This window comes from Mobiluncus porci (genome assembly GCF_009695935.1).
In the GTDB taxonomy this organism is placed as follows: Bacteria; Actinomycetota; Actinomycetes; order Actinomycetales; family Actinomycetaceae; genus Mobiluncus; species Mobiluncus porci.
The window spans coordinates 1-57357 of record NZ_VUMY01000002.1; the positions used below are offsets into that span (position 1 = coordinate 1).

At 55.6% G+C, this 57357-nt stretch carries 58 protein-coding genes and 1 tRNA gene; 47 read left to right on the top strand and 12 right to left on the bottom strand.

Annotated features, from left to right (window positions below):
• Positions 1 to 225: 225 nt before the first annotated feature.
• Positions 226 to 298: transfer RNA gene (locus FYJ63_RS01105), tRNA-Leu, on the bottom strand.
• A 151-nt stretch (positions 299 to 449) separates the two neighbouring features.
• On the opposite strand from FYJ63_RS01105, the gene nhaA reads away from it, so the two are divergent.
• Entirely contained in the window at positions 450 to 1841 is a 1392-nt protein-coding gene (nhaA, locus tag FYJ63_RS01110) for a Na+/H+ antiporter NhaA (RefSeq protein WP_154542974.1), read from the top strand.
• Positions 1842 to 1852: 11 nt separating this feature from the next.
• Here nhaA and FYJ63_RS11070 read toward each other — a convergent pair whose 3' ends face one another.
• The 5 genes from FYJ63_RS11070 to FYJ63_RS01145 all read right to left on the bottom strand — a co-directional run bounded on the left by FYJ63_RS11070 (position 1853) and on the right by FYJ63_RS01145 (position 7229).
• On the bottom strand, positions 1853 to 3100 hold the full coding sequence (locus tag FYJ63_RS11070) for a Ppx/GppA phosphatase family protein (RefSeq protein WP_229769846.1): 1248 nt from the start codon (positions 3098 to 3100) through the stop codon (positions 1853 to 1855).
• A gap of 315 nt (positions 3101 to 3415) precedes the next feature.
• Entirely contained in the window at positions 3416 to 3934 is a 519-nt protein-coding gene (locus tag FYJ63_RS01125) for a DUF501 domain-containing protein (RefSeq protein ID WP_420846008.1), read from the bottom strand.
• Between the two features lie 475 nt (positions 3935 to 4409).
• Positions 4410 to 5102, bottom strand: a complete 693-nt coding sequence (locus FYJ63_RS01135) for an FtsB family cell division protein (protein ID WP_287848143.1) — start codon at positions 5100 to 5102, stop codon at positions 4410 to 4412.
• A gap of 206 nt (positions 5103 to 5308) precedes the next feature.
• Positions 5309 to 6109, bottom strand: a complete 801-nt coding sequence (locus FYJ63_RS01140; RefSeq protein WP_154542976.1) for a YggS family pyridoxal phosphate-dependent enzyme — start codon at positions 6107 to 6109, stop codon at positions 5309 to 5311.
• A gap of 199 nt (positions 6110 to 6308) precedes the next feature.
• Complete coding sequence (locus FYJ63_RS01145) at positions 6309 to 7229, bottom strand: EamA family transporter (protein WP_154542978.1); 921 nt, start codon at positions 7227 to 7229, stop codon at positions 6309 to 6311.
• A 941-nt stretch (positions 7230 to 8170) separates the two neighbouring features.
• Here FYJ63_RS01145 and FYJ63_RS11075 point away from each other — a divergent pair.
• From FYJ63_RS11075 to FYJ63_RS01210, 13 genes are all read left to right on the top strand, one after another.
• Entirely contained in the window at positions 8171 to 11275 is a 3105-nt protein-coding gene (locus tag FYJ63_RS11075; protein WP_229769847.1) for an ATP-binding cassette domain-containing protein, read from the top strand.
• 3 nt (positions 11276 to 11278) lie between these two features.
• A complete protein-coding gene (locus tag FYJ63_RS01155) occupies positions 11279 to 13852 on the top strand; it encodes an ABC transporter permease (protein ID WP_154542980.1) in 2574 nt (857 codons plus the stop codon).
• Positions 13853 to 14048: 196 nt separating this feature from the next.
• Positions 14049 to 14468 carry a phage holin family protein gene (locus FYJ63_RS01160; protein ID WP_154542982.1) on the top strand — a complete coding sequence of 140 codons (420 nt, stop codon included), beginning with the start codon at positions 14049 to 14051 and terminating at the stop codon, positions 14466 to 14468.
• Positions 14461 to 14772 carry a DUF3618 domain-containing protein gene (locus tag FYJ63_RS01165; RefSeq protein WP_154542985.1) on the top strand — a complete coding sequence of 104 codons (312 nt, stop codon included), beginning with the start codon at positions 14461 to 14463 and terminating at the stop codon, positions 14770 to 14772. The genes FYJ63_RS01160 and FYJ63_RS01165 overlap by 8 nt, the downstream gene beginning before the upstream one ends.
• Before the next feature lie 488 nt (positions 14773 to 15260).
• Complete coding sequence (locus FYJ63_RS01170) at positions 15261 to 15503, top strand: DUF3073 domain-containing protein (protein ID WP_154542987.1); 243 nt, start codon at positions 15261 to 15263, stop codon at positions 15501 to 15503.
• A complete protein-coding gene (locus tag FYJ63_RS01175) occupies positions 15481 to 15831 on the top strand; it encodes a hypothetical protein (protein WP_154542989.1) in 351 nt (116 codons plus the stop codon). The genes FYJ63_RS01170 and FYJ63_RS01175 overlap by 23 nt, the downstream gene beginning before the upstream one ends.
• On the top strand, positions 15828 to 17480 hold the full coding sequence (gene purF / locus FYJ63_RS01180) for an amidophosphoribosyltransferase (RefSeq protein WP_287848147.1): 1653 nt from the start codon (positions 15828 to 15830) through the stop codon (positions 17478 to 17480). Before FYJ63_RS01175 ends, purF begins: the two co-directional genes overlap by 4 nt.
• A gap of 12 nt (positions 17481 to 17492) precedes the next feature.
• On the top strand, positions 17493 to 18779 hold the full coding sequence (locus tag FYJ63_RS01185) for a phosphoribosylformylglycinamidine cyclo-ligase (protein ID WP_154542993.1): 1287 nt from the start codon (positions 17493 to 17495) through the stop codon (positions 18777 to 18779).
• An 11-nt stretch (positions 18780 to 18790) separates the two neighbouring features.
• Positions 18791 to 18970, top strand: a complete 180-nt coding sequence (locus FYJ63_RS01190; RefSeq protein WP_154542995.1) for a hypothetical protein — start codon at positions 18791 to 18793, stop codon at positions 18968 to 18970.
• 74 nt (positions 18971 to 19044) lie between these two features.
• Positions 19045 to 19278, top strand: a complete 234-nt coding sequence (locus tag FYJ63_RS01195; RefSeq protein WP_229769848.1) for a hypothetical protein — start codon at positions 19045 to 19047, stop codon at positions 19276 to 19278.
• 527 nt (positions 19279 to 19805) lie between these two features.
• A complete protein-coding gene (locus tag FYJ63_RS01200; protein WP_154542999.1) occupies positions 19806 to 21056 on the top strand; it encodes an ATP-binding protein in 1251 nt (416 codons plus the stop codon).
• 147 nt (positions 21057 to 21203) lie between these two features.
• Positions 21204 to 21455, top strand: a complete 252-nt coding sequence (locus FYJ63_RS01205; RefSeq protein WP_154543001.1) for a type II toxin-antitoxin system prevent-host-death family antitoxin — start codon at positions 21204 to 21206, stop codon at positions 21453 to 21455.
• On the top strand, positions 21452 to 21745 hold the full coding sequence (locus FYJ63_RS01210) for a PIN domain-containing protein (protein ID WP_154543003.1): 294 nt from the start codon (positions 21452 to 21454) through the stop codon (positions 21743 to 21745). Before FYJ63_RS01205 ends, FYJ63_RS01210 begins: the two co-directional genes overlap by 4 nt.
• Before the next feature lie 140 nt (positions 21746 to 21885).
• On the opposite strand, the gene FYJ63_RS01215 is transcribed toward FYJ63_RS01210, so the two are convergent.
• On the bottom strand, positions 21886 to 22155 hold the full coding sequence (locus tag FYJ63_RS01215) for a hypothetical protein (RefSeq protein ID WP_154543005.1): 270 nt from the start codon (positions 22153 to 22155) through the stop codon (positions 21886 to 21888).
• Here FYJ63_RS01215 and FYJ63_RS01220 point away from each other — a divergent pair.
• The 9 genes from FYJ63_RS01220 (at position 22154) to FYJ63_RS01260 (ending at position 37121) form a co-directional block, all read left to right on the top strand.
• A complete protein-coding gene (locus FYJ63_RS01220; protein ID WP_154543006.1) occupies positions 22154 to 22438 on the top strand; it encodes an addiction module antidote protein in 285 nt (94 codons plus the stop codon). The two genes, FYJ63_RS01215 and FYJ63_RS01220, sit on opposite strands and share 2 nt — an antisense overlap.
• Before the next feature lie 259 nt (positions 22439 to 22697).
• Positions 22698 to 23531 carry a flagellin N-terminal helical domain-containing protein gene (locus FYJ63_RS01225; protein ID WP_154543007.1) on the top strand — a complete coding sequence of 278 codons (834 nt, stop codon included), beginning with the start codon at positions 22698 to 22700 and terminating at the stop codon, positions 23529 to 23531.
• Positions 23532 to 23765: 234 nt separating this feature from the next.
• Positions 23766 to 26420 carry a YhgE/Pip family protein gene (locus tag FYJ63_RS11405; RefSeq protein ID WP_154543008.1) on the top strand — a complete coding sequence of 885 codons (2655 nt, stop codon included), beginning with the start codon at positions 23766 to 23768 and terminating at the stop codon, positions 26418 to 26420.
• A 3-nt stretch (positions 26421 to 26423) separates the two neighbouring features.
• Complete coding sequence (locus FYJ63_RS01235) at positions 26424 to 28850, top strand: YhgE/Pip domain-containing protein (protein ID WP_154543009.1); 2427 nt, start codon at positions 26424 to 26426, stop codon at positions 28848 to 28850.
• A 368-nt stretch (positions 28851 to 29218) separates the two neighbouring features.
• Positions 29219 to 30796 carry a peptide ABC transporter substrate-binding protein gene (locus FYJ63_RS01240; protein ID WP_229769849.1) on the top strand — a complete coding sequence of 526 codons (1578 nt, stop codon included), beginning with the start codon at positions 29219 to 29221 and terminating at the stop codon, positions 30794 to 30796.
• Between the two features lie 217 nt (positions 30797 to 31013).
• Positions 31014 to 32942 carry a translational GTPase TypA gene (gene typA, locus FYJ63_RS01245; protein WP_154543011.1) on the top strand — a complete coding sequence of 643 codons (1929 nt, stop codon included), beginning with the start codon at positions 31014 to 31016 and terminating at the stop codon, positions 32940 to 32942.
• Between the two features lie 266 nt (positions 32943 to 33208).
• A complete protein-coding gene (locus FYJ63_RS01250) occupies positions 33209 to 35020 on the top strand; it encodes a VanW family protein (RefSeq protein WP_154543013.1) in 1812 nt (603 codons plus the stop codon).
• A gap of 668 nt (positions 35021 to 35688) precedes the next feature.
• On the top strand, positions 35689 to 36828 hold the full coding sequence (locus FYJ63_RS01255; RefSeq protein WP_154543015.1) for a tyrosine-type recombinase/integrase: 1140 nt from the start codon (positions 35689 to 35691) through the stop codon (positions 36826 to 36828).
• Between the two features lie 59 nt (positions 36829 to 36887).
• A complete protein-coding gene (locus FYJ63_RS01260; protein WP_154543017.1) occupies positions 36888 to 37121 on the top strand; it encodes a hypothetical protein in 234 nt (77 codons plus the stop codon).
• Here the strand turns inward: FYJ63_RS01260 and FYJ63_RS01265 are convergent.
• Both FYJ63_RS01265 and FYJ63_RS01270 read right to left on the bottom strand, forming a co-directional pair.
• A complete protein-coding gene (locus FYJ63_RS01265) occupies positions 37118 to 38407 on the bottom strand; it encodes an SNIPE associated domain-containing protein (protein WP_338106777.1) in 1290 nt (429 codons plus the stop codon). The two genes, FYJ63_RS01260 and FYJ63_RS01265, sit on opposite strands and share 4 nt — an antisense overlap.
• Positions 38408 to 38454: 47 nt before the next feature.
• Positions 38455 to 38841, bottom strand: a complete 387-nt coding sequence (locus FYJ63_RS01270; RefSeq protein WP_154543021.1) for a hypothetical protein — start codon at positions 38839 to 38841, stop codon at positions 38455 to 38457.
• 463 nt (positions 38842 to 39304) lie between these two features.
• On the opposite strand from FYJ63_RS01270, the gene FYJ63_RS01280 reads away from it, so the two are divergent.
• Positions 39305 to 39640 carry a hypothetical protein gene (locus tag FYJ63_RS01280; protein ID WP_154543026.1) on the top strand — a complete coding sequence of 112 codons (336 nt, stop codon included), beginning with the start codon at positions 39305 to 39307 and terminating at the stop codon, positions 39638 to 39640.
• Positions 39641 to 39765: 125 nt separating this feature from the next.
• Here FYJ63_RS01280 and FYJ63_RS01285 read toward each other — a convergent pair whose 3' ends face one another.
• Complete coding sequence (locus FYJ63_RS01285; protein WP_154543028.1) at positions 39766 to 40113, bottom strand: helix-turn-helix domain-containing protein; 348 nt, start codon at positions 40111 to 40113, stop codon at positions 39766 to 39768.
• Between the two features lie 70 nt (positions 40114 to 40183).
• Here FYJ63_RS01285 and FYJ63_RS01290 point away from each other — a divergent pair, with 70 nt between their 5' ends.
• From FYJ63_RS01290 to FYJ63_RS01410, 23 genes are all read left to right on the top strand, one after another.
• Positions 40184 to 40450, top strand: a complete 267-nt coding sequence (locus FYJ63_RS01290) for a helix-turn-helix domain-containing protein (protein ID WP_154543030.1) — start codon at positions 40184 to 40186, stop codon at positions 40448 to 40450.
• Positions 40451 to 40466: 16 nt separating this feature from the next.
• Positions 40467 to 41237, top strand: coding sequence for a phage antirepressor (locus FYJ63_RS01295; RefSeq protein WP_154543032.1), 771 nt, complete (start codon positions 40467 to 40469; stop codon positions 41235 to 41237).
• A gap of 311 nt (positions 41238 to 41548) precedes the next feature.
• The gene (locus FYJ63_RS01300; protein WP_154543034.1) at positions 41549 to 41782 is read left to right on the top strand and encodes a hypothetical protein; all 234 of its coding nucleotides are present in this window, start codon (positions 41549 to 41551) and stop codon (positions 41780 to 41782) included.
• A 16-nt stretch (positions 41783 to 41798) separates the two neighbouring features.
• Positions 41799 to 41957, top strand: coding sequence for a hypothetical protein (locus tag FYJ63_RS01305; RefSeq protein WP_154543036.1), 159 nt, complete (start codon positions 41799 to 41801; stop codon positions 41955 to 41957).
• On the top strand, positions 41957 to 42142 hold the full coding sequence (locus tag FYJ63_RS01310) for a MerR family transcriptional regulator (protein ID WP_154543038.1): 186 nt from the start codon (positions 41957 to 41959) through the stop codon (positions 42140 to 42142). The genes FYJ63_RS01305 and FYJ63_RS01310 overlap by 1 nt, the downstream gene beginning before the upstream one ends.
• A gap of 391 nt (positions 42143 to 42533) precedes the next feature.
• Positions 42534 to 42872 (top strand): hypothetical protein, encoded by a 339-nt coding sequence (locus tag FYJ63_RS01320; protein WP_154543042.1) that lies wholly within the window; start codon positions 42534 to 42536, stop codon positions 42870 to 42872.
• Between the two features lie 171 nt (positions 42873 to 43043).
• Positions 43044 to 43913, top strand: a complete 870-nt coding sequence (locus tag FYJ63_RS01330; RefSeq protein ID WP_154543046.1) for a PD-(D/E)XK nuclease-like domain-containing protein — start codon at positions 43044 to 43046, stop codon at positions 43911 to 43913.
• Between the two features lie 103 nt (positions 43914 to 44016).
• Positions 44017 to 44586: a MerR family transcriptional regulator gene (locus FYJ63_RS01335; protein ID WP_154543048.1), complete on the top strand. Its 570-nt coding sequence runs from the start codon at positions 44017 to 44019 to the stop codon at positions 44584 to 44586.
• Complete coding sequence (locus FYJ63_RS01340) at positions 44586 to 45593, top strand: recombinase family protein (protein ID WP_154543050.1); 1008 nt, start codon at positions 44586 to 44588, stop codon at positions 45591 to 45593. Before FYJ63_RS01335 ends, FYJ63_RS01340 begins: the two co-directional genes overlap by 1 nt.
• A 12-nt stretch (positions 45594 to 45605) precedes the next feature.
• Entirely contained in the window at positions 45606 to 45887 is a 282-nt protein-coding gene (locus FYJ63_RS01345; RefSeq protein ID WP_154543052.1) for a dimerization/docking domain-containing protein, read from the top strand.
• Positions 45888 to 45909: 22 nt separating this feature from the next.
• Positions 45910 to 46140 carry a hypothetical protein gene (locus FYJ63_RS01350; RefSeq protein WP_154543054.1) on the top strand — a complete coding sequence of 77 codons (231 nt, stop codon included), beginning with the start codon at positions 45910 to 45912 and terminating at the stop codon, positions 46138 to 46140.
• A complete protein-coding gene (locus FYJ63_RS01355; protein ID WP_154543056.1) occupies positions 46137 to 47240 on the top strand; it encodes a DNA cytosine methyltransferase in 1104 nt (367 codons plus the stop codon). The genes FYJ63_RS01350 and FYJ63_RS01355 overlap by 4 nt, the downstream gene beginning before the upstream one ends.
• Positions 47241 to 47433: 193 nt before the next feature.
• On the top strand, positions 47434 to 48453 hold the full coding sequence (locus FYJ63_RS11080; RefSeq protein WP_229769850.1) for a hypothetical protein: 1020 nt from the start codon (positions 47434 to 47436) through the stop codon (positions 48451 to 48453).
• Between the two features lie 36 nt (positions 48454 to 48489).
• The gene (locus FYJ63_RS01365; protein ID WP_154543060.1) at positions 48490 to 48924 is read left to right on the top strand and encodes an HNH endonuclease; all 435 of its coding nucleotides are present in this window, start codon (positions 48490 to 48492) and stop codon (positions 48922 to 48924) included.
• Positions 48921 to 49313 carry a hypothetical protein gene (locus FYJ63_RS01370; RefSeq protein ID WP_154543062.1) on the top strand — a complete coding sequence of 131 codons (393 nt, stop codon included), beginning with the start codon at positions 48921 to 48923 and terminating at the stop codon, positions 49311 to 49313. The genes FYJ63_RS01365 and FYJ63_RS01370 overlap by 4 nt, the downstream gene beginning before the upstream one ends.
• A complete protein-coding gene (locus FYJ63_RS01375; RefSeq protein ID WP_154543064.1) occupies positions 49306 to 49722 on the top strand; it encodes a WhiB family transcriptional regulator in 417 nt (138 codons plus the stop codon). The genes FYJ63_RS01370 and FYJ63_RS01375 overlap by 8 nt, the downstream gene beginning before the upstream one ends.
• Before the next feature lie 604 nt (positions 49723 to 50326).
• The gene (locus FYJ63_RS01380) at positions 50327 to 50578 is read left to right on the top strand and encodes a hypothetical protein (RefSeq protein WP_154543066.1); all 252 of its coding nucleotides are present in this window, start codon (positions 50327 to 50329) and stop codon (positions 50576 to 50578) included.
• A 15-nt stretch (positions 50579 to 50593) separates the two neighbouring features.
• Positions 50594 to 50854, top strand: a complete 261-nt coding sequence (locus FYJ63_RS01385; RefSeq protein WP_154543074.1) for a hypothetical protein — start codon at positions 50594 to 50596, stop codon at positions 50852 to 50854.
• 40 nt (positions 50855 to 50894) lie between these two features.
• On the top strand, positions 50895 to 51380 hold the full coding sequence (locus tag FYJ63_RS01390; protein ID WP_154543076.1) for a single-stranded DNA-binding protein: 486 nt from the start codon (positions 50895 to 50897) through the stop codon (positions 51378 to 51380).
• 179 nt (positions 51381 to 51559) lie between these two features.
• Positions 51560 to 51793: a hypothetical protein gene (locus FYJ63_RS01395; protein ID WP_154543078.1), complete on the top strand. Its 234-nt coding sequence runs from the start codon at positions 51560 to 51562 to the stop codon at positions 51791 to 51793.
• Positions 51794 to 52003: 210 nt separating this feature from the next.
• Positions 52004 to 52438, top strand: coding sequence for a hypothetical protein (locus FYJ63_RS01400; protein ID WP_154543080.1), 435 nt, complete (start codon positions 52004 to 52006; stop codon positions 52436 to 52438).
• Positions 52431 to 53807, top strand: coding sequence for a terminase large subunit domain-containing protein (locus tag FYJ63_RS01405; protein ID WP_154543082.1), 1377 nt, complete (start codon positions 52431 to 52433; stop codon positions 53805 to 53807). The genes FYJ63_RS01400 and FYJ63_RS01405 overlap by 8 nt, the downstream gene beginning before the upstream one ends.
• A 308-nt stretch (positions 53808 to 54115) precedes the next feature.
• On the top strand, positions 54116 to 55630 hold the full coding sequence (locus tag FYJ63_RS01410) for a hypothetical protein (RefSeq protein ID WP_154543084.1): 1515 nt from the start codon (positions 54116 to 54118) through the stop codon (positions 55628 to 55630).
• A gap of 111 nt (positions 55631 to 55741) precedes the next feature.
• Here the strand turns inward: FYJ63_RS01410 and FYJ63_RS01415 are convergent, their stop codons facing one another.
• Together FYJ63_RS01415 and FYJ63_RS01420 are read right to left on the bottom strand one after the other, a co-directional pair.
• Positions 55742 to 56008, bottom strand: coding sequence for a holin (locus FYJ63_RS01415; protein WP_154543086.1), 267 nt, complete (start codon positions 56006 to 56008; stop codon positions 55742 to 55744).
• A 16-nt stretch (positions 56009 to 56024) separates the two neighbouring features.
• The gene (locus FYJ63_RS01420; protein WP_154543088.1) at positions 56025 to 56858 is read right to left on the bottom strand and encodes a CHAP domain-containing protein; all 834 of its coding nucleotides are present in this window, start codon (positions 56856 to 56858) and stop codon (positions 56025 to 56027) included.
• Between the last annotated feature and the right edge of the window lie 499 nt (positions 56859 to 57357).

Genomic DNA, 57357 nt, shown 5'->3' on the forward strand with positions numbered 1-57357 from the left:
CAGCACATCACCAGGCGAAGCCTCCCCGGATGGGGCGACGGAATCATCTGGAACGAACTCCACCACACCACCCCCTACAACAACACCTGGGACTAACCGGCCAGACACACAATTTGTCCTTTAACCCTGGAAATAATGGCAACGAAGTCCAAATTCCCTAGAGTTACAAAACCAGGGTAAAAACTAAAACATGAACGCTCATGGAGGACAGGGCCTTGTCGACGGTACCCCCGGTCGGATTCGAACCGACACTGAACTGATTTTAAGTCAGCTGCCTCTACCATTGGGCTACGGGGGCGACCTTCGCCAAGCGTCACAGCAACGCCTTAGCGAAGATTCGGGAGGGCCGCTTGCTGAACGCTGAATCTTCTCCGAGATTCGCTGGTCTTCCGCGAGCGGCAGAAACCCTGAAATTGAGGTTTCTTCCTTACCCACTTTAGACTCTCATTATGGACGATGAAGTACAAAATTCCCGAAATGAAACCGCACCGCCCGATAAAATCGCTGATAAAGGCATATTTGGAGAGGATGATATTGTTATCCCCTCGCCCACTGACTACGACGAGGAATCTCCCGTTGACGAAAGAGGTGTGAGGAAGCTCACAGCCTTCCAAAGGTTTTCCCGTTTCGTCTCCGACGACATCGTTGGCGGGTTCATCCTCATTATCGCCGCGGTCCTCGCCCTTTTCTTCGCGAACGGCCCTTTCCGCGAGGGCTACCACGCCCTGGCTACGACCGTTCTCGACCCCGGATTTCAGGAAGCCACCGCCCAAGGCGCCAAGAGTTTCCTCCAATCCATCCACCTCTCTCTTACCGTGGAGGAGTGGGCTCGCGACGGCATCCTCGCGATTTTCTTCTTCACGGTTGGCCTGGAGCTCAAAGAAGAATTCACCCACGGATCGCTGCGCGACCCGCGAACTGCCGGAATGCCGATTATCGCTGCGGTATTTGGAATGGCCGGCCCCGCAGCGGTTTATCTCGCAGTAACCGGCCTTGCCGGCGTCGAGGCTTGGCACGGCTGGGCGATTCCGACGGCCACGGATATTGCGTTCGCAGTGGCTATCCTCCAAATCTTCGGTCGCGGCTTGCCGAGCGGGGCGCGGACCTTCCTTCTTACCCTGGCAGTCGCTGATGACCTCGGCGGGATTATCGTCATCGCGCTGTTTTATGGATCCCAGCCGAATCTCCTGCTGCTGATTCCGGTGGCTCTCGGCGCAGCGTTGTTCAGCTTCCTCTGTCGCAAACGCTGGGTCAAATGGTGGCTCCTCATCCCCATCGGGGTCGTGGTCTGGTATTTCATGCATGCCTCAGGAATCCACGCCACTATCGCGGGGGTCGTCCTCGGGATGGTGGTTCCCTCCGATAAGCGTGAGGGCGAGGTCCACAACCTGGTCGAACATCTATCGATGAAGGTCAGCCCTATTTCCGCCGCTTTCGCAGTCCCGATCTTCGCCTTCTTCGCTGCGGGAGTGAATATCGTGGACACGCCCGGAGGGGTCATCAAGATGCTCACGAATCCGGTGGCTTTGGCAGTAATGCTGGCCTTGCCTTTGGGAAAGTTACTCGGCATTTCCGGAAGCGTCTTTGTGATGGAAAAGTTCACCCCGCTTCACCTGGAAAAGGGCGTGAAGCTGGGGGATGTGATCCCGATTTCCTTCGTTGCCGGTATCGGCTTCACCGTTGCCTTGCTTATTTCCCACCTGGCCTTCCAGGGCAACGACGTCTTGACTCAAGCCGGATCCATTGGCGTGGTCATGGGCACTTTGCTTTCGATTATTCTCGGCGCCCTCGCGTTGAAGGCTCGCACTTCCTACCGCAAATCCCACGATTCGATGCAGTAGCGAAGGGGTATCTAGTCAGCAAGCGCCAAAATAATCCCGTCGAGAATATCGTTTTCCGAGGTTCGCACCGGAAAATCCCCGCGAGCCTTGCCACTCGAGTCAGGCCCGGGATTCTCCTCCAGATAGGCCAAAATCCGCTCCCAAACCAGAACGCCTCCGGCAATTTGATCCACCCGTTTCGGATGCATCGGGCCGAGCGCCGCCTTTTCTTCGCGGGGCATCATGATGAGGTCGCGCGCCAGCTTGCGGAGCTTCGAACTCGAAAGCACCGCGCCATTGATGCGTGCCGGATCGTATTTATCCAGACCCAAACCCAGCGCGGTCAGGGTCGTTACGGATCCGGCCACGCCGACGAGCTCGCGAGCCTCGGCCAAGGGTACGGTTCGGGCAGCCTCGCTGATGAGCCCGTCAACGAAACTGCGAGCCTCGTGGAAAGCGTCACGGCTCGGCACTCCCGCCGCATTCTCCGAGGGGCGCAGGTACCGCTCGGTGACGCGGGTCGAACCCATATTCATCGAGATGGCAGCCTTGAGACGGGGCCGCTGGAGGTCGTGGGGATTCAACAAGGGAGTCCCCGAGATTTTCGCGGAGTCGGGCAGGTGGGCAGGATTGGTCTCGCGAGCACGCCGGGGCTGAATCGAGGTCGGAGAAGCGTTGGGCTCTGGCGCTGCTTCGTAAGGGTATTCCCCGCTTTCTTTGGATCCACGTTTATCCGCGGGCGGGGCAACTGTGCCGAATTCGCTATTGGCTCTTGCTGAATCCCCGGAACCGCACGGAAGATCCGACCCGCTCGCGCCGGCTACCCCTACAGTCCCGAAGGAAAATTCCGTCGAGCCCCCGCCGATGTCCACTACCAGAACGGGTGAGGCGAGGTTAGGGTGCGCCGAAAGCGTCCCGCGGAAACCGAGCGTCGCCTCCTCATGACCAGAAATAACCTCGGGGGTTATGCCGAGCCGAGCCTCAACGCCGGTCGAAAACTCGAAAAAATTCGTGGCATCGCGAGATGCGGAGGTTGCCACCATGCGGATGCGGTCGCAACCGGCCTCGCGAATGTAGGCGGCGTATTCCTCCAAGGCTGCGAAGGTCCGCGCCAAGGCGTCCGGCGCGAGCTCGCCGGTTTTATCGACCCCCTGGCCCAGCCCGACGATTTGGGTTAACCGCACGATATCTGTCGGCCTTGAGTCGGGGTTGGCGGGGTCGTAGTCGCTAATCAGGAGGCGAATCGAGTGGGTGCCGCAGTCAATAGCCGCTAGTCGCATGGGGGTCCTTTCTGGTGGGCTTCTCGCTGGGATTAATTATGGCCCTGTTGCCCACAAGGGTTGGCGGATTTCTGGATTGTGTACCTGGAGGTAGTTCTGTAACTCGTGGGATTTTGGCCCCTGCTGCCATATATGGCACTAATGCCCAAAATCGCCCGAGTTACAGAACCTCTTGCGGTATAACCCGGAGTTGGATGGTGGAATTCGGTCCAAATCAACGCCCAATCCCGAAGAGTCTGTACCGTGGGGGAGTTTTTCCAAGGCTTTCGGGTCGGCCGGGGAGGTGTCTGGTTCTGGAGTGGGCTGGTCGGGCCATCAATCACTTGGTGGATTCTCCGGTGGGGCTTCATCAGCGGTTTCGCCCATTTCCCAGGCGCAAGTTTCGGGAGACCACAGCCCTTCTCCGGCCAGCCGGTCAAGTAGCCAGTCCCCAATCGGGTTCACTCCGGGCCCAGCAGCGAGCCGGTGCCCGAGAATCGCGTGAAAACATTTCACGCGATTCGGCATTCCACCTGCGGAGATATTGGCAATTTCGGGGACTGCCTCACCGGTGGTAAGGCTCGCGTTGCGGTCTTGGAGATATGCTTCGTGGGCGCGCTGGTAACCAGCGGCAATTTCGGGATGATTCGGGTCATGGAGCAGGGCCTCGGCCTCGCGCATGACCCCTGCCGCCTCGAGACGGGAGCATGCCGCCACCGCTTCGGGGCAGGTCAGATAGTAGAAAGTCGGGAACGGCTCGCCGTTCGGAAGGCGCGGCGCCGTCGCGATAACTGCGGGATGAGAGTGCGGGGTAGCGCCGGTGTCGCGGGGTGATGTTCCAAAGTCAGCGTCCACAGGTCTCAGGGAACCGGCGTCTTCTGCTTGCGGGGTGGCGCCGGTGTCGCGGGGATGCGACTTGAAATCCGCGCCCGCGGTGCTGACGAGGTCCGCTTGTGGCGCTGTCCTAAAGTTGGCGTCTTGGTGCGAAGAACCGGCAACTACGCCCTGTCCTTCAGTGTCGGTGGCGTCCTGACCGTGAACAGGACTCCCGCAACGCGCTGCCACTCCTAGTAGCCCGCGGGGAACCCGCCCCAGTTGGATAGTAATCGCCGCCAGGTCGGCTTCGGTTGCTGGTTCAATATGTGCCACGGTTCTACCTTACCCGAGGCGCTTACCTTTGCCCGCAGGCCTGAACCTTTCACACCGGACACTAACCGTTTGGTAAATTTCCAAGTAGAGAAGCATCATCGCAGGTGGCGAAGATTTCCACATTCTGCACCGGCCTAAATGCGACCGAAACCAAGCGGTAAGTGTCCGAAATCGGGAGGGACTACTGAGAAGTCCCGCCGGCGACTTCAAGGCCCGCCACCAAGAGCCCGAACCAGGGAAGATCGTTGGTGTCCTTTTCAAGCCACCCGTTAGCAAGCTGCGGTTTTTCCTTGCCGGGAGGATCGATAACGACATAGGTGGTCTCTCCCGGTTTCACGTATCCCAGCCGCTCCCGAGCTTGGCGAGAGATATATTCCGGATCGTTATATCGCGCGATTTCGTCCTCAAGATCCTCGTTGTCGGCCTTCACTCTCTCGATTTCGGCAGCCAGCTCCCTGGCCTGCTGCTGCTGTTCCATCCAGGACTTGAGCGGGGAAAACACTACCAGGAACACGGCCAAAGCAACGACGCCAAGCGTCAAGAGGCGCGCTATGAAAGTGGAGTTGGATGCTTGGCGGGAGGTTGTACGCGAGCCGTGGGGATTGTCCTTGAAGTGCGGAGTTTGGCTAACGCGACCTAGGCGAGATTTGCCTAGAACACCGCCGGAGAGGCCGACGCGCGATTTGGGTGCGGGTGACTCGGCGCGCGAAGCGGCGGGGCGACCTGAAGTTAGTGAACGAGAGGCTGGGACTCCGTGTTTTTCGGGGTTTCCTGCTGAGGCGGGTTTTGAGCCCGATGAGTTGCCGGTTGTTTTGGAGGCGCGCTTAGCCGCGGAATCATCCGGTTTTTGGGGCTTCAAATTTGGGCGCTTCACCGTCTCATTATCTCAAAGTGAGCCAAAGCGAGAACTCAGTGACACTCGGTCTCCTTCTCAAAGCCCGTCCTGGGTGGCCGCTTTGAACCAGTTTAATCGGAGCGCAATTCACATAATTGCAGGTCAAGGCATTTGTGTCATTGGTTCGAGCCCGAAAAAGCTCTCCAAAGTGGCCGCCCAGGACGCGGTCGCAATCGCAACTAGGCTTAGGCGCGCGGGTCTCCCCCGTAGTCGCGGGCTCCGAACAGCGCCGAACCGACGCGAACGCAGGTGGATCCCTCCGCAATCGCAACCTTGAAATCTCCGCTCATCCCCATAGAAAGCTCGGTCGCTCCGGGAAAATCTCCCGACACCGCCGTGTCGCGAATTTCGCGGAGAAGCGCGAATTCCCGCCGCACTTCCGCTTCCCCAACCGTCGCTAAAGGCGCTGCCACGGTCATGAACCCGCGAAGCCTCAACCCGGGCAAACTCGCCACTTCCCCCGCAAAGTCCAGCGCCGCCTCAGGAGTGACCCCGTGCTTGGCTGCCTCTTGGGAAGTGTTTACCTGAACCATGACCTCGAGTTCTCGCCCGGCCTCGGTGAGCAGCCGCGATAGCGTCTGCGCCGCCGGAAGCGAGTCGAGAGACTGCAACTCTGCCGCGTGTGCGACAATGAGTTTCGCCTTGTTTCGCTGGAGATTCCCGATCATAATCCAGCGTGGGGAGATAGCGGAGGAAGGTGAGTTTCCGCCGATTTTGGAGGGGTCTTCAGCAAGGGATGCTGGTGCGCCTTCCTCTTCGAGACTGGCGAAGTTAGCCCCCAGAATCTCGGCTTTAGCGGCGATATCCTGGGGCCGATTCTCCCCGAATTCGCGGACGCCACAATCCAGAGCTTCTTGCAAAGCTGAAACCGGATGCATCTTGCTGACCGGCAAAAGCCGCACTTCAGAGAGATTTCTTCCCGTGGCTGCTGCCGCTCGCGAAATCTCTTCTTGTACCGCATCGAGGCTCGCCTTAAATCCAGTCATGCTTCCATCTTAAGCAACTTTGGACACTTACCAATCGGTAGGCTTTTGAGTTAAAGCGTAAAACACCTTGCAGACGGGTTTTCTTTTCTCTGGCGCGAGCCAAGAATGAGACGTTCTACTGTTGAAAATGTCCGAAGTTGCTTAAACCCTTCCGGAAAGGCTTGCGAAACCATTGGAATATCCTAAGCCGCTGAGAAACCTACGACCGGCGATAGGTCATCGCGACGGCAAGAGAGACGAGAACAAGCCCGCCAAGTTCGGCGGGAGTCGGGATCTGGCGCAGCATGAGCAAACCCACCAAAAGGCTCGTGACCGGCAACAACGCAGACAAGAGCGCGAAAAGCGGCGCCTTCACTCCGCGCAGAACGACCTGCTCCAACACGTAAGGGATGAAAGAGGAGCAAACACTCATGGCAATCGCGAGAGCGATAGCCTCGGGGGCGCGGAAAACCGCGGGAATCTCGGGAATCGCGAATGGCAGTTGCAAAAATGACCCAAACAAAACCGCGATAGCCAGCGAATCGAGCCCGCGTCCGAGAACCGCGACTTTCCGCCCGAGGGCCATGTAGGCAACCCACAACCCGCCCGCGACCAGCGCCCAGATTAGACCCACGAGTTGCCGAGAATCGCCGAGGTCAAGACCGAATCCGCTGATGAGAACCACGCCCGAGAAGGCAACCAAAACCGAGAGTTTCCCCTTAATCCCGGGGATACCTATGGCGGCGAAGATGACAGGGCCGAGGAATTCGATTGAAACTGTGGTTCCGAGCGGGAGCCGTGCAATGGCCTCATAGAAAGTTGTGTTCATGGCAACCAGCGCCACCCCGAAAGCGCAGGACCAGGCGTATCCTTTCCAACTCAGCGCGCGTTTCCCCCAGGGCCGCCGCCACGCCATAAGGAGGATTCCGGCGATAATCGAACGCATCCAAGCCACCGTCATCGGCGCAAACAGGGCGAAAAGCCCGACTGCGAGGCCGGCGCCGACATATTGAATGGTGCCTTCGAGCATGAAAATCAGCGGGGCTGGAACGTTGGGGCGGCGGTGTGAGCCGGCGTGGAGACCGTCGAGTGAGCCGGCGTCGGTTTGGTCGGCAGCGTCAGCAGGGAGGTTGGGGCTCATCAAGTTCCTTTCCCCAACTAGGCTAGCGCAAAGGTGGCATCAAGGCGATTCTGCCGAGACAGGATAGGGTGCTGGGGCTTTCAGGATACTGATGTTCTCGACGCGCGGATTCGAGACGCGCGGCACGCTGCGTCCGGCGCTAGCTGGGTTCCTTGGGCGTGTAGGTGGCGTGAGTAACCACAGGGCTGACGTGAATAACCACATCCCTTGCTGGACAAGGTAGCATACCGAAACTCTTAATCTTCTGACCTGCGAGTTTGAAAATCGCGCTTCAAAAATCGCGTGTTATTGTGGTTATTCACGTCAGGGGTGTGGTTATTCAGGTCATGAAAATTCAAATCATCTCGAGATTGAAATCAACTCATCCCCATTTTTTACCAAAATGGCCCGTCCCCGGTGGTAAAAACTTGGCGGAGAGGAATCCCCCGGCTGTCTCCAGTGATAGTCCACTCCGGCTCGGCATATCAGGGCTTTGCTCGTGTCCGGACGCCTTCCGGAGAGTAGTCAGGGATTCGCCTGGATCCGGATATGCGCCGGAGTGCAGACCCTAGCTGTATTCGTTGTCGCTGAAAGTCTCCGTCGTTCAGCGGTTGTCTTTGCTCGACACTTGCGGCCGCTTGGGAGTAGTTGTCGCTCGATATCCGCCGTCCTTTATGTAACTCGGGCGATTTTGCCCATCAGTGGAAATAATGGCAGTAATGCTAAAAATCTCCCGGGTTACAGATCTGACTGCGAGTATAGACTCCAATTAAAGGCCCACCCGCACTCGGGGGAAAGGTTACGATGCCACGTGGAGAGCCGATTAGTGCGGGACACCCCAAGATCGCGTTCGGGGATTTCTAACCCGAAACGCCTGGGGTCGGGGTGGCAAAAAGGCCAGTGCTCGTGGAATGTGAAAGAATCAACTGAAGCATGTCCATGGAACACGGGGAGGGGGAAACTTGGAAAAGCAAGTTGCAGGAGGTTCGTCCTCTCCCATCACGTCTGGGGAATTCGGTCAGCCTGCCGCGTTCGGGAAAACCGGCCCAACTGCCGCGTTCGGCTCAACGAGAGCCCTTCCCGATTTCTCGACAGCACTTTCACCAGTGGCCGACCCCATCATTTCCGTTCGTGGACTCACCAAAATCTATGGCGAGGCAAACGCTGCTGTCACTGCCTTAGACCAGGTGGACGTGGATTTTCCCCGCGGTGAGTTCACTGCCATTATGGGCCCTTCTGGATCTGGGAAGTCCTCCCTATTGCATTGCCTCGCGGGACTTGACGTTTTCCAAGAGGGAACCGTGAAGGTTGCCGAGGTGAATCTCGCGGAGATGTCAGCCTCCCAGTTGACGACTTTTCGCCGCAATACCGTCGGTTTCATCTTCCAGTCCTACAACCTTGTCCCTACTCTGAACGCGCGGGAAAACATCGAAATTGCCGCCCAGCTCAAGCGCACCTCAGTCAATAAGGAGCGCTTCGAAACCCTGGTTGGGAAGTTAGATCTCGAGTCTCGCCTCGATGCCTTCCCCGCCCAGCTTTCCGGCGGCCAGCAACAAAAAGTTGCTTGCGCCCGCGCGCTGCTGACGCTTCCCGAGGTGGTTTTCGCCGATGAGCCGACCGGTAACCTCGACTCCGAGTCATCAGCCGAGGTCCTGGCGTTTTTGCGGGCGGCGGCTCGCGACTGGCAGCAATCAGTGATTATGGTCACCCACGAGCCGGACGCGGCTAAATACGCGGATCGGGTGCTGTTCTTGTGGGACGGCCGGATTGTGGCGCAACTGCTCCACCCGACCCGCGACGCGATTTTGGAAGCGCAGCAAACACTCGGAACAGTAAGGAAATCTCTGCGTCAACAAGCGATTTCTTTGGAGGCGCCAGAGAAGTTAGGCGAGCGCGGCTCGGTTGCGGGGGGTTCGGCTCCTGAGACGAGTTCAGCAAGGGATTCTCAGGAAGCTAGCGCCCTGGAGAGCCGCCAGATTAGTCCCTACATTACGGAAGACCCGAGTGTGGCGAGAGACGAGGGGGCCGAGCCGGCCCTTGCTGAATCCGCGCCAACCGAGAGAACGACCGAGGCCCCGACGCAGGCTTCGACCGAGGCCCCGACCGCGGCGGAGACCAACCCAACGCGGAACGAGGAACCGCCTCGCCGAACGCGGCGGAATCGCCGCGAGAAGCGGAGCCGAAGGGAGCGCGAGACTCCCGCAAAGGTTCCGGCTCTGGCGGATTTGGGGATTGCGGAAGTAGCGGCGGAGCCCAATGAACTGGCGGATTCCCTAGCGAACGGACGGTTTAAGTGGCCCAGCCTGGATGAGGTCAATCCGCTGGCGGCTGCGGGGGATGTCGATGCCCTCGGACAACCGCTGGCTGAAACTGGCGAGTCGGCTGGGGCTTTGGCCGCGGGCAAGGCTGGTGATGCTGCCGAGAGGCGTGGCTCCGAAACCGGAGCGGAGGCTGGCTCGCTGGCTGAGCCAGTCGCGGGGGGTGAGCCTGCGAATGGGCCTGCTCCGAGTCGCGGTCTCACCGTCGACGAAACCGTTGCGGGACGGCAGTTTGCTGGAAGTGCCGGACGGGTTGGACAGGACACTAGAGAGTCCCTCGCTGTGGATTCCGCCGCGCCAAACTCGCTGCGAGTGGCGTCGGAGACAACCGGGCGCAGCCTCGGGGGCGATCCGTTTGCTGACAGACGCGCCGATTTTGAGCCGCTTGGGGACGGCGCAATCGTCGGAAATCGCGCCGAGGATGAGTCCCTAAGGGGCGGGGCGGAATCTCTCGGAGAGCCTGCGCCCGAGGTTGGATCAGCGACCGATACGGGGCTTTCTTCTGCCGGTTCTAACGGGTTTTCGCCGCGGCAGTCAGACTCCCCTCAAGCGAGCGGCCCAGAGTTTACTGAGGCGAACCAGTCGGTCGAGAGGACCCCTCTGCGCGAGCGGGAGCCGTCAGCCGCGGCTTCGCCCGTATTCGCGCCCGTGTCAGCAAGTGAATCCGATTTGGCAGGCTCGGAGTTGAAGTTGGACGATCCGGCTCTCGTGACGGGGGTGACTATTGCGCAGCAACTGCAGACCGGCTTCACTGCGGATCCAGAGTCGGGGGCAGGGACTGCCACGGTTTACTCGGAAGCGAATCCTGACTTCGGTTCGGGAGGTGGCTTCGGGGACGGCTCGGGAACTGAACCGAGGAGTGCTTTCGACGCTCAGTCGGCCCCATCTCCTGAGTCTTCATCAAGGCGGTTTGCGGTTGGTGAGGCCGAGTCGAGTCGTTTGGGGACGCCCGAGTCGGTTAGTGTGGGCGAGACCGAGTCGAAGTCGAGAAGGGGCACCGAAACCGAGCCGGTTCGGCCTCCCGAGTCGAGCCGATCAGTTGAACCCGAGCCGGTTCGTCCGCGGCGGAAACGGCGTCCGGCCGTCGATCCGCGCGAGGCGGAGGAGGCTGGTCAAAGCGAGCTTCTCCAAATGATCGCCCAGGCCGAGAAGCTCCTGGCAGCCTCTGGGGCGGCGATTGATGATGCTGCAAAGACTTTGAATGAAGACGGCGAGACGGATGACCGCACCACCAGCAAGGTGCCCCCCCGAGACTCCTCTGACGAGAGGTTTTTACCAATGGGGACGGGCCACTTTGGTAAATCCCGAGGTGGTGAAGATCCAACTAAGGGATTCACGGCTAGCGCACCGAAGGCGGGGTCTGCGACTACGCCATCGGTGACAGGTCCGACTGGCTCCGCTTCGTTACGCCGCACGTCCTCGTCCCCGTTGGCTTCGCCGGATTCCGCCACTGCCTTTGCTGAACACTCAACTTTGACCCCAACCTCCGCGCTCCCGAAACGCGGCACCACCCCGGACCAGGAACTGTTGATTGCCCGCGCCGACGCGATGTTGGCCCAGGCCGGCGCCCGCTCCCAAAACCTGCAACACTCTTTGCAGAACCTGGACGCCCCCCACAACAACCCGACCGCTGGGGACGCCACCACAACCGGATTCAACCGAACGCCCCACAATCCCGCCGCCTCAGCGAGCCAAAACCCCGAAACCGCGGAAAACCTCGCAAAACTCCCCAACTCCGAGGATCGCTGAAATATGTGGAAGCTCATTATTCGCGAAATCACGACCCGAAAGTCCCGCTTCTTCGCGGCGATTCTCGCGGTCACCCTCGGGGTTGCCTTCTTGACGCTGACCCTGGGCGTGAGGAATCTCTTGTTGAACGCTGTCACCGCCTCGACCACTTCCTCGCTGACCGGCGACCTCTACGCGGTCGGCGCGCTTGCAAAAAACGCTAGCACTTTCGACATCAACGCCCGCAACCCTATCGACTCGAACCTGGCCCCAGTCATTGAGGCCGTTGACGGCGTTTCTCACGCCGCGCCCGTCTACGAAGGCGAGGCTGTCCTCCTCGACTCCCGCAAACAGCCCGTGACCTTGGGGCTTTCCCCCACCACGGTTCGCGGATCCTTCCCTTATCCGCCAGGCCCGACCCTCGCCGAGGGCCGCCTCCCCACCGGCGCAGCCGAGGTTATGCTCGAAACCACGACGGCGCGGCGTGCCGGACTCAAAGTGGGTGACAAAGCGACTCTCATCTGGGGTGGAACCGCCCACGAGATGCAGGTAGTCGGAACTGCGGGCTTTGAAGGGCCACTCGGAACCGCCACGATGGCCTTTGTTGACGCCGAAAACGCGAAAACCTGGTTTTCCGCGGAATCGCGCGTAAAAACCATCGGCATCAAAGTCGGTGCGGCCTCTGACCCCAAAACCGTGAAAGACCGCGTCCAAGACGCCGTCGGCCCGGACGCGACCATCCTTCTTGGTGAAACACTGCGCGTCGAACACGCCCGCGCCGTCGAAAAAGCGGTCGGCTTCGTCAACTCCCTCGTCCAATGGTTCGTCGCGCTCTCCCTCCTCGCGGGCGGATTCCTCATCGCCAACACCTTCGGAATCCTCGTCACCGCGCGCTATCGCTCGCTCGGGCTGCTTCGCGCCGTGGGCTATTCCCCACGCGCCCTCCGCTGGCTCGTTCTCGGCCAGGCTGTCATTATCGGCACTATCGGGGCGGCGCTGGGGGTTTTGATCGGAATCGGGGCGACCGCTGCTGCCAGGCTCGTCCTCGCGACCCAGGGTTGGGGCTTTTCCACCGGCCTCCCCCTCGACGTTCCCACCATCGCCTTGGCCTTCGGAATCGGCTTGTTGATAACCCTCTTCGCCGCGGTTTTCCCAGCGTGGCGGGCCGGAAAAATCCCGCCCCTGTCAGTCCTCGAACTCGCCGCTCCCGCCGCCGCCGAGCGAACCCGCCCGCGCACGATTGCCGGAGTTCTCGCCCTTCTCGGCGCGCTCGGGACGGGTTGGTTCGGTTTGACGGTGAGTCAACAAAGGATTGACTGGACTGTCGTTGCCGTCCTCATCGCCTCCGGCATCCTTTTCCTCCTAGGCCTAATGCTTCTCCTCGTCCAGTTGCAGCGTCCGGTTTTGGCTTTCTTTGGGCTGTTCACCAAGGGTTTCAACGCGCTTCCGGCTCACCTTGCCCTCCAGAATCTGCGCCGTTACCCGCGGCGGACGTCTTTCGGCGCGGCGGCTCTCGTCATCGGGGTGGCGATTGCGACCGCGGGCGGGATTTTGGCCGATTCAGCAAGGGCCTCCCTTAGAACCGGTACAGTCTCGGAAGTCCAAACCGACCTGGTCGTGGCGGCGCTCCAGCCCTCGACGAACCTCGAACAGGCGCTCGGTGCGATTCGCGAGGTGTCCGGCGTTCGCGGGGCATCCGCGGATATCATCCAGGCTCCCGTTTTGGTTCGCCAGGGGGAGGATCCGACTCATCAAGTGGTAGCCGCGGGTATCAGCGCAGGTGATGCGGTTGACACCTTGAAACTTCGCGTTAGTCAGGGCGAGGTTCAGGCGCTCTCGCGCGGGGAGGTCATCATGAATTCCCGCGCAGCCGGAAGTGGCTGGAAAGTGGGCGATTCCATCACTGTCAGCGGGCCGGTCGGCATCTATTCGACGCGAATCGGCGGGGTGACGGAGTCCAGTTTGCTGAACGCCACCGTTTTCCTCGACCCCCAGTATCTTCGCCAAACCGCTGCCTCCGAACAGGTCACCCGTGAGTTTATTTTCGTGCGCCTCGACCCGGGAGCGGATGGGAAACCGGTGAGCGGCTCGACTCTTCGCGCAGTTCAAGACCGGATTCAAAAGGCCCTGGACCCGTTCTTTATCTTCAAGGCCCTCACCCCTTCCGAGCTCGCTTCGACCGTGTCCCAGACGACAACCCAGGTTCTGTGGCTGATGTATGGGCTGCTCGGGTTTTCGGTCGTGATTGCCCTTCTCGGGGTGATGAACACGCTGGCTTTGGCGGTTTTGGAGCGGCGCCGGACTTTCGCGCTGCTGCGGATCATCGGGTTGAAGCCGCGCGAGGGGGCGGCGATGGTTCGCTGGGAGGCGTTCTTCCTGGCTTTGTTGGGCGCGGTTATCGGCTGGGCAGGAGGCTTGGCGTTGGGGGCGTTGTGGCGGTTTGTCTTGCGGGGGCAAGGGCTTGCGGTCTTTTCGGTGCCGTGGGCGGGACAACTCGCCCTTATCGGGGTGGCGGTTATTCTCGCGGTGGTCGCGGCGGGGTGGCCGGCCAGGCAGACCCTGCGTTCTCCGGCGTTGATGTCGGAGTTGGCCTCCTGAGGTTTTTTAGCTTTCCGGACACTAACTTGACGTCAAGATAGTGTCCGAAAAGACCCCCAAGCCGCCGAGCCCCGAAATCAAGACGATTCCCCGCCTCGATCTACCGGCGGGCACTATGCGGACACTAAGTTGAGATGAAGTTAGTGTCCGGAAGGCAGCCGGAGGGTATGATTAAATAAGACAAAAAGGAGGGTCCATGTCCGACGACCAAAAAGCCACCATGGGAATGCTGTTTTCGCGGTTTTCCGCCCAAATCTCCACCTTGTTCCGCGCGGAAATCGCCCTGGCAAAGTCGCAGGCGAAAGAATCCGGAAAGCGCTTCGGCCTCGCCGCCGGCCTCTTCGCCGTCGCCGGAGTCCTCGCCCTGTTCATGCTGGGGTGGCTGATTCAGGCCATGTTCTTCGGCTGGCTGGCGCTTACCGGCGCAAACTGGGGTGCGGCGCTGTTGACCGCCCTGGTTTTGCTCGTCATCACGGGAATCCTCGCGGGCGCCGGAATCGCCTCCGTCAAGAAAGCCCAGGAACACATCCCCGATCCGGCCAGCGGTGTGAAGACCGATGTCGGAATCATCAAGTCAGCCATCAAGAGCCAACCCGAAGGAGAAACCCATGAGTGACCCCCAGCCCAATCCGGTTCCCGAAGTCGAGGATTTCGGCGAAAACCCGAGCGATATCGAAGACAAGATTCGCCGCGCTCGCGAGGAGATGAGCGAAACCGTTGATGAACTCGTCGACCGGATGCGCCCCGCGAACCAGGCCAAAGCCGCGAAGGAGAAGGCCATGGGGATGGCGGATGCCGCCAAGCAGACTTTCGACGATGCCCTCGCGGGCGACGCGGAGTCCCAGAAGAAGCTCGGCATCGCCGCCGGCGCCATCGCGGGCTTCATCCTCCTCGCGACCTTGAAACACCGCAAAAAGTAGCGCGCCAGCGTAGTCGCGGGTCAGTCCTGCTTGCGCAGCCGCGGCTCAGACCTCTTGGCGTAACGAAGTGGAGCCACAAGGGTCTGACCCAAGTGGCGTAGCCCAAGCAGTTTTAAACGGCTTCGCCGGGGGTCGGGCCCTTTCGGCGTCGTTCCCTTCGGTCACTATGCCGAAGAGGTCCGACCCGCCGGCTACGCTATGATTTTCCGGTTTAAGTCCGACCCGCCGGCTCCGCCGCTGCGAAACCCTCGGCTGGCAAAACCCCGCCGAAGCACTCAATGTTGCACTCACCACTTGACACCGCCTTATTTCCAGTGAGTGCGAAATTCTCCTGGGTTAGGACCGAGGGGACTGCTAACCGCGGTTGAATCTGCGTCGGGTGAAAGTGGAACTCCGAACAAGTGGAATAAAAAACGTTCAGGGCATAGACTTGTAACCGACTTTCAGTCATTAACATGTGGTCGTTTTAGTGTGGAAGGACCTGGCAAATGGGCCGTGGCCGTCAGAAGGCAAAGCAAACCAAGGTGGCGCGTCGTCTGAAATACGAAAGCCCCGAACCGGATCTTGCGGCTTTGGAGCGCGAGTTGACCGGCAAGGGAGGCGGCTCGGGCAACTCCTACGGGTCTGACCCCTACGCGGACGATCCCTACGCCAAATACGCCGAGCCGGACTACGTCGATAAATGGGCTGACTACGAAGACGATGCTGATGCGGACCAAGATGACGAGTAGCGTCGCGCCCTCGACCGGTTTCCGCGCGACTGCGTTGGTCGGCTCGGTCAATCGGGTTGAATCGGTGGCTCCGGTCGCGTCCGTCTGTCGGGTGGAATCAGTTCAGTCCGTCGATTCGGTCGTGCCGTTCGCGCCCGCGAAGTCGGGCAGCGCGCTTGGGCCACTCGAGTCCGGTGCCTCGGTTGGGTCACTCGAGTTGGTGGAGTCACTAACCGCCGTCCCTGGCGAGGAAGCTTCGTCCGGAGCTGAGGACTTGCCAACTCGCCCGGCGCCTCCGGCGCCGGAAATCCCCGCCAAATCCACGACTACCTGGGGGAAGACCGCGTGAAATTCGATAAAGTATTCAGCGACGTCCCGAGAGATGAATGCGGGGTTTTCGGGGTTTGGGCCCCGGGAGAAGACGTTTCTCGGCTGACCTATTTCGGGCTCTACGCCCTCCAGCATCGCGGCCAGGAATCCGCCGGTATCGCCGCTTCGGACGGCTCGAAAATCCTTGTCTATAAGGACATGGGCCTGGTTTCCCAGGTTTTCAAAGACCGCGACTTGGCCTCTCTGACCGGCCACCTGGCGCTGGGTCACGTCCGCTATTCCACAGCCGGGACTTCGACCTGGCAAAACGCCCAGCCAACCCTCGGCCCGACCGCTTTCGGGACGCTTGCCTTGGCGCATAACGGGAACCTCGTCAACACCCGCGAACTCGCGAGTCGCTGGCTCGGGGAAGGGGCCGCGGCGGGGATTTCCGGCGCCGGAGGCGACGGGCGAGTCAGCAAGGTTGCTTCGGAACTAGGCGCGGGGGGTTCAGAGGAGGCCCTTAGTGAATCCCCGACCCCAACCGAAACCCCAACCGCGCCCACGCCCAACCCAACCGAAACTCCGACCCCAACCGACCCGACGAGCCCGACGTCCCAGCCCGCGAAGATCCCGCCCAGCGCGACGCCCGAGCACTCCGCCTCCCACGGGGCGCGCCCGCAGGACTCGAGCTCGGACACGATGCTTCTCGCGCGCCTCATCAACCACGTCTCTCAAAACACGGTCGCAATCGGCGGGGAGCCGGCGCTGCTCGGGGTGATGCGCGAGATTCTGCCGGAACTCGAGGGGGCTTATTCGCTCGCGTTCATCGACGAGACGACACTCTACGCCGCCCGCGACCCGCGCGGGATTCGCCCGCTCGTCCTCGGGAGGCTCGCGAACGGGTGGGTCGTCGCCTCCGAGACTGCCGCGCTCGACATTGTGGGGGCGAGTTTCGTTCGTGAAATCGCCCCGGGGGAGTTGTTGGCCATCAACGAAAATGGGGTTCACTCCGAGATGTTTGCTCCCGCGAAACCGGCGGGCTGCGTGTTTGAATATGTTTATCTCGCGCGGCCGGACACGACGATTTCGGGGCGCTCGATTATTGCGGCGCGGCGCGTCATGGGGGCGGCTCTTGCGCGGGAGGATCCGGTTGAGGCGGACCTGGTGATGGCGACGCCGGATTCGGGAACGCCCGCGGCGATTGGTTACGCCGAGGAATCGGGGATTCCGTTCGGGCAGGGGCTTGTCAAGAATGCCTACGTGGGGCGGACCTTCATCCAGCCGACCCAGGCGATGCGCCAGATGGGGATTCGGTTGAAGTTGAATCCGGTGCGTTCGGTGATTGAAGGCAAGCGGCTTGTGGTGATCGATGACTCGATTGTTCGCGGGAACACCCAGCGGGCCGTAGTCCAGATGCTTCGCGCGGCGGGAGCGGCCGAGGTCCACGTGCGGATTTCTTCCCCGCCGGTGCTGTGGCCGTGCTATTACGGGATTGACTTCGCCACGCGCGCGGAGCTCATTGCGACCGGCATGGATGTGGAGGAGATCTGTCGGTCGATCGGGGCGGATTCCCTGGCTTATTTGCCGTTCGACGCGATGGTGGAGGCGACGGCGCAGCCCGAGTCCGAGCTCTGCACTGCCTGCTTCTCCGGGCGCTACCCGACTGAGTTGCCGGATTTGGATTAGTAAGGAGCCAAGATGACCGAAAATGCCTACGCCCGTTCCGGAGTCAACGTCGATGCCGGAGACCGCGCAGTAGAACTCATGAAAGCAGACGTCCAGGCCACCCAGGGCCCCGAGGTTCTCTCCGCGAAGAAAACCGGCGGATTCGCAGGCCTCTACGACTTCAAATATCTCGCGGAAGGGATGCGCCATCCCCTGCTTGCGACCTCGACAGACGGCGTCGGGACGAAAGTCGACCTCGCTCGTCGGCTCGGAATCTTCGACACTATCGGCTACGATCTCGTCGGGATGGTCGTTGATGACCTCACAACTTCCGGGATAAAACCGCTGTTTATGACCGACTATATTGCTTGCGGACACGTCGAGCCGGAGCGGATTGCCGCCATTGTTCGCGGGGTCGCGAAGGCCTGCGCCGAGGTGGGCTGTGCGCTGGTGGGAGGCGAGACGGCCGAACACCCGGGGCTTCTCGGTGAAGACGAGTTCGACATGGCCGGAGCGGCGACCGGCGTGGTGGACGCGCCGCGCCTGCTCGGTCCAGCCCGCGTTTGCGCCGGGGACATGATCGTCGGTTTCGCGTCTTCGGGGCTTCACTCCAATGGATACTCTTTAGTCCGGAAAATCGTATCCGACCAGGGGCTCGACTGGGACATGCCGTTGCCGGACTTCATCAAGCCGCCCGCAGGGTCTCCGTTTGCTGACCGCGTGGGGTCAACAAAGGCCAACGATTCAGCAAGCGGTTCAACAAGTGCCACGGGGTCAACAAGCGCCAACCCCGCCGCGAGCGCCTACACTCTCGGCCTGGCCTGCCTCGAGCCGACCCGCCTTTACTCACGCCTCTGCCTTGACCTCGAGAATCAGGGCGGGGAGGCTGCCTGGTACGCCGGAGACTTCTCCGAGGAACTCGACGGCAACCGGGTCCACGCCTTTGCTCACGTCACCGGCGGGGGGCTCGCCGCAAACCTCGCCCGTGTCATTCCGGCAGGACTTCATGCGGTGGTGGATCGCTCGGCTTGGCCGGTGCCGGCGCTGTTCAAGTTCTTGATGGACCGCGGCAACATTGACCAAACCTCGGCCGAAGACACCTGGAACCTTGGGATTGGCATGGTCGCGATTGTTCACCCGGATTTCGTCCGCGTCGCCGAGGAGGCCGCCGCTAATGCCGGCATAGGCGCAACGGTTATCGGTCGTGTTGGTGATTCCGCCCCGGCCTCAGCCGAAGCCGCCCCCGAAACCCGCACTATTTCCGGCACGAAAGGCGTCGAGGGCGGAACTGTCACGCTCCGCGGGACCTATCGGTTTTAAGGAATCGTGTCATGAAGTCAGGACATGAAAGTCGGGTTTTTATCAATAAATCCGCGTTTAAACACGGAATCAATCCAGAAGATATTCTCAACTGTATGGAATTTCCGAGGGATATTCACCTGGAAAATCCTGATCCAGCAAAATGGCTTTATCTTGGTTTTTCGATTTCCGGAATTCCACTGAAGTCGTGACTGTTATCAGGGATGATGGAAGTGAGCTCGTGATTCACGCGATGAAGCAACGTAAGAAATATGGGGGGGAACAAATGAAATACAAAATTGTCGATGAGATGAGCGAGGCCGAAGCCCAAGAGATTGCTAACGGCTTGGTCGAAGCGTATTCGGAGGGGAGAGCGGTGTCGCTCCCCAATCCTCACTTTCGTGAGGCTCGCGTTTCTGATAGGTTCCTCGCTCCGCTCGCTGCTCGTGCTGCGAGACAACACGTTTCGGTGCAATCCCTCGTTGACGAAGCCTTGGAAGAATTCCTTCAACCTGCGTAAAGGGGATGTGCCCGCGACGCGCCAAAGCAACTTGCGAGGTCTTAGGGGACGAGTTTCACCCCGGTTTGTGCGACAATTTTCCGGTAAAAGGTCTACAGCGGAATGTGGTTCAAATCCGCGCCGACAGCAAGAAAGCAGTCCCCAAAAGACAGCTTTGGATGGATTCGATATAGGCAAAGTGCCCCGCCGATAACTGGTGAGACAACGATGCGGCCTCTGGAAAACGTGGAAAACAGGGCGACGGCAATACACTCGCGCGAAATCCCATAGCGCACAGAAAGACCGTAAACAATCTCGGCAACGGCGCTCGAGCATTGCCGAGACCAAGGAATCGGCGCGCAACGCAAAGCGTTGCAAGCAGAGAGGTTCGACCCGCTTCGGCTACGCCACTGGGGTCAGACCCTGTCGGCTCCACTTCGTTGCGCCGTCGAGGTTTGACCCGTGGCTCCGCGGAGAGGTCTTGACGAAGTCAAAAATCTCGACTATTTTGGAATTCAATTCCCAAATAGTCGAGAATCGGAGGCCTGATGTACCTGACTCGCGAGGCGGAGCCGCTAATCCGCCAATATGTCAACGCTTTCAAAGTTCTCCTGGTGACGGGAGCGCGACAGGTCGGCAAGACGACTCTCCTCAAACACCTGGTTCAAGACAGTTACGAATACGTCACCCTTGATAATCTCCAGGAACTCGAAACCGCGCGAACCGACCCGTATGCTTTCTTTCTCAACCACCCGGGGAAAACCCTAATTGATGAGGTGCAATACGCTCCGGACCTGTTGCGGGTGATTAAAGAACGCGTGGATGCGAGCGCTGAAAAAGGGCAATATCTCCTCACTGGCTCCCAGACTTTTTCCCTGATGCAAGGGGTGAGTGAGAGTCTCGCGGGGCGCGTGGGAGTGGTTGAGCTCCCGAGTCTTAGCCTGCGCGAAATCGAGCGGTGCTCGGCTAAACCGCCGTTTCCCTTTTTCGTTGAGAGTGACCCTTCGGTTGCGGAAGCTGCTGAAGCTGCTGAAAGTGTGGTGAATCAAGCGCTTCGGGGCAAAGACCTGTGGGAAAGAATCTTCCAAGGTTCAATGCCGGAACTTGCGACGAACCCGGATATGCCTCGTCAAGGATTCTACGAGTCATACCTGAAAACCTATGTGGAACGTGATCTTCGTGAAGTTCTCGCGGTTCGAGACCTAGGGCAGTTTCACCGTTTCATCAACGCGCTTGCTGCTCTCGACGGAAGGGTCCTCAACTACCAGAGCATCGCCAACGATCTTGGAGTTACGGGGAAAACAGTGAAAACGTGGATTGGGATTCTCGAGAGTTCCGGGCTTATCTTCCTTCTTCCGGCGTTTGCAAACAACGACCTAAAGCGTGCCTTGAAAACTCCGAAGCTGTATTTCTCCGACACCGGTTTGGTGACCCATCTGCTTCGATGGCCTAACGCCGAGACACTTGCACAAGGGCCAATGTCTGGTGAAATCTTCGAAAATTTTGTGGTAACTGAGATCTTGAAGTCGTTCCGTAATCGCGGAATCCTGCGCCCGCCACTGTCTTTTTTCCGCAATAAGGATGGAGCGGAGATTGACCTCATTGTCGAGGATGGCAACAAGTTGTATCCCCTCGAGATAAAGCAAACTGCCACGCCAACCGCGAAAATGGGGCGTCATCTCGGGGCTTTGGATGCACTTCCAGGTTTAGAAGTGAAGCAAAAGATTCTCATCTGCCAGGTGGAGAGGCCTCTTTATCTCTCACAGGATTTGCTGGCGTTCCCTGCTGGCGCGCTTTGAGTGAGGGGGCGTAGCCTCCGGGTCTGACCCCTCCGGCGAAGCGGAGCGAGCTGCAAGGGTTTTCCACAGGCTGTGGAAAACCCTTGCAGGAATTTGGGCCATATACGATAATTGAGTGACAGATGTTGAGCCGGCCAAGGAGGAATCATGAATGCAATTGCTGCCGCGGAGCTCAACGAGACCGCAACAAAAGGGGCCGATGATGGTCCTCTTATGATAACTTCGGGCGGGAAACCGGCCTATGTCTTATTGTCTATTAACGATTATAAAGAAATGCGGAGGGCAGAAGCCGACGCATTTCTTGAGCGGATGCGGATGGATGAGGATTTCGAAGTTGATTTTTCCCCCGCAAACAAGGAACCTACCGTGAGGGCTGCTGACTTTGGGGAAGATGAATGAAATACCTTCTCGACACCAATGTTGTAAGCGAGTTTCGGAAGCCCGAGCATAAACAGAATCCCAACGTGTTGGCTTGGGTTCGAGCCACTGGCACGCATTCGTTCTGGATAAGTGCCGTTACCGTTCAGGAGCTTTATCTTGGTGTGATCAGGATGGAACATCGCGATGAACGACAAGCCCTCTCCCTGCGTCAGTGGATTGAGGAAGTGGTTGAAGATGCGACGCTTTTGACTCTGGATAAGGCTTTGCTGGATCTGCGCCCGGATTGTGCCGAGACGATAGCGCTGTAAAACTGAGCGAGCCTGAACCCCGCGAGCTGGCTACGCTGAATCCGATTTTGCAGTAAGCCCGGACCTTTGACTAAGTGTCTCCGATTGGATACACTTTATCTGTGAAGATTAAAAAGACTAAGGAATATGTCAAGTGGGTGTCATCCCTGCGCGACTTCGTTGGTCTTGGTCGGATTAATGCCATAATCCGTCGATGGTAAGCGAACGATGAGGTTGTCGGCGACATTGCTCCCGTTGGTGATGGGGTTTTTGAATTCCGAATACATTACGGACCGGGTTATCGGGTTTACTGGGGAAAACTTGAGCAAGCTGTTGTCCTCCTCCTGGTTGGTGGAGATAAATAGACCCAAAAGTCGGACATAAAGAAAGCCAAGGATCTCTGGGCTGAAGTAAAGAGAGGTGATTATCATGACAGTGGAAATCTCTGATTGGGATGTGACTGAATGCCTGGATAGTCCCGAAGCTATTGCCGGTTATCTCGATGCGGTTCTCGAGTCTGGCGATCCGGGAATGTTGCAAGTCGCCCTAGCGGACGTGGCGAAGGCTCGCGGGATGACGGCGATTGCGAAAGAGGCGGGGGTGAGCCGGACCTCGCTTTATAAGTCGCTTTCCGAGGGGGCTAAGCCGTCGCTCGAGACCATCGAGAAGGTTTTGGGAACTCTCGGGGTGCGCCTGTCGGTAAGGGCTGCGTGAATAGGAGCGTAGCCGGTGCGGGTCAGACCCTGTCGGCTCCACTTCGTTACGCCGCCGAGGTCTGACCCGTGGCTTCGCCTAGCGAAAATAAGCCCTAAATCCCGAAATGTCCGGACAAATGCGGTAAAATATTTTTGGGAAAAGATTTTTCCTAAACTTTTCTGTCTGTCACCCGATTGGGTGGTTTGTCAGACAGGAAGTCTGACGCAAGGCAACCAGGACGGTAAGTTGCCGTCTGGTCTAATCAGGAGGATTTAAAATGTCTTTGTCTATCAATCAGAACATCATGGCCATGAACAGCTACCGCAACCTGACCAGCACTCAGAATGGACTCGGTAAGTCCCTCGAGAAGCTGTCCTCAGGTTTCCGGATCAACCGCGCGGCTGACGACGCTGCTGGTCTCGGCATTTCCGAGAGTCTGCGCGCTCAGGTCGGTGGCAACAAGCAGGCCGTGCGTAACGCTCAAGATGGTATCTCTCTCGTTCAGACCGCTGAAGGTGCTTTGCACGAGGTTCACTCCATGCTGCAGCGTATGCGTACCCTTGCGGTTCAAGGCGCGAACGGATCGAACTCCGCTGATAACCGCGGCTCCATCAACGATGAGTTGAAGCAGCTGACCGAGGAAATGGGTCGTATTTCCAAGGTGACCGAGTTCAACGGCACTAAGCTGTTGAATGGTGCTACTGACCTGAAGTTCCAGGTTGGGGCTAATGGTAATGCTGACAACGTGATTACGGTGAAGACCGCAGATCTCTCTGCAGTGGTTGACGCCGTCAAAGCGAAGGCTGTGGATGATGCGCCTACCGACCTTGACAAGTACCAGGCTCTCATCGGTGTAATTGACGAGCAAATTAATGCCGTGTCCAAGACCCGTGGTGAATTCGGTGCTGTCCAGAACCGTTTCGAGCACACCATCAACAACCTCAACGTTGCGGTGGAGAACTTGAGCGCTTCTGAGTCTCGTATCCGCGACACCGACATGGCCGAAGAAATGATGGCGTTCACGAAGAACCAGATCCTGGCTCAGGCTGGTACTTCGATGTTGGCTCAAGCCAACCAGGTTCCCCAGACCGTTCTCTCCCTGCTCCGCTAAGCGTAGTTTGGACAACGGCTGGCCGAAATCCGGCTCTAGCTTTGAGTGGAAAGACTCCGTGCGAAGCACGGAGTCTTTCTCTGTTAAACGTACAATTGTTCGATTACGGTGTCTCCGGTCGTGTTCATTTCAAAAATAGGTATTGTTCACTATTCCACGGAGTATAAAACCTTTACGAAACGGATCTGCGTGCTATCGTGTGGCGCTATTCGCAGGTAGCACTAAAATGATGGTGTGAGGGATACTCGGCGCGTTCTAACGCGAGATATAAAACGTATTTTGGCGGTACCGAGGGCCTTGATTATCGTGATTGGGGTTCTCGTGATTCCCGCCTTATATTCATGGATTAACATCCTGGCCTTCTGGGATCCATATATGGCAACAGGGGAGCTTCCAATTGCTGTGGTAAACAACGATGCCGACGCAACGTCAGATATCACCGGTACAGTGAATGTGGGTAGCCTTATCGTTGATGAACTTCACACGAACGACCAGCTTGGCTGGCAGTTTCTCGATGAAAACACGGCAAAACATAAATTGCAGCGCGGAGACACTTATGCAATGTTCGTTATTCCACAAGACTTCAGTGAGAATCTTGTTAAGATTTTCTCAGGAGAGCGAAACCACCCAACAATAGAATATACGGTCAATGAGAAGAAAGGCGCTATTGCCCCTAAAATTACTGATGCAGGTGCCAGTGCTCTTGATGTCGAAATTACCTCGGCGTTTCGTGAACAGGTGGGTAAGGCCATAGCCCAGGCGGTTCGTAACGGCGGTTTCAAAATGAGTTCGACAATTACCGAAACCCAAGGATCAATAAACGCCTCATTGGATGATACGGTTAAAAGTCTATCTGACGCGCTAGTAGCGGTAAATACTGCGAATGAATCCATCGAAGACTCTTTTCAGACTATTCAAAGTGTTCATGATGCCCTGAGTGCTGCGGATCCTGCATTAGTAGCTACCGAATCGGTAATAAGCGACGCCCAGAAGACTCTAGCCATTGTTGCCCAGGACACGCAGACATATTCGGTAGCTCTCGGCAAAGCGAGCCTAGCCGCGCAAGACGCCCTTAACCAATCCGCTGCCACAGCAGCAGCTGCGGTTTCAAATGCTACGGCCCTTTTCGACCAGACACAGCCACAACTTGAAACAAAAATAGACCGGGCAAACACGGCTCTCTCCACAATACGCACCCAGATAGACGCGCTACGTTCAGCATCGCTCCCTGAGCCTCTTGTCGCAGACTTGACTGAGCGATTGAACAACGCTGAGGAGCTCCTAACAAGTGTTCAGAGAGCAAACGTTGACGCTGCAAAAACCAGTGAGCGACTTAAAGCCCTCGAAAAATCTTTCAGCAATGCATTGATCCACGCTCAAGACGCGACCGCGACGGCACGAACCCAGGTATCCAATGTCGCCAGCGAGCTAAATTCCCAAGCTGCGCAGCTTTCAGCAAGCCTCGGCGGGTTTTCGTCAACTGTACATACTATGCGCGCCTCCCTCACGGTGCTCGCTAATCTGGCCGATGAACTTGAAACACAATTCAAATCAGCTAAGAGCATTCTGGGGCAAACATACGAAAACCTACAAGGACTCGAATCAGTCGTTCAAACTGCCAAAACAGATACAATGGTTCTCTCCTCCGAACTCCAAACCGGCATCGCGAAAACCGCTACAAGCCTAGATTCTGCCAATATCGGCAGGTATCTGGCCTCTCCGGTGAAGTTTGATCAGCAGGCACTATTTCCGATTAAATCCTATGGCTCAGGAATGGCAGCCATGTTCATCAACCTTTCGCTGTGGATCGGAGCTTTCATTCTTATAGTCATCTTTCGGGTTGAGGTAGATAAGGAAGGTTTTACATGGCTTCGACTAGGATCAGCCTACATAGGTCGTTTCATCTTGCTAGCGATATTCTCGGTAATCCAAGGGCTAATCGTCAGCGTTGGAGCCCTGGCTATCGGTGTCCAGGTAGTAAATCCTGCCGCCTTCATTATTACAGCAGCAACGCTGGCACCCCTATACCTGGCAATCATTTATGCGTTGGCAGCCGCGCTTAGCTATGTGGGACGAACGCTCGCAGTGGTTCTGGTGATCATGCAGATACCGGGCGCGTCTGGAATCTATCCGATTGAACTCATGCCGAGTTTTTTTCAACGTATCTATCCTCTTCTCCCGTTTTCCTATGGGATAAATGCAATGCGTGAAACCATCGGGGGCTTCTACGGAGAGCGTTATCTCCAGTCTATTGCCTCCGTGTTTCTTATGGCTTTTGCGGCGCTGGTCTTAGGTTTCATTGGGCGACGTCACCTTGGATATTTCACGAGCCTATTTTTCGAGGAATTGGGACGTACCGAACTCGTGGTGAACGAAAATGTGCAGCTTCAAGGTGTCAACTATCGGCTGAGCAACATCATAGCGCTGCTTGCAAACCGAAAGGAATTCGCAGCTCGTCTAGCAAGACGCCAGGATTTTTTCAATGCTCACTACTCCACATTAGTGCGCAGTTTTACCGTAATAGGGCTTCTGGGGGTAGGTGTACTAGGTGTTATTTCACGAATGACTACGGCAAGCAAACCGGCGTTACTAGCTATCGCAACCGTTTGGGGTCTTCTAATCGTGGGTGCTTTAGTAGCGTTAGAGGCCCTGAAGCGTTCTCTTATGCGAGCAGATGAACTCTCGCATCTAAGCGAGGAAGAACTTTTTTCGAGGCTCTTGCCCTACCCATCGCTTTCAACCGCAGATCTGCAGGAAAAACCAGCGGCGCCGCCCGAAAGCGAAGACGCCTCTGAGGAGGCTGCCGCGTTGCCGGATACGGAGAGTACCGCGGCACACGAGGAAGCGCAAAACAGCCGGTACGATAACGAGGCGCAGGTGGAGGCATAACAGATGCGAAAAATATTGTTTATCGCGAGAGATGATGTCAGTCAGATTAACTCAAGTGTCTTAGCGAAAATATTCATTGCATTACTCATCAGTATTCCGTTGCTATTCACCTGGTTTAATGTGCTTGCAACATGGGATCCTTTCGCGAATTCTAACCAACTAAAAATTGCGGTAATCAATAACGACGAAGGCTATAAAAGCGATGTATTGAACATAGATATAAACGTAGGCGGCATCGTTATCAAGGAACTAGCAATTAACGAAGACCTGCACTGGGTAATCACGAATGAAAAAGCCGGTCTTAACGGTACTAGATCGGGCGAGTATTATGCCGCAATCATACTTCCAGAAGATTTTTCAAGAACAATGTTTACGTTCTACGCGGGTGGAGCAGTCCCCGCAGACATCAAGCTATATACGAACGAAAAGAAGAATCCGCTGTCGGCTAATCTTACTTCCCAGGTAACCCAAGAAACCGTCGCGCAGATAAACAATGCGTTTTCGCGGACTCTAGCAAATGCGGCGGTGGGGTTGGCTCGGACAGTTTCAGATTATCTCGATGATTCAGGCACTCAAGCCACTCTAGACCGCCTTTCAAATCGGCTAGAATTCCTCTCTTCGGAGCTTAACTCCGGAGCCGACACTGTATATTCACTTTCGGCGCTTATTGGATCTTCAATTCCACTCGCCGCTGGCGCTAGCAATCTAGCCGGGAGTGTGAGCAACTCCTTCGATGAAGCAACAGCGTTATGGAAATATAACGCTAAAAACGGAGAGAAGAATCCTTTCGCGAATGCTGAAACTGCGCTCGGTGACTCACTGAACCTCGCTTCGTCGAATATCGAAAATCTCAATAGAAGCCTCGACAGCCTGCTGGTATCGGCTGGTAGTACTATCGAAGACAACGCAGAAATTCTGGAACAAATCGCGTCTCGGCTGGACAAACAGATTGTAGGATTCCAAAAAACCCGTGACGCTATCGCTGGCGCTCTTAATGGACGAGCCGACGATTCGGCTGCAGATGCCTTTATTGATACTTTGGATGAGGCCATTGCTAGACAACAGACCCTGTCGAAGCGTCTTGGCTCCCTGGCAGGCGATTTGCGTCAGGGCATAGAGTCTCACCAAGATTCCCAGGCGAAAGCACAAATAGAAATCAGACAAGCGAGAGACGCTATCGATGCGGCACGCGCCAACTTAGAGAATAATCTCCTACCGACAATAAACAGGCTGCGCTCTAGCCTTGATAAAGCAGCAAGAAACTCTGCAGTAGTGAAAACCTACATGGATTCGGTACGTGCAGCGCTCGCTGAAAAAAACAACAACACGATTGAGATCCTGCGGCAATCTCAGTCTTCGCTAGCGCAAACCGCAAACACTATGCGCGACAGCAGCCAACGTTTAGGCCTAGCGCTAAACAATATCGAACAGGCTCGTAACAGTGGAGATTTGAAAAAAGTTGCTGAGGCGCTAGGCGCTGATCCTAACGCGCTCGCGAAGCTGATTTCCTCTCCAATAACTGTGCAGCGCAGTGCCATATTCCCAGTAGCCACATTCGGCGTTGGAATGACTCCACTCTTTGCAGTGATAGCGCTATGGGTTGGTGCGCTGCTTGCCGGCGCTTTCCTACGCACTGACGTTTCACCTAATGTTGCCCGGCGATATGTCGAGACTACGATGCGAAACCTCTCGGTCAAGACCACCACTAAAGAACACGCCCTAGAAAACGGTCAAACTGTATTAGATGGGGTGGTTTCACACCGGGGAGAGGACGAAGCAAATGTTGAAATAGACAACACAGATGATCATGTTGAAGAAGAAGAGAACTTGGCGCCAGACAAACCAGAAGAAACCAGCGAGAAAGTGAGCGAAGAAGAAACTCACCTCCGCGAAGAAACAACACAACTGGCAGACATCGACCGCGTATTTACGAATTTCCAAGAGTACCTGGGGAGATATGCAATGTTTTGGCTCGTAGGTATGGCGCAGTCTACATTTTTGATGGGAGGTCTCATCGTCTTCGTAGACATCCGACCTGCCCACCCGTTCCTGTTGATTCTTGCCGGGTGGATAATCTCGACAGTGTTTACCCTCTGTATCCACACCTTAGTGGTGGCGTTGTCTAACGCTGGGAAAGCAGTGGCTGTAGTTCTGCTGGTGCTTCAGATTTCAGCAGCCGGTGGAGCCTACCCGCTCGAAATGCTCCCACAGTGGTTCCAAAATATAAGCCCATGGCTCCCAGCTACTTATGCTATTAATATGATGCGTTCAGCAATCGCCGGGGAATTCGCGGGGGACTACCTTCAAAATGCTGGCATGCTTCTGCTGTTTGTGATTCCTAATCTTCTTATCGGCATGGTTTTACGTAGAGCAGCGGCGAAAACAGTAAGCGCGATGACCACCGCCATCGAACAGACGAAAGTGATGTAGACAGGTACGTTCTCTTGTCGCAATAGCCCCGCTCTTTGAGTAAGACTATCGCTGTCGAATACGGGTAGCAGCGGCAAGGGAATGATACTAGGCTGGCGCAGGTTTATCTTCATGCAGTAAAGACAGAAAATCCAAAGCCAAAAACTGTCTCCGCGAAACTAAGCGTATAGCCTATGATAGGGGTCATGCGGCTAGTACAAAATGCTCCAGGTGGAGTGAAGAAGAAACTTCTTCGAGCAGTCGCTGCTGGGGGGATACTTGCCTGGTTTTTCTCGGGACTTACTGCCTGCTCAGAATCACCCATAAATATATCAACTCCAGTGACTGGCCCGAATTATGTTACCGTATCAGCCAGCGAGCCATCCGGAATGTTGATTCCATCAGCAGCAACCAACATAGACAAGGCAAAAATTGCGGCGATGCTGTTTTCTGGGCTGGCTTATCTAGACGAAAAAGGCGAGGTGAAGAACGACATCGCGCAGGCGATTATTCCTAATGATAATTGTACCGTCTACGATATTGAGCTCACTGCTGACCTGCTGTTTTCCGACGGCACCAAGGTGGATGCCGAAAGTTTCGCGAGAACCTGGAGCGATGCCGTTCGTAATGTCGAGACCCGTCCGGAGGCTTCTTTGCTCACCGTCATCAACGGCTATGACGTCACGAGCGGGGCAGCGCCCGTGGTCTCCACCGATTCACACCGGCGTCCCCCCGCGGGGACGCGCGAAAACACTCTGACCCCCGACCTGGCTGGCGTTGAAATCGTCAGCAGCACCCGCTTCAAAGTTCACCTTTCCATTCCAACGTGCGATTTTGTGAAGAGGCTGGCGACCCCGTTTTTTTCGCCCCTACCAGCATCGGCCTTTGATGAAAACGGTAAAATTTCCGCGGACTTTGGGGAAAATCCCTTTGGGTACGGGCCGTATATGCTCGCGCGGGAGGGAGCCTGGGAACACGACTCGCAACTGATTTTGGTTCCGAACGAGCACTACCGCGGACCACGGAGGGCTCGCAACGAGGGGATTTCCTTCAAGTTCTACCGTGACGCTCATGAGGCTTATCGCGACTTGCAGAATGATGCGCTGGACATTAATGACAACCTTCCGTCAGCAGCCTTGAAAACCTACAAGGATCAGCTCGGAGCCCGCGCCACTTCCGGACCTAACGCTGTGGCAGACTACCTGGTTTTCCCTTTAGATGGGCACTTCGCTGTCGGATCTGAGGAAGGTCGGCTGCGTCGGGCCGCAGTCTCCCTGTGCCTCAACCGCGTGGATCTTTCCAAGATGTATTTCGCCGGTTTGTTCGAGTCCGCTACGGACTTCGTAACACCCGTGGTGCTTGGTCATACTGAAAACCTGGCAGGTAATGAGGTTTTGAAGTTCAACGTCGCCCAAGCCAAAGCAAACTGGGCTGCAGCCGATTCGCTCGCGCCGTGGGATGGCGAGATTGCCATGGCGCGGGTCGATAATGAGATGGGGGAGTGGGTAGATGGTGCGGCGGGCCAGATTCGTTCGTGTCTTGGGGTCAGGGTGTCCGTAAAGGCCTTCCCGGATCGAGTGACTTTGGAGAAGAATGTGAAGACCATGCGGGTGACGAATCCTGATGGTTCGGTTGGGGCGCTGCAATTGACGTATCCGGCTGGTTGGCGCGCGAAATATCCGGGGATGAAAGGGTATTTGTGGCCTAATTTTGCGACTGTGGGAATCGCGAATCGGGTGGGCTATTCGAATCCTGAGTACGACGCGCTGCTTTACCAAGCGGGCGGAACTGTCTCGGAATCGGAGGCAGTCAAACTCTATACCCAGGCGGAGTCGCTGTTGATACGGGATTTGCCGGTGGTGCCGCTGTGGCATGAGAGCGTGGCAGTGGGCTGGTCAACAAAGGTTGCGGGGGTGCAACTCGACTGGCAGGGACTCGTGCAATACTGGCGGGTCACCAAAGATTAGTCTTTTCCGGTTTTGACCCGTCCCCACCGATAAATTCGCCGGTTAAATGAGTTTTGCCCCTTGGCAGCCCGGAGCAATCGCGGATGGTTCCACTACTGTTCCGCGGAATTGTAACCATCCCCGTTTGCTCAGCTTTTAGCGATAGGAGGGTTTGGGGTTAAAATAATGCGGGTTTGAAATGTACGGTTAATAACTGTCAGGACTGTTGAGGACTTTAATGACCATTAGAGAAGACATCCGAAACGTCGCCATTGTTGCCCACGTCGACCACGGCAAGACGACGCTGGTTGACGCGATGCTTCGCCAGGCCAACGCGGAAGGCCTGCGCGCCGACACCCCCGAGCGGGTCATGGATTCCGGCGACCTGGAGCGCGAAAAAGGCATCACTATTCTCGCGAAGAACACGGCCGTGAAATACCGCGGTCCGGCCGCGGCGGCGCTCGGACTTCCTGACGGTGTCACCATCAACGTGGTTGACACCCCTGGTCACGCGGACTTCGGCGGGGAAGTCGAACGTGGCCTCTCTATGGTTGACGGCGTGGTGCTTCTTGTTGACGCTTCGGAAGGTCCTTTGCCGCAAACCCGCTTCGTCTTGCGCAAGGCGCTGGCAGCAGCTCTCCCCGTCGTGCTGGTCATCAACAAGGTTGACCGGCCAGACGCCCGCATCGAAGAAGTCGTCTCCGAATCGACTGACCTCTTGCTGACCTTGGCAACAGACCTCGAGGCGAGCGAAGAAGCCGGCGAAGCGGGCCTTGACCTCGACCTCGACCAGCTCCTTGACCTCCCGATAATCTACGCCTCCGCGAAGTCCGGAGCGGCCTCCTTGACAAACCCCGGCAACGGCGGAACCCCGGACGGCGACCTGGAATGCCTGTTCGAGGCCATTTTGAAGCATATCCCCGGCCCGACTTATGACCCCGCCGCGCCCCTCCAGGCCCACGTCACGAACCTCGACGCCTCGCCTTTCCTCGGGCGCCTCGCCTTGTTGCGAATCCACAACGGGAAGATTCACCAAGGGCAAACCGTGGGTTGGGCGCGCTCCGACGGGATGGTCGAGCCGGTGAAAATCACGGAGCTCCTGGTCACTCACGGGCTCGATCGGGTTCCTACCGAGTCAGCAAGCGCGGGCGACATCGTTGCAGTGGCTGGAATCGACGACATCACCATTGGTGAATCCCTAGTAGATTTGGAAGACCCGAGGCCGCTGCCGCTGATAACCGTGGATGAACCGGCGATTTCCATGACAATCGGGATCAACACCTCGCCCTTTGCTGGTAAGGTCAAGGGCGCAAAAGTTACGGCCCGCCAGGTCAAAGACCGCCTCAACCGCGAGCTGGTCGGGAATGTGTCTTTGCGGGTGAAGGATATCGGACGGCCCGACGCGTGGGAAGTCCAGGGGCGCGGCGAGCTCGCCTTGGCGATTTTAGTCGAGCAAATGCGCCGCGAAGGCTACGAGCTCACCGCTGGAAAACCCCAGGTCGTGACGCGCGTCGTTGATGGAAAAACCATGGAGCCGATAGAGGCCTTGACTGTGGACGTGCCCGAGGAATATCTCGGGACTGTGACCCAGCTCATGGCCGCCCGTAAGGGGACGATGAAAACGGTCGCGAACCATGGAACCGGCTGGGTTCGCCTGGAGTTTTCCGTGCCGGCTCGCGGGTTAATTGGGTTTCGGACGAAGTTCTTGACCGAGACGCGCGGGACGGGGATTGCCTCCTCGGTTTCCGCCGGATGGGAGCCGTGGGTCGGGGAGATTGAGGGGCGTGCCACCGGGTCGCTGGTGGCTGACCGCGCTGGTCAGGCCACGCCGTATGCCATGATTAAACTCCAGGAGCGCGGGTCGTTCATTGTCCAGCCCGGCTCGCAGGTTTACGAGGGTCAGGTCGTCGGGGAAAACCCGCGCGGGGAAGACATGATTGTCAATATCACCAAAGAAAAGCAACAGACGAATATGCGTTCTTCGACCGCGGACGCTTTCGAGGGACTCACGCCGCCGCGGGTTTTGACCCTCGAGGAGAGCCTTGAATTTGCGGGTAACGACGAATGCGTCGAGGTCACGCCCGAGGCGATTCGGGTTCGCAAGGTCATTCTGGGTTCGGAGGAGCGCTACAAGGCGGCCGCGGCGATGCGGCGCGAGGCGCGGTAGGAGCGCAGCCTCCAGGGGACGGCGCAGGCATGGGTTCAGACCCGCCGGTTTCGGACACTATCTTGATGTGAAGATAGTGTCCGAACGAGGTTCGTCTTTTGCGGGGTTTGATATCTAGCCAATCCGTCTCGACGCCGCCCTTGCGGACACTATCTCGACCTGAAGTTAGTGTCCGGAAGGAAATCCGCGGGAAAATCCGAAGTTTCCGGTATGATTTGTGAGGGGAATTCTTCAGGAGAGAAAGGGAATTCTTCCAGGAGAGGAAAATGACTATAGCGCCGCACACGCCACCGCCTCGAGACGCGAAGGCTTCCGAGGTTTTCGCTGGCTTTGCGCAGGATAAAAAACGCACTGGAAAACTGCCGGTCGCTATCGGAATTCTCCTCGGGGTGCTTCTCCTCGGATATGTCGGCCTCGCCGCTGCGGTGGCCGGTTCTGTCCCCAAAGGCGCGACTTTCGCAGGCGTACCGGTCGGCGGAATGACCCCCGACAAGGCCATTAAGAAACTAGACACCGACCTCGGCCCGAAACTGAAAAATCCCTTCCCCGTCACTCTTGGCGCTAAAACCGCCAATCTCAATCCCGCCACCGCCGGACTCCAGCCCGATTTTTCCGCTTCGGTTCATCAAGTTGCCGACTTTTCTTTGAACCCCGTGAAAATATTCGCCCACCTCGCGGGGGCGGGCGCCTTGGAACTCACCTCCAAAATCGACCAAACCGCGCTGAACCAAGCCGTTTCCGCCGCTGCAGCAGACTTGAAAACCCCGCCGACAGAGGCTAATTTCCTTTGTCAAGACGGGAAACTTGTCCCCGTGAAACCTGCTCCCGGGATGGACCTCAAAGTCGGCGAAGCCACCCAAGAAATCGCCAAGAAATGGTGGAAACAAGGCAAGGCTCTAAAGGTTCCCGGGAAATCCACCACCCCGAAAACAACCGAAGCGCAGTTGAAAGCCGCGGAAGACAGCACCGCCAAAACTCTCCTGAGCGGCCCAATTACGGCAAATATCGGCGAACAAAAACTCACGATCCCCGAGGGCACAATCTGCCAAACCGCAACGTGGAAACTTGAAGGCGAGAAACTGACCCCGAAACTTGACGGCGGGAAACTGCGAGATTTCGCCCTCGCGAATCTATCCGGACTCGAAACCGCCCCGGTCAGTGCGCGCTTCAGCTTCGAGACCGGCGCCCCCACCGTGGTCGCATCCACCAACGGGACGAAGCTCGATCCCGAAGAGATTTCCTCAAAGGTCACTGCCGGAGCCGTGTCGGGAGAAAACCGCGAGGTCACGGTGGATTTGACCCCCATCCCACCGGAGTTCTCGACCGAGGATGCTAACGCGGCTGGGATCAAGGAGGTTATCGGGGAGTTCGCAACGCCGCTGACTTCGAATGCGGTTCGAACCGGAAACCTCCGCAAAGCGGCTGGGATTCTTACCGGCGTTTTGGTGAAACCCGGCGAACAGTTCTCCCTGGAGGAATCCCTTGGTGAAATCTCTGTCGAAAACGGCTGGGCTGCCTCCGGTGTCATCGAAAACGGCGTCCACACGACAGCCCTCGGCGGTGGCCTGTCCCAGATGTGTGTCACGGCCTTGAACGCCGCGTGGTTCGCCGGAATGGACCTTGTTGAATTCCACCCCCACAGCGTCTGGTTCTCTCGCTACCCCATGGGACGCGAATGCACCTTGTGGACCGGTTCGCTGGATTTGAAGTGGAAGAATCCGAACCCCAATCCGGTCGTTCTCCAGGGTTGGGTGAGCGGCGGGCAACTCCACATGCGGGTGTGGGGGACGAAATACTACGAGGTAAAAACCTCGCAAAGCCCCAAGTCGGCGATTCGTCAGCCCACCGTGAAAGTCAACAACTGGGCGGAGTGTGTGCCTTCGGGCGCGGGCCAGATAGGGTTCACAATTTCCAACACGCGTACGCGCTTGCTGAACGGGAAAGAGGTTGATTCCAAGACCTACACCCACACCTACGAGCCCGACCACCAGATTGTCTGCGCGAAAGATCTGGCGGCGCAAAAGGCTGCGGAAGAGCAGGCTGCCCAAGCCCAGGCGGTTCAAGAGCAGCAGGATTAGGGCTTTCGCCTCAGAGCCTCGGCGCATCGACCTGTCGGGACGTCAAAGCACCGCGGCGGTTTTCGGAGACTACATTCAGCCCTTGACGCGAGTGCCGCGTCCTGGGCGGCCACTTTCGAGCGTTATTTTGGGTCGCGCCAACATATTAATTGCTCTGAACTGCGCTTATGTAAATTTGACGCGGAGACTCAGGGGCTCTGTTGGGAGTGTTTTCGGGGATTGAACCGAGGATGATACTCGCTGCTAACTCTGTAACTCGGGGGATTCTGGCTGTGAGTGGCAATAGTGGCAGCAATGCCCAAAATCGCACCAGTTACATAGTTACCTCCAGATACACAACCGACAAATCCACCTACACCCGTGGATAACAGGGCCTTATTGAAGTCATTCCGTGTTTCTCCCGCTCAACGTCGGGTCTTACTTCAAATCAGGACTCGGGCTTGGCAAGGGGTAGACTGGGGGCTATGACTTATACTTTCAGGCCGGTTTAAGCTATCACAGGTCGGAGGCGTTTCACCTAATAAACCCGCGTTTCACGCGTCCCCCCCGCCACCCTAGACAACCCCAAATTACCCCGAACGCCCCTCAAATGGCTATACTAATGGCTACACTCAACCAGGCGGTTTGAGCAACAATAGAAACAATGTAATGGCCAAGCGAGGGACGGCATGGGCTACGGGGACGGCAGCATCTACTTCGTGGAGAAACGCGGGCTATGGTTCGCCGCGATAGAGGACGGGTGGACACCACAAGGGAAACGCCGCCGCAGGGTTGTGTCCTCCAAAACCAAAGCCGGAGTGCGACGCAAACTAGAACAAGCGAAAAGAGAACGGGATGCGGGCATAACTGGCGCAAACCCCACAGTGAAAACCTACGGCAACCAGTGGCTGGAAAGACAAGCCGCGCGGGTACGCCCCGGAACACTCAGAGGATTCAAAACCGCGATAGGCGTCCTAACAAAAGCCCTCGGCCGGAAACAAGTAAAAGACGTCAGGGGCACGGATCTAGAGGCGCTCGGGGTAAGCGAGACAGGGCGCGGCCTATCACCGGCGACCGTGATAGGAGAACAAACCATTTGGGGGATGATGTTCAAAGACGCGGCAAGAGACGGCCTGAATGTTCACGTGTCAGTCCCAGGGTTTAAGAAAGTGAAAAAGGGAGAGGGGAAAAGGGCCGCGATTCCCTCCGGAGAGGTTGCTAGGCTCGTGAAAGCCGCGCGCAGTATTCCGGGAGGGGTCAGGTTCACCTTGTCGCTGGTTTTGGGGTTGCGGCCCGCGGAGGTTGCGGGGCTACGCTGGCAGGATATCGATTTCGAGACTGGCACCCTTAGGGTAGAGTTCCAGCTTGTCCGGTTGCGTACCCCGCCGCCGCCAGGGATGGTCGCCCACCATGTGAGAGGCTTGTATTATTTGACTTTGCCGAAAACCGCGTCGGGGGCTAGAACAATCCCGTTGCCGGGTGATTTACTGAACCAGTTGCGGGAGTGGAGGGAAAAGACACCGGGCAACGAGTGGGGGCTGGTTTTCCAAGCCGTGAGGGGTGGTGGGCCGCTTTGCTCTGACTCTAACCGGCGGGTGTGGGAGAAACTACAAAAGGACGCGGGGGTTGCGAAGCCGGACGGGAAGCCCTATCTGTTGTACGAGGCTAGGCACACGGCGGCGACCTTAATGTTGGAGGCGGGGGTCGCGCCGGTGACGGTCGCGGCGATAATGGGGCATTCTGGAACGAGAATGCAGTCGGTTTACCAGCATCCGGGGCGCGAGTTGGAGTTGGAGGGGTTGCGGAAAGTCGAGGCGCTGATTTCGTGAAACCCGGGTTTTGGCCCGTTACGGGGGTGTATGGTCAATAGTGAGCAAAGGAGAAAGGCGTGAAACAGCTATTCATCTTGGGCACCCTAATATGGTTCGTAATCGCAGGGGCAATGGAAAACGGATTCAGCGGCGCAATATCCGCTTTCATAGGCTGGGTATTTCTTGCCTTAATGGTAACCGTAGCCTGGCGCGTGCTTAGGTTCCTGTTTGCACCACTACCAACGGAAACAGAGACTAAGGCAACAGGGGGCGGAGATAAAGACATTGATATTCAAATCGACAAAAACTAAAGTGTCTCTCTCATACTCTCAGATTCCCGATACTGCGCGGCCTCGGGCTCTTCCACGAACTCAAGGAGATTACCCGCAACTTCCACCAGCGCTTCTTTCACCTCTAGCGGGGTTACGGCGAAAAACTCGCGGCGGGGATTCACTAGATTAACGCGTTGCTTAGCGAAACGATGGTGAAGCTCGGTTTCTACCCCCACAGCGTCCTCGGTGAAGAATAGGGCGTGAACGTCAAAGTTGAACGGTACGGAGGCGTCTGAGAGTTCCCGTACTCTTTCCATTGGGTCTAGGCGGCGCGTCATCCCGATTTTAACCATGCGTTTTCCGAAACTACCGATGTTAGAAATAACATACACGTACCCGGCGCGCTGGTTAGCCTCGCGGAAGTCCACAGTGTCTATCTGCGCGTTGATTTCGTCTAGTTTTTCCTGGAACTGCTGCACCGCCTCAGCGTTGCCTTGTTTCATCAGTTCAAGAATCACGTTCTCATAATGGGCGCGTTCCTTTACCAGCTTTTCTCGCTCAGCTGCAAGCTCTTTCATAGCCTTAGCTTCTTCACGCAGTCGGGCTTTCTCTTCCCTCTCGGCTTCTTTCTCAGCCTGTTTCGCGTTCTGATAATCAAGGGCAAGTTGGAGTTCTTTTAGTCTCAGGTTGTGATATTTAGGGGAAATATGGAGATCAATAATCTCGGCTAGTTTCTCTACTTGGTCGCGGGTGCGTTCCAAGCGTTTCCGGGCTGTCTCGCCGTTACCGGCTTTTACGGTCAGAACACAGTTCTCTGCTTCGGCGTTATAGGCGCGGAGCATGATTTTAGATAGGTTGGCTAGGAATTTGTCGCCGTCTTTCGATGATCCGTTTAGGGTGAAGTTTGAACTGGTTGTTATAGCGGTCTTATTCTTTATTGCGTCTTTGATGCCCTTGCGGGTCTTTTTAAGTTCGGCTTCAAGAGTAACGGACGGCTCGGCGGGATGATGATAAGGAGTTATGCCGGATTCGATAATATCCGTGTAGCCCTCTAGCTCTTTCCTTGCGTATTCGGTTTGACGCCGTGTGTCCTCGGTCTTACGCACCGCTAGATTGTATTCTTTTTCTTGCTCTAAGATACGCAGATCTAACGCCCTGGTTTCGTCTTTCAGGGGTTGTATCCTTTTCTCGATTTCGTCCCGCTTTTTTTCCAGGGCCTTTATTGCCTCGGTGAGGTCAAGTATATTCGTGCCCTCTAGCCGCTGCAGCAGGTTTTGATAGGCGGCTTCGGTTTCCTTATAGTTCTTGATATCGTTTTTACTCACGAAGAAGGGCATTGGTTTTCTCCCATCGGTGGATTATCTGGTTAATGTTAGGCTGCGGCTAGTTGCGATACTCTCTGGTGTGATACCCCGAGCAAAGTCCCGATGTCCCGCATGGAGTAGCCTTGGTTGCGGAGTAAGCGGACCGTGTTAGCGGAGATTTCCTTGGTGTTGGCTGTGGCGGCCTGTTCGGCGTTCCTGGCCGCGATGAGATGTTCTAGTGCGGTAGAAACAGATTCATCCAGTTCTGGTTGTATGCTGATTTCTATCTCGTTCTCGTTTATTCCCGCGAGATACGCCAAGGCTTCGCGCATTTCTTCTTCTATCTGGTCTAGGCGGGATACTTGTGAGTAGGCTCCTAGTTCTTCGTTGGAGATTGCCCAACGTCCGTTTTTCATGCGTCTTGCGGTTACTGTGAAGGTTCTCATTTCCGCCACCAGCCTTTCCCTAGTTCTGATTGGTATTGTGCGAAAAATTGCCTGACGGTAGTTTCGTCGAATTCGTTGTGTCTTCCGAGGGTGTGTGCTTCGGTTCCTATTCTTATGGCGGTGTGTCGAGTTAGTTCTTTGATTTCGAATTCTCGCCCGCGGCGTTTCGCTTCGAGCTGGAGTTTCTTAATCATTGCTTTCCTCTTCACCCTACAAGTCTAGCATGACTTGCATAATAAAGGCAAGTTGTATTAGACAAACGGTTTTAGAGTTTTCACCCCTTACTCGTACGTCGGTAAGCCTCTATCAGCCATAAGGGCTGTTCGAGGGCTTTAGCGATGCCTCCCGCGTGGCCGCCTAGCTCATTTTCCCAGTATCGGTAGATGTCGAAGTCGATTAGGGTGTTGGCTACCGCCTGGTCTATTAGCCGTTCCATGTACGGGGGTTGCGGGCGCGTGTGTACGTTTTTTATGTGCTGCGTGATGACCCGGTTTATTTTGAGAGGTCTATGGAATGCGCGCGGTTACAGATTGAGATGGAGGCGAAAGCGCGAAGAGCTTTTAAGCGTGAGTTTGATTCAATAAAATCTGTCACGATTGAGAGAATGCGTGCGGAAGGTGAGTGGAATCCGGGCGTTTTTAAGTTGCCTGAGCATCATGGCTATAAGCGTATGGCGATAGTCTTGGAAAAGGAAAAACGCTACGGTGACGCGTTGAAAGTGATTCGTGAGGCGCGGCGTAAAGGCTGGAACGGGGACTGGGATAAACGCGAGGAACGGATTGAGAAGCGTCTAGCTAAGACCAAGTAGACATCTACTGCGAGCGGGAGTGTATCCGCTCGCGTCTGGGTGATTGAACTTGTCGAAAATATCGACAGGTTGCTCCGTGGCTCGCTTTAGGGTCACGGGGCAACCTGTTTTTTATTCAGTTATGGCTAGTCCTGGGATGCTTGCATTTCAGCAAGCATATTTAACCGCCTAGTTAGTTCCCTGGTCAGCTGCGTGTCAGTAGCACGTTCTAGGACAGATGGGACTAGCGAATCTAAATCGACATTCCGATAGCTTGCTGCTTCTTCGGGTGTGATTAGGTCGGTGACTATCAATGCTTCCAGAGTGTCTACTTTGTAGGCGCGGGCAATGGTGACCGCTGCCTCCGGGGAGAGTTGATAGTACTGGGTTACTTGCCGGTTGAGAGTGGACTGGGATAGCCCGGTTTTGCGGGCTACCTGGTTCACGGAATCCCCGGCGACAGTTTCTTCGTACCAAGTGATTGATTTAGTCACATTGAAATAATACCACACTATTAGGCAAAGTGGGTAACTTACCCGACATGACTTGACAAAGTAAATCAAGATGGCTAAATTAGTCAGTATGACAACTGCGGAAGGAGTTGGAATGTTGATAATCAGCCTAAAAACCGGTGTTATCCACACTGTACTGAAACAGCACAACCTAGCGCATGAGGGGTTAGCGGCAGCCCTGGGAATCACACCCGACCGGCTAACCCGGCTTGCTCAAGGTGAAGCAATCTCACAAGACCTATTGGCGCGCCTAGCCGCCATTTCAGGGATGACCTTAGACGAGTTGGCAAGTGTAACCACGGTCAAAACGGCGGCATAAGAGGAAAGAGGGAACAATGATTACGCAAGATATTACGCGGTTCGAGTTTGATAGCCAGGAGTTGCGTACCGCGACCGTGGACGGAGAAACCCTGTTCTGTGGTAAAGACGTGTGTACCATTCTCGGATACACGAACCCTAGCAAGGCGTTGGGCGACCATACAAAGGGGGTAACGAAACGTTACCCCCTTGAAACTGCTGGTGGGACGCAAGAATTCACATTCATCACCGAGCCTGACCTGTACCGGCTCATCACCCACTCCAAACTACCCACCGCGGCAAGATTCGAGAAATGGGTATTCGAGGAAGTACTTCCGACTATCCGCCGAACCGGACACTACGGGGATATGGAGGCCGCGTGGCGGGCTATCACTACCCCGGACGCGATTATCCAAATGGCGGAAAACTGGAAAAAAGACCGCGACGCGCGCCTCGCCTTGGAAGCTAAGGCGGAAGCGGACGCCCCCAAAATCTTGTTCGCGGAGGCGGTAGCGGGAACACAAGAAACAATCCTCGTAGGGGACTTAGCGAAAATCTTGCGCGGCATGGGCGTGCTGATAGGCCAAAACCGCCTGTTTCAAATCCTACGCGACGAGCACTATCTATGTTCGACGCCGGGGGACCGCTGGAACATGCCGACCCAGAAATCAATGGAGTTGGGGCTTTTCCGAATCAAGGAGTCCCTGGTTGTGGGCGCGGACGGCCTGAACCGGCTCACTAAGACCCCGAAAGTCACGGGCAAAGGCCAACAGTACTTCATTAACAAGTTTTGCAGGGCGGTGGCCTAAATGCGTACCCCAGAAACCATTTTACAAGAATGTGGACGTTGCGGCGCAGAGTTTCACGAAATAATCGACTGCGCTTGTTTCTGCGGTTTTCATTATGAGGGAGGCTGCCTAGCGAACATCTCATACGGGGCCGCATACGACAAAGCCCTCAAGTGGGAAAAACAGAAAGACCTGGAAGATATTAGGCATGATTCGAAAGTCGTCTTTCTGTGTGACGACTGCCTACGAGATTTTTGGCTCGAATACATGACCGCAAAACACGCACCGACACCATCTTGCATTGCTAAGGCTTATCGGGCTGGGGAGGAATAATGCGGCAGATAGCAGCCACCGTGAAAGAACTCATTGAACTTTTAAGCCAATATCCGGGCGACTGGCCAGTAATGGGAACCGCCCACAACAACCCGGACGGGAACGCGCTACACGGCGTGTTCGTGACGGAAGGCAACGCCCGGCAGGTCGAAACCGACCTGTGGTATTTCCACCCCCGCACCGCCACACCCGACAGTGCCTGCACCATCCCAGCGATACTCCTACACCCATAACCAGAAAGGAGCCACTATGAGCACCAAGACCGAGAATTTAGACAACGGTGTAGAAAAAAACACCAGCTACTATCCGGATGGCAGCATCCGGTACGAGGAGTGGTTTCAGGACGGTTACCGCCACCGCGTGGACGACCCCGGGCGGGTTTCTCAGGCACCGGAGAAAGAGGACTGATGGAACTTTTGACCCTACAAGAAGCAGCGGATCGCGTGAACCTCTCACAGAAAGTTTTGCGGGAGGCTATGCACGTCACAGACCCGCGTCTGCCGAAACTCAAATATTTCTCTACCCCTAGCGGGCGGGCTATCCGTATCGACACGAAAGACCTAGCGGCATGGGTGGAGGCGATGAAACAGTGAGAAACACGGGGCCAACATTAGAAACCAAACGGGCGGTTATAGGCCGTGAGGGCGGGAGATGTTTCCGTTGCGGTAAACCCCTAGCGTCGTGGGACGGCGTCGAATGGGTGCCTTGCAAGCCTTATTCGATTCACCACAGGAAACCGCGGGGGATGGGTGGAACCCGCGACCCCGACATCAACAGCTCTACGAATCTGATTTTGCTTTGTGGCTCGGGAACGACGGGGTGTCACGGGTGGGTCGAATCCCGCAGGGCGACCGCTAAAAACTGGGGCCTCCTCCTGTCGAAGCACGTGAAAGGGAGAAACCGGGTCGCGTATTCGGAATACCGAGACACATGGATTGATTTAGAAACCGGCCGGCAGGCCACTGATTAGAAAGGGAAAAACAAATGAGAAAGGGTATTACAACAAGACTAGATGGGCTATTAAAGGCCACGGCTAGGGCGAGGCTGGGGGTGGATTTTGAGCCTGCCTGGCCGGAAACTGCCACTATGACGGCGGGACTCACCTCAATGGAGGTTATGCGGCTCTATCACGAGGCGATAGCTTGCGCTAAGGACGCGCAGATAGATATCGAATCAAACCAGGACGTGTATTTCAATGCCGGTTACCGTGACGCCATGTTGACGATGGCGGAGAAGATTCTGGAAACCGCGGGGCAACCGTTGGATGTTCCGGAATGGGTCTTGGGGGGTGGAGATGCTGGAGCAGGCGATAAAGGACTATAAGCGGGTGATAGGGCAGGTGAAGCGGCTTAACCGGCGGCTAGAAACTGAAACCAACCTTTTAGCGAAGCAACGCAAGATTCTTGAGGATTTGAACACCGAGACCATGAACCAGCTTCGGTTAGCGGCGGCGAACCTCGAAGCATCAAAAAAGATAATGAAAGGGACGGAATAGTGAAGTTTATCAAGGCTAAAAAACCACCGGAAGATTTGCACGATATCAGGCCGGGCAAATACGACATGAGCAACGCGGCCTATCACTCGATGAAATGGATTCTCTCTAGTAGCGGCGCGAAAACAATCGCTAGAGGGGATGAAATCCGGTTCAACTGGGAGCGCACGCACCCGCAACCACCGACCGACGCGATGCGGCTAGGCACCCTTTGGCACGCCAATATTTTGGAGGGCGGTAAGGGTATCGAGTGGATAGATGCGCCGGATTATAGGACTAAGACCGCTAGGGAGGCCAGGGACGCGGCCATAGCCGAGGGTCTTATTCCGACCCTTGTGAAAGAGAAAGAGACCTTGGAAGAGGTGCTGGCGAGTGTGATGGCTAACCCTGACGCGGCCGCTTTGTTGAATCCTTTTGAGGGCGAGGCTGAAGGCTCCTATATAACGGAATTCAAATTGAATAACGGCAAGAAAACGCTCGTTAGAACTCGCCCGGACTGGATAACGATCCAGGACGGAAAGTTGAAAATCGTGGATTATAAGACGACGGAATCCGCGAAAAAGTCCAGGTTTATCAGGTCGATAGTGGATTTGGGATACCACCAGCAGGCCGCCTGGTATGAGGAAACTTTGACCGCCGCGTTCAAATGTAAACGCTCGCAGGTGGAGTTTTGGTTTATCGCGCAGGAGAAAACCCCGCCCTACACTACGGGGGTTTACCGGCTAGATGATGCCGCGATAGTGGAGGGCGAAAAACTGAATCACGCGGCGATAAACGATTTCGAACGGTGGGAGCGGGACGGGTGGCCGACCCACTACCAGACCGACACTTTGAGCTTGCCGAACTGGGGCTATTCGAAAGAGGTGGGTTGAATCAGGAAGAAAACCACCAAATATCGATGTGAGAAATGGTCGCGGAAATACTGCGGCTAGTGCGTGAAATTCACGCCGTGACAGAAAAGAAAGGGCAAGACTGATGGGTACAACATATACGCGGGGAGAACTTGCGAGACTGTTGGAAATAAAGCCGGCGCATGTGAACCGACTGCAACATATGGGGATTATAAATCCGGAAAGGAATCAATATGGCTACTTTATTTACACTAAGCAGTGCTTGAGGGATGCTGAGGACTATTTCCTGATGGTTCCGAAAGCGAACGCGAATTGGAAGCCGTTAACGAGGGTTGCTGAATTATTTGGTATCGCCCCGACTACGATTCACGGCTATATAAAAGCGGGTAAAGTCCGGTCGCAGAAATCATGGCTAAATGAACGGCTCGTGAACGTGCAGGACATTCAGGAGGTTCTTGTGGGTAAAGAACGCGCTAAGTCGGATAAAAGGATCGCGATTATTGAACATAAACCGGAAAAACCAGGGCCGGAGGAGGCTAAACCCGAACCGGCGGTGAAGTCTATGGTTCCGAGTTTAGAAAGCCTACGGCAACAAAAACGCGCATTAGAAGAAAAATTAGAAGTCGCGCGGATGCTTGTCGAGGTTCGCGAAATGAGAAAACAACTTAGCGAGTTAGAGAAAGGATTGGACTAATGGGAAACGAGCTAGAAAAGATTGAGGCACAAAAACAGTACGCGACGTTAATATCACAAGCGAATCTTTTACCACGGGCTTATCAACGGCAGCCCGCTAATGTGCTTGTGGCTATGGCTATGGGTGAAGCCCTTGATCTTAAACCGATTGAGGCGATAAACACCATCAATGTTATTAACGGTAAACCCGCGTTGAGTGCGGAGCTTATGGGAGCGCTGGTACGCAGGGCGGGGCATAAGCTGCGGGTGGAGGTTACTAAGAAACCGCCCTCGGCTACCGCGACCCTTATTAGGAAAGATGACCCGGATTTTCCTTTCACCGTCACTTGGGATATTGAGGCGGCGAAAACCGCGGGCCTTCTAGTGTCTACCCCGTCCTGGCGGCAATACCCGGACCAGATGATGCGGGCGCGGGCGATTACGGAGGTGTGCCGGATGGGTGCGCCAGACGCGTTAGCGGGATTCGTGTACACGGCGGAGGAACTGGGCGGGGAACCACAAGACCCGCTCGCGGGGCCGGTTATCGAGGTCGAGGAAGTCCCCGAGCCTACAGAGGACGCGCCGAAAACCGGGAAAATCGTGTGGCAGGAGCTAACCCCGGAGGAGATGGAAAACATCCAGTATGTGGCCGTGGCAGAGGTGGTGGAGGAAACCCCCTCAGGGGGCGCGGGAAACCCCACAGAGGGCACCGAACTGGCTAAAGATGTAGTCGAATCCACAGAGCCCGTGAAAGGGCCGGAAAAACCCGTTAGCGTGGACGAAACCACGGGGGAAATTCTAGACCCGCTAGATGCAGACCGGGAAAAACAAATCAGTCTTGCCGTCGAGTGGGCAGGGGTGCTGAAAATCGCGCCGGAGAACCTGCAAAAGTCCGCGGTGTGGGTGATGCGCGGGGACGCACCTAAAGGCCAGTGGGACACGTGGCCACCCAGGGCTATCGAGGCCGTGTGGCGCGGCTGGAAAGCGGAGGCTGAGAAACGCGGGCTAGTGGAAAGCGAGGCAAAGTAGATGGTGCGGTATGTGACGCCAGAGACCGGGTACAAGCTAACCCAAATCTCGCTGAAAGCACTCGTGGCTTACGGGCTTATCGCCGAATATGGCGGGTATGCGAGCCTGGATGATTTCCCCGCCGACTTTGAAGAATACCTCGATTTTGATGTTTTACGGGAACTTATAGAGGCGGGGCTTATAGAGCGGTCCGGTGACCCTTACGAGTACTTCGTAGGTGAGGCGACGACCCGAACGCGTCCCCCGGAATGGTGGGAGGACACCTACCATGCTAAAGGAATCGAGGCCCGCTAATGCTCTATATAAGGAACAAACGATGAGTGAAACAAGCACAGAACCGCCATTGAAAACAGATCGCGAATACGCGTCCGAAGTGTTGAAATCCCTATCTGATGAATTGCACGAGTTGAATCTTTGGGTAGCTGGAACCGCTAAACGTTACGGACAGAAAGAGTTGGCGGCCGCGGAAAACCTAGTGAGTGACGTGGATTATAGGGTGTGGCGGATTCTGCAAGATTTCCGTTTAGAGGACGAGGCAGAGAATTGAGTCAAATTAGTTTAGGGTCGCTGTTTGACGGTTCAGGAACTTTCCCTTTGGCCGCTAAACAGTACGGGATAAAACCAGTGTGGGCTTCGGAGATAGAACCATTCCCGATAAAAGTCACGGTAAAGAATATTCCAGAGATGAAACATTACGGGGACATTACCGAAATGTGTGGCGACACAATAGAACCTGTGGATATTCTTTGTGGCGGTTCGCCGTGTCAAGATTTATCAATCGCAAACATGACTAGGCAAGGTTTATTTGACGGCGAAAAATCGAGCCTATTCTTTCAACAAATCAGGATAACCAGAGAAATGAGGGAACATACTAATGGGACGCTACCGAGATACGCGATATGGGAAAACGTCACAGGAGCCCTTATTTCAAATGGAGGAGCCGATTTCCGAGCCGTGCTTCAAAACTTTCACAACCTCACGGGAGAAACAAACCACGCTACTATACCTGAACCCCCTGGACAGTCGTGGTTCCCTAATGGGCTTATCGTGGGAGAAAATTCCGGTATCGCCTGGCGGGTTATCGACTCTCAATATTGGGGAGTCCCCCAACGTCGTAAAAGAATCTTCGTTGTTACAGATTTTGGAGGCCAATCCGCCGGAAAAATCCTTTTTAGACCAATCGCAGATAGAGACTTTGCGGCGCCGGTTTACGAAAAGAGGATCACTGATCCCGAAAAGGCTAAGGACGCTCGTGTTTGGGCAAGGGTGAATTTTGATAACGATATGCGATCGGCGGAGGTAGCACCGACCCTTATGACGCATGGGGGAGGGCTTGAAGGTGCAGGGGTTTTGGTTGAACAAAAAGGCAGGCTGCGTTACCTAACAGGTAAAGAGGCGGGGCGTTTGCAAGGCTTTCCAGATTCTTGGATAAACGGGCTGGCTTTAGATAACACCGACCCTGTGTTTTGGCGACAAGTGTGGGACACGTGGACTTCCACGGTGGGACAGAAGCGGAAAACTGATCGTTTTATTGACGAGTGGCTTAAGGCTGAGCCTACCGAGACCCAGCTTCTCAAAATGTACGGGAACGGGATTAGCTTACCGGTCGCCGAGTACCTGATGGAGGGAATAAGCCAATATGCGTAAAAGGTACTTTAAGGTTGAATACGGGTATTTTCACAACCCGAAAATCATGCTAGCGACCCCGTTAGAAATCTGTTTACATCTGTACTCTATCGAGTATTGCAAGCGGAATAAGACCGATGGTTTGTTTCCTAAAAACGACCCCATTTCGCGTTTCAGCATTTCCTCAAAACAGGCTCAAAAGGAGTTTCAGCGAATGATGGAACTCGGGTTGTGGGAAAAAACGGGAAATCCTGAAATTCTCGCGGTTCATGATTTTCTTGAAATGAACATGAGCCGCGCCAAGGTCGATGAACTCGCAGGTAAACGCGCGTCTGCGGGGCGGAAAGGTATGGAAAACCGCTATCAAAGTGTTACCGAATCGGATAACAAAAATCTAACAACTTGTTACAACTTTGTTAGCGACGAGGGTAACACCATGTTAGACGGTGAGGTAACAAACGAAACTGTTAAAAGGTTAAAAGTTAAAAGCCCCCCCGGGTTCATAAATGAACCCACCCCCCAAGGGGAGGGACGCAGCAAAGCTGCGATAGTAGCGCGCGCGAAACCCAAACGGAAAAAAACGGACGGTGAGCTTTTGCCACCAGATTGGGAACCGACCGAAAACGCGAAACAAAAGTGCGCGGAGCTGGGAATCCCCCTCGGTGACGCGATACGGATTTTCAGGGATTGGGCAGACCAGGGCAAATATTCGAAGAACTGGCATTTGAGCTTTGCTCAAGCCTTGCGGACTTGGGTGCCGGAGACTTGGGCGCGGAGCATCGAGGCGAAAACCAGGCTTGATAACGCGCGCTGGCAGGCCGAGACGGCTAAACGGCCTTTACCGGCGGATTGGCTGCCGAACGCCCAGGGCGAGAACCTCGCAGTATCGGCGGGGATTCTTGACTTAACCGAAGCAGTCGGGTTCTTCCGGGATTACCACAACCGGAAGAAAACCCTCTCGGGGGATTGGGCTGCGGAATGGCGGGCGGCTTTGCGGTGGCTGCCGGACGCTTTGAAGTCGAAAACGGGTGGTACCGCCGACACGTGGAAGGCGATTGACGAATACACGGAGAGGCTAGAACACCCCCAAATCGTCACAGAAACGGCTCATAGAGCGCCGAACCCCCCAAAATCTAGTGAACTATACCCCGAGACAGGAAACGCGCGGGAAAACGGCCTTAACGTCGATGACTATAGCACGCAAGGGATGGATTGGGACACGCCACCATTCTAAAAACCCCGGAAACACAACGAAAAGGAGGAAAACGAGATGAAGAAAAACCGGCGAAAATTCAGCAACACCATACTAGCGAACAAATTTAGCCAATTTGGCGGACGCTGCGCCTATTGCGGAACCCCGCTCACCTGGGAAAGAAAAAAACCAAACTCGGTGGAGTTTGACCACATAAACCCTATAAGCTGTGGCGGCGCGGACACAGAAGAAAACCTGCTTGCGGCATGCCATATTTGCAACTATGAAAAAAACGATTTCCGGATTAACGAATTCAGGGATTACATTCAAAGACTTTACAAAAACAATATCGAATACCCGAAAATGTGGTTCAAATTTTTCAAGCAACTAGGAGTTATCGAAGTAAAACCCTGGGACGGCGTTTTCTTATTCGAGAAAGAAGGCTTTACCCCGAATACCGAACTGGACGGACGCAACATTTCTGACAAAAACTACTGGGAGAGAATGTTATGAACCTACAGGCAGCGAACCAAGCCCTGAAAATCCACGCACTAGCACACCAAGGCACACAAATCGACCAAGCAAAACTCGAATACTGGGCCGCGACACTCGACCCCGACATGCCACCGAATGAGGCAAGAAACCTCGCTATCGAGTGGCATAAAAACAACACGGGCTGGATGGAACCAGCCGATCTAAACAGGCTTTGGCGCGCGCTAAAACGCGAACGCCTAAACAGCTACTTGATGCCGCAACCCCCCGCCGAAATCGCTTGCGACCCCGTGGCTTACGCGGAATACGAAGCCGAATGGCGGCGGCAAATCATCCAAGGTGCGACACCGGGAACAGCCGCGTTAACCGCCCTAACAGCCCCGAGGCAGATCGGAGGCCAAAATGGGTAGCGAAAACCTTTACCCGAAACAACCCACCAGGGCAATGACAGCCGCATTGCAGGCTTTACGAGAAGCCACCACTGAATCCGGTAAATGCGTCGGAGATAAAGAGTGGGACGAGAAAACCGACGACGGCCGCTATATTGAATCATGTCTAGAGTGTCCGGTCGCTATTGAATGCCTATGTTTAGGGCTAATCTTCGAACGCGGCATCCACGTTTCACAAAGGTTCGAAATATTTGGTGGACTAACCCCCGCCGAAAGGTTCGAGATAGATATTACTTCGAAACACAACAAAACCTCTGAAAAACTAGCAATGAACCTGAAACTAATCGAATACAGGAAACAGAATCTTCATTTGAAACATTTACTCGAAAAACGAACCAAGGAATGGGAAGAAACAGAAGGCCTATGGTAGACGCATATAAGCGCATATTCGCGCAAGAGTTAGAGGGCTTGTGGCGGACCTCGAACCGGATGCCGAAAAATACTATGCAATGGGTGAGCACGAAAAACAAACTCTTAGAGTTAGCGTTTTACAAGTTTCATGGCTGCCCAAGGTTCGAGAAAGCGCATCTTATTATCGGGGTAGGATATTTACGAGCCAAAAGGTTCGACCTACTAAACATCTCCCCCATGTTGAAACCGCTTATTGACGGCGCTATCAAGGCAGGTATCTTACCGGACGATGACGCGAAACATTTACTCACGGTACACATTTACCCGATAGCTAAACCAATATCGAAACACCAAATCACTCTAGAATTCATAAAGGAACACGAGGAATGAACACGAAATCCCCGCTAGTAGCAGACTACCGGATCGGGCAAATCAAAAGAGACTTCGCACAATGGGCTGAAAAAATAAACCTACGCGCGAAAACCATAGAGAAAGTAAACGTGGGCGGGCCGTTAAACGACGTGACAACGAAAACGGTCGCGCAACAGTTACGGAAACCGCGCTGATTATCGAGGTAGCGGGCGAAACCTATAACGAAAACTACAGAAACGAGGAACAGTAAAGTGAGTGAAGAAACGCAACTATTCGGGCAAGGGAAACCCGGCCAGATGCAATACGAAATGCACCTGGTCGAAGCACGAAACAAAATCATTGACGCGATGCGAATCATAGCGGAAGCACACTATTTCACCGACCAGATAACCAACGGTCAAGAACTAGCGAACCTGCAAACCTGGACACGCCGCTCAGCCACGTTGAACACCGCCCTAATGTGTATTGATACGGCGCAAACCATGCAAATCCCGAAACTATAGAAAGGACAGATAACAATGGGACACACCCTATATGAGGAACTATCGGCAGGGCTGCAACTAATCGAAGCCGGTCTCGACATGTACCGAAACAACCGCGAAACGCTACGCAAAGAGAGGATAACCTCCCAAACCCTCGCCGCGTTCGAGATTGAATACGATGCTCTGAAAACCATTATCGGAACAGAACGAAAAAAACTAGAGAAACTACCCGCCAGCCGAGAACCAATAAAATCATTCCGTATTATCTCAGTCAATAAACCGACCCAGCCGGAATAAAACTATTCCGGTAAAATAGTAAGAGAGAAAGGACGCACAAATGCCATACCCGAGAATCCAAATCAAAGGCCGGTTAACCGGCGACCCCGAAATCCGATACACCCCAAACGGGAAAGCCCTATGCAAACTCAACGTGGCGTGCAACCGTAAACAGCACAACCCGCAAACAAACCAATGGGAGGATAAAGGAGACCCCGTATTCCTGAACGTGAACATGTGGGGAGAGAAAGGCGAAACCATCGCAGAACAAACACACAAAGGCACCCAAGTTTTGATAACCGGCGAGTTGGAGCCGAACAACTGGATAGACCAGAAAACAGGAAACCAAGTCCGCGCCTTCCAAGTGAACGCCGAAACGGTCGCGCTAATCCCACAATGGCAAGGGAAAAACCAAACACCCACCCAGGGATGGAACGATCCGCAAGACAACCAGGCATGGACACAACCCCAAACCGACCAGTGGACACAACCGCCCCAAAACCAACAGCCCCTAACCGGGCAACACGACGAAACCCCACCATTCTAAAACTTCCGGCCCGTGTTACGGTTCGCTTACGAAACACAAGGTCGGATCTGGGGAAACGTGCAGTCACCAAACCGGACCAGTCAACCGGCTTGTGCCGTGCAAACTCGGCAAGACCCCAGCAAACCCCGCCCCCAGACCCGAACACCTGAGGGGCGGGCCACAAAAAAGGAAACCCCCCCATGAAACTAGACGAAGAAGAAAACCAACACTGGGAAAAAACCATGATCCCAGTCATGACAATCACTATCGAAAAAGTTATAAACCGCGAAACCGGAGAAACCGAACACTCCACCAACGTGAACACCATAACCGGAAAATGGAACCTAGAAGAAGCCTACGGGCTAATCGAAATCGGGAAAGACATACTCCGAGAAACATGGAACAACGAAGAAGAAAACAAACAAAACTGCTGAACAAACCAAAAAACACGCCCTACACAAATCCTCAAAACCCAAAAGAAAAACCCGCGATACAATAGCAAACAGTAAACCGCCACGACAAAGGAGGGGAAACCGTTGAAACAACCGGCGCACCCCTGGGATAGGCAACCCGGCGAAACCGAGAAAGTCTTTACATACTTCCAGTTTTATTTAAGTGGCGGGCAAGCCCGGAGCCTTGGAGATGTGGCAGAGCAGACCGGGCGAAAATATCCAGTTATCGCGGAGTATTCGGCTAAATGGAAATGGAAAGAGCGCGCCGCGAAATATGACCAGCACCTTTTAGCGAAGAAAAGATACCGGCTTGCGGCGAAGAAACTGAAAGCCGAAGAGGTTCAGGAAGCATTGATAGCGGGCGCGCAAAAGATGGCGGGGGATGTTATTTTGAACACCCCGATAGAGGAGCTTGGGGATTCGGCTAGGGTGAGGCTGATTGAGCTTGCTGGGAAAATGGCGACTGACTATTACAGGGACGGGGACGGGTTCGACAAGGTAAAGGAATCCCCGCAGGAGTCGGGCGGTTCTAGTTTTCCTGACCTGGAGGCTATGACCCCGGAGGAGCGGCGCGATCTGCTTATAGAGATGAAACTGGAGATTGAGCGGGAGCTGGGGGATGGATAAGGATTTCATGGCGCGTCTCTCCGCGCTTAGGGCTTTGATTCGGCGCGATAAGGCCGTGTGGTACTGCGACAAAGAAAACTGCGACGGGCGCCCGCATGACGGCTACCCATACCCTCACGCCCGCGCCACCCAGCACCCGCCCGCCGAAGCGTGGCATGAGTGGGTTTTACTAACCGGGCGCGGCTGGGGGAAAACCAGGACCGCGGCCGAACTCGTCAAGGAATGGGCAAAGACACCTAACCAGCAGATTTGCGTCATGGGCAAAAAAGAGTCCCTGGTGCGGTCGATTTGCTTTGAGCATAAAACTTCCGGACTGTTGAAAGTAATCCCGCAGGAGTATCAGGCGAAATATAACGCGTCCGGCGGTTCCGGCCGTTTCTTTCTACGGCTCACTAACGGCTCCACTATCTACGGGTTCAGCGCTGAGAAACCCGACAACCTGCGCGGTTTTGCTTTTGATAAGGCGTGGTTTGATGAGTATGCGGCCTGGAACAAAACCACGGCCCAGGACGCCTTTGATCAGGTGTGGTTCGCTATGCGCGAATCCCCAAGCCCCCAAATGGTGATCTCGACCACGCCAAAGCCGGTGAAACACATTAGGGACTTGGTGGCCAAGGCCGGAGTGTTTCTCACCAGGGGACACACGAAAGATAACGCCCCTAACCTTTCCGAGATAGCGTTGGAGAAGCTCTACCGGGATTATGGGGGGACTAGGCTTGGCGCGCAGGAACTCTCTGGCGAAATACTTGAAGATACCGAGGGGGCGTTGTGGACGAACCTTATTTTCGAAACCCCGGGGTTCAGGGTGGATACTTTGCCGCCTTTGTCGGATGTGGTGGTGGCGGTAGACCCCGCCGTAAACTCGACCGAGGGCGCGGACTTTACGGCTATAACTGTTGCCGGTATCGCGATAGGGGTACCGGGATTCCCCGAACTACCCCAAGGCTACGTTATCGACTCGGTGCAGGACCATTGGAGGCCGGTAGAAGCCATGACAACAGCGGCTAGTTTAGCTCGGCGTTATGGCGCGTCTCGTGTGGTTTTGGAGGCGAACAACGGCGGGGAATATCTTAGCACCGTGCTAAGGATGGTCGCGCCGGATATCCGAATCCAAACCGTGCACGCGGTGAAAGACAAACGCGGGAGGGCTATGCCGGTCGCCACCCTATATGAGCAAGGAAGAATCCACCACTACGGGGACGGGGCGAAGTTCGAGGAGCTGGAATCGCAAATGCTTACCTATACGGGGGAAGGGCGGGAAAAGTCTCCGGACCTTTTGGATTCTATGGTGTGGGCTTTGACCGCGCTATTTCTTGAGGGTGGCGGGCACGAGGCGGTGTTTAACCGTCGGCTAGCGGGCAGGGTGTAATATTGCTTTGACCTAGGGTTTTGGGTTGTTTGCTAGCCTGGGATTACTGACAAATATTTGAGTGAGGAAGAATATTTAGATGGGGGGCTGCGAATACGCTAAAAGAAAAACCGGCCTTGATTTAGATTATCGGAGCTGGAAAGCAATAACCCGCGCCGCATGTCTAATCGCGAATGTGGAATAATAATAGGTGGCTGCAAAGTGTAGCTCTCCCTAAAGTCCCCGGCGGATTAACACCCAGATTGGTTCCGTCGGGGATTTATATTTTGGGCAAAGAAAACAAAACCCTCAAGAAATATAATAAAAATATGGAGAATCTTGTTATCGACCCGTGGGCCGGACTAAATCATCATATTACGAGCGGGTTTAATCTCGCCGAATGGGTGCCTGTGAAAGACCAACGCCGCCTAAATGCCTACACTGTATTAAGCGCCTACGCTAGGGGAACCGCATGGCAGCTTCCCGGCTCCCAGGATCGGCGGGAGCTGCGGGAATACGGCGACCCGGGGCTTTTGATAGAGCAAACCCTAGCGAGCGTGATGGGAGACAGCCAGGAAATCACGTCACCGGACGAAGCCACTCAGGCCGTATTGAGGGAATGGGCGGTTGCTGAGAATTTTTCTTTGAAGCTGATGGAGGCAGAGCGGAAAGCAGTCACTCTCGGCGACGCGGTATATTTGCTAGAGTTCGGGGAACGGCCGCGCCTGAAAGTTATCGACCCTGCGTTTTATTTCCCCGTCTTAGAGGACGGCTCCGAATACCCTAGCAAGGTGCATTTGGCTTGGAATTTCGAGGACGGCAGCCAGTCTTTCGTGAAGCGCATCACCTATGAGCTGAAACCCGTAGAGCCGTATTCGCTACCATGGAATCATACCCCGGCGGCGGTGGAGTGTTTCGTGACTGAGGCCACCTGGGAGTATGGCGGGGGACTGCTGGATTTGAACCCGCGCCGCGCTAAATACGCCACCAACTCGCAGGGTGAAACAATCCGAGACTATCCCCTCGGCATCGACTTTATCCCCGTCGTGCATGTGCCTAACACGGTGACAGGCGCGGAACATTTCGGGGTATCCACATTAACCCCCCTAGTGCAACTTTTGGATGATTTGAACGCGGCGGACACGGACGCGACCGCCGCGTCCGCTACCACCGGCACCCCCATGCTAGTAGTGTCTGACCCGGCGAACGCCCCAGCCTATGGTAGTAAACGTCAGCAGGAGGTGGCTCCCGGCGCTGTATGGTGGGTAAACCAAGGCGGACGGGTTGAAGCGATAAACACCGCTCCACAGTTGGCGGAGATGCGGCAGCGGGTGAAAGATTTGACCACCAGGCTTAGCCGGAACGCGCGCATTCCCGAGGTTGCTTTGGGCGGGGAAACCGCAGCCCTATCCGGGGTCGCGTTACAAATCCAATACAGCCCGTTGAACGCTTTGGTGCGGTCGCTGAGGTTGGCGCGCGCCCCCAAATATGCCCTGTTGTTCAAGATGGTTCAAAGAATGATGACGCTAACCGGACAACTCAAAACCGTGTATCCCGCCGCCTTAGAGTTCGGTGCTTTCATGCCGAAAGACCAAGAAACCACCGTGTCAGCGGTCGTGTCGGCGGTAGCCGGGAAAGTGATCACCGTGGAAACGGGCTTGCGGATGCTAGAGGCCGCGGGGGTACCGGTCGCAGATGACGAAGCCCGAATCCTGGAGTCCCGCGACTATAGCGGGGCGCTGTCGATCGTGGAGGCTACAGGCGACACGGCAGCCGCCCGTCAGAAGCTCGGGCTTGCCCCGGCGACTATGAGCGTAGAGCGCAGACAACTAGCGGAAAAGTAAGAGAAAGGACGGCACTATGAGAGAACTCAAAATAACTCTAGTCGCGGCTGACACAATACACCCCCGCACCCTTAACAAGGCGCACGGGGGTGTATTGCTCCTTAGAAGCGTTTAGGCGGCGTGCTTAGGCTCGTCCTCAAGGCTAGACCCGTAGTCTTGCGCAACCACGGTTTCAGACTTGCTGGCGGTTGATGGTGTAGCAAGCGAGGTTAAAACCGATAGGAGGCACGCGGTCGCCGCAGTCGCCAACACGACCGGCCAATCCACCGCATTTATCGCCACCGCGCTAGTACCGATAGACGCAATCAAGGCTTGGGCGAAAGTTTTCACCGCCCGCTCAAAAGCACCCGACCAGAACAATTTAGAACCGTAAACCATATTCTTTTCCTTTCTTCTAGTGTTGGTTTAACCATGTCTGCCACGCCGACATCGTGATCTTCCCGGCGTAGCCGTCTTGAGCCACGCCCAGGAATTTTTGTGTAGCCCGAACCGTGCCATGGCCGATAAACCCGTCCGGCGCGGCACCGATCTTTCGCTGCCACGCTTGGATGACAACGGAGCCTTTCGCGTGCCGGTTAGCGGCCCATTCCCACCCGGTAGACGCGTTAGGCACCCAGGCCCGGTTGGATGATGGCTGGGAACTGATAACACCGTCTTGGGGGGTTCCCATAACGGCCTGCAGTTTCCGAATCGACTGGGCGCCGAACCAGCCATCCACCGTCAACGAACCGACCGGCGCGGGCCTCGCGGCCGGGGCGGGGGCACCATAACGGGGCCGGAAAACGTTACAAACATTCCCCCAATAGCGGATTTTCCGAGCCACGCTCCCTGTCTTGCCCCGATACGAAGTGTTGCCCTCGATAGTCTGCAAATACCCGCCTTTATTCAACTCGACGACACCAACATGGTCAGAGACCCCACCGTCCCAGTCGAAAAACACAATATCGCCGGGTCTGGCATTGTATTTGTTTACTTCGAGACCGGCGCGGCGCATTTGGGCTATTCCATAGGGGCAATAGGCGAAGTCCCCGCCGGGAACATCCATACCAGCACGCCGGAAAAGCCAAGTCACGAACATGGCACAGTAGGAGACCCCGTTAGAGCCGTACCAGGCGCCGTGTCGGGTCGCATAGTCCCTGCCGTATTTTGTCCCCGACTGGGCGTCATTCCAACGCGAATAGCCGATCTCGCCCGCCGCGACACGTAGAATGTCGTTAGCGACCACCATAGTTAACCTCCTCGATAGGCTCCTGGCCCTCCGGCAGACCCGACGGGTCGGCCATGTTAGCGACAAGCTCCTGCTCCTCACTAGTGGGTTTAATTTCCGGTTCCATATTTTCCTTCCTTTGTTAGCAGCCCGGGGGCTTCTGAATGTAATCTTGTAAAGCCTTAGAATTCGCATCCAACTTTTTAGTGACTTGTCCCATGTGGCGCTCCGTCCAGTCCCTAAAATTTATGAAATCCGCGTGCAACGCCGCTAAATCCTCCTCATGCTTATGAGACCTAGATTCAGACTGTCTCTGTAAATAAATCAGGTTGTCTAAATCCTCACGCATATTCGACTTATGCGAGTTTTTTACCTGACCTAAGATAGCGTCCAACTTTTGCATATTCGCTATATCGATAGACAAAGCCTCGGACTCTGTCTTGTGGGACTCGGCCCTATTTTTCCGGTGCATAAAGACTTGAGGAACCAGCACACCCAAAAGGGCGGCGATTCCTGGAAT

Excerpts from the sequence above, each read along its gene's own strand:
- nhaA (WP_154542974.1), top strand. The coding sequence starts at position 450 with ATGGACGATGAAGTACAAAATTCCCGAAATGAAACCGCACCGCCCGAT.
- FYJ63_RS11070 (WP_229769846.1), bottom strand. The coding sequence starts at position 3,100 with ATGCGACTAGCGGCTATTGACTGCGGCACCCACTCGATTCGCCTCCTG.
- FYJ63_RS01140 (WP_154542976.1), bottom strand. The coding sequence starts at position 6,109 with ATGACTGGATTTAAGGCGAGCCTCGATGCGGTACAAGAAGAGATTTCG.
- FYJ63_RS01145 (WP_154542978.1), bottom strand. The coding sequence starts at position 7,229 with ATGAGCCCCAACCTCCCTGCTGACGCTGCCGACCAAACCGACGCCGGC.
- FYJ63_RS01155 (WP_154542980.1), top strand. The coding sequence starts at position 11,279 with ATGTGGAAGCTCATTATTCGCGAAATCACGACCCGAAAGTCCCGCTTC.
- FYJ63_RS01160 (WP_154542982.1), top strand. The coding sequence starts at position 14,049 with ATGTCCGACGACCAAAAAGCCACCATGGGAATGCTGTTTTCGCGGTTT.
- FYJ63_RS01165 (WP_154542985.1), top strand. The coding sequence starts at position 14,461 with ATGAGTGACCCCCAGCCCAATCCGGTTCCCGAAGTCGAGGATTTCGGC.
- FYJ63_RS01170 (WP_154542987.1), top strand. The coding sequence starts at position 15,261 with ATGGGCCGTGGCCGTCAGAAGGCAAAGCAAACCAAGGTGGCGCGTCGT.
- FYJ63_RS01175 (WP_154542989.1), top strand. The coding sequence starts at position 15,481 with ATGCGGACCAAGATGACGAGTAGCGTCGCGCCCTCGACCGGTTTCCGC.
- FYJ63_RS01185 (WP_154542993.1), top strand. The coding sequence starts at position 17,493 with ATGACCGAAAATGCCTACGCCCGTTCCGGAGTCAACGTCGATGCCGGA.
- FYJ63_RS01190 (WP_154542995.1), top strand. The coding sequence starts at position 18,791 with ATGAAGTCAGGACATGAAAGTCGGGTTTTTATCAATAAATCCGCGTTT.
- FYJ63_RS01195 (WP_229769848.1), top strand. The coding sequence starts at position 19,045 with ATGAAATACAAAATTGTCGATGAGATGAGCGAGGCCGAAGCCCAAGAG.
- FYJ63_RS01200 (WP_154542999.1), top strand. The coding sequence starts at position 19,806 with ATGTACCTGACTCGCGAGGCGGAGCCGCTAATCCGCCAATATGTCAAC.
- FYJ63_RS01205 (WP_154543001.1), top strand. The coding sequence starts at position 21,204 with ATGAATGCAATTGCTGCCGCGGAGCTCAACGAGACCGCAACAAAAGGG.
- FYJ63_RS01210 (WP_154543003.1), top strand. The coding sequence starts at position 21,452 with ATGAAATACCTTCTCGACACCAATGTTGTAAGCGAGTTTCGGAAGCCC.
- FYJ63_RS01220 (WP_154543006.1), top strand. The coding sequence starts at position 22,154 with ATGACAGTGGAAATCTCTGATTGGGATGTGACTGAATGCCTGGATAGT.
- FYJ63_RS01215 (WP_154543005.1), bottom strand. The coding sequence starts at position 22,155 with ATGATAATCACCTCTCTTTACTTCAGCCCAGAGATCCTTGGCTTTCTT.
- FYJ63_RS01225 (WP_154543007.1), top strand. The coding sequence starts at position 22,698 with ATGTCTTTGTCTATCAATCAGAACATCATGGCCATGAACAGCTACCGC.
- FYJ63_RS01235 (WP_154543009.1), top strand. The coding sequence starts at position 26,424 with ATGCGAAAAATATTGTTTATCGCGAGAGATGATGTCAGTCAGATTAAC.
- FYJ63_RS01240 (WP_229769849.1), top strand. The coding sequence starts at position 29,219 with ATGTTGATTCCATCAGCAGCAACCAACATAGACAAGGCAAAAATTGCG.
- typA (WP_154543011.1), top strand. The coding sequence starts at position 31,014 with ATGACCATTAGAGAAGACATCCGAAACGTCGCCATTGTTGCCCACGTC.
- FYJ63_RS01250 (WP_154543013.1), top strand. The coding sequence starts at position 33,209 with ATGACTATAGCGCCGCACACGCCACCGCCTCGAGACGCGAAGGCTTCC.
- FYJ63_RS01255 (WP_154543015.1), top strand. The coding sequence starts at position 35,689 with ATGGGCTACGGGGACGGCAGCATCTACTTCGTGGAGAAACGCGGGCTA.
- FYJ63_RS01290 (WP_154543030.1), top strand. The coding sequence starts at position 40,184 with ATGGCTAAATTAGTCAGTATGACAACTGCGGAAGGAGTTGGAATGTTG.
- FYJ63_RS01295 (WP_154543032.1), top strand. The coding sequence starts at position 40,467 with ATGATTACGCAAGATATTACGCGGTTCGAGTTTGATAGCCAGGAGTTG.
- FYJ63_RS01300 (WP_154543034.1), top strand. The coding sequence starts at position 41,549 with ATGCGGCAGATAGCAGCCACCGTGAAAGAACTCATTGAACTTTTAAGC.
- FYJ63_RS01305 (WP_154543036.1), top strand. The coding sequence starts at position 41,799 with ATGAGCACCAAGACCGAGAATTTAGACAACGGTGTAGAAAAAAACACC.
- FYJ63_RS01310 (WP_154543038.1), top strand. The coding sequence starts at position 41,957 with ATGGAACTTTTGACCCTACAAGAAGCAGCGGATCGCGTGAACCTCTCA.
- FYJ63_RS01320 (WP_154543042.1), top strand. The coding sequence starts at position 42,534 with ATGAGAAAGGGTATTACAACAAGACTAGATGGGCTATTAAAGGCCACG.
- FYJ63_RS01335 (WP_154543048.1), top strand. The coding sequence starts at position 44,017 with ATGGGTACAACATATACGCGGGGAGAACTTGCGAGACTGTTGGAAATA.
- FYJ63_RS01340 (WP_154543050.1), top strand. The coding sequence starts at position 44,586 with ATGGGAAACGAGCTAGAAAAGATTGAGGCACAAAAACAGTACGCGACG.
- FYJ63_RS01350 (WP_154543054.1), top strand. The coding sequence starts at position 45,910 with ATGAGTGAAACAAGCACAGAACCGCCATTGAAAACAGATCGCGAATAC.
- FYJ63_RS11080 (WP_229769850.1), top strand. The coding sequence starts at position 47,434 with ATGATGGAACTCGGGTTGTGGGAAAAAACGGGAAATCCTGAAATTCTC.
- FYJ63_RS01365 (WP_154543060.1), top strand. The coding sequence starts at position 48,490 with ATGAAGAAAAACCGGCGAAAATTCAGCAACACCATACTAGCGAACAAA.
- FYJ63_RS01370 (WP_154543062.1), top strand. The coding sequence starts at position 48,921 with ATGAACCTACAGGCAGCGAACCAAGCCCTGAAAATCCACGCACTAGCA.
- FYJ63_RS01375 (WP_154543064.1), top strand. The coding sequence starts at position 49,306 with ATGGGTAGCGAAAACCTTTACCCGAAACAACCCACCAGGGCAATGACA.
- FYJ63_RS01385 (WP_154543074.1), top strand. The coding sequence starts at position 50,594 with ATGGGACACACCCTATATGAGGAACTATCGGCAGGGCTGCAACTAATC.
- FYJ63_RS01390 (WP_154543076.1), top strand. The coding sequence starts at position 50,895 with ATGCCATACCCGAGAATCCAAATCAAAGGCCGGTTAACCGGCGACCCC.
- FYJ63_RS01395 (WP_154543078.1), top strand. The coding sequence starts at position 51,560 with ATGAAACTAGACGAAGAAGAAAACCAACACTGGGAAAAAACCATGATC.
- FYJ63_RS01405 (WP_154543082.1), top strand. The coding sequence starts at position 52,431 with ATGGATAAGGATTTCATGGCGCGTCTCTCCGCGCTTAGGGCTTTGATT.
- FYJ63_RS01410 (WP_154543084.1), top strand. The coding sequence starts at position 54,116 with ATGGAGAATCTTGTTATCGACCCGTGGGCCGGACTAAATCATCATATT.
- FYJ63_RS01415 (WP_154543086.1), bottom strand. The coding sequence starts at position 56,008 with ATGGTTTACGGTTCTAAATTGTTCTGGTCGGGTGCTTTTGAGCGGGCG.
- FYJ63_RS01420 (WP_154543088.1), bottom strand. The coding sequence starts at position 56,858 with ATGGTGGTCGCTAACGACATTCTACGTGTCGCGGCGGGCGAGATCGGC.